At 69.6% G+C, this 43,561-nt stretch carries 53 protein-coding genes, 1 tRNA gene and 2 pseudogenes; 52 read left to right on the forward strand and 4 right to left on the reverse strand.

Features of this window, described 5'->3' with window-relative positions:
• Window positions 1–370: pseudogene (locus D8M29_RS00225) on the forward strand (histidine kinase); the annotation flags it as partial.
• On the forward strand, window positions 367–1,065 hold the full coding sequence (locus D8M29_RS00230; protein ID WP_095353621.1) for a response regulator transcription factor: 699 nt from the start codon (window positions 367–369) through the stop codon (window positions 1,063–1,065). The pseudogene D8M29_RS00225 and the gene D8M29_RS00230, both read left to right, overlap by 4 nt.
• 47 nt (window positions 1,066–1,112) lie before the next feature.
• Here the strand turns inward: D8M29_RS00230 and D8M29_RS00235 are convergent, their stop codons facing one another.
• Window positions 1,113–2,321, reverse strand: coding sequence for a pyridoxal phosphate-dependent aminotransferase (locus tag D8M29_RS00235; protein WP_078025933.1), 1,209 nt, complete (start codon window positions 2,319–2,321; stop codon window positions 1,113–1,115).
• Window positions 2,322–2,494: 173 nt separating this feature from the next.
• Between D8M29_RS00235 and D8M29_RS00240 the strand changes: the two genes are divergently transcribed.
• The 48 genes and pseudogenes from D8M29_RS00240 to D8M29_RS00470 all read left to right on the forward strand — a co-directional run.
• Window positions 2,495–2,567 (forward strand) — tRNA-Trp (locus D8M29_RS00240).
• An 80-nt stretch (window positions 2,568–2,647) separates the two neighbouring features.
• The gene (gene secE, locus D8M29_RS00245) at window positions 2,648–2,899 is read left to right on the forward strand and encodes a preprotein translocase subunit SecE (protein WP_002854774.1); all 252 of its coding nucleotides are present in this window, start codon (window positions 2,648–2,650) and stop codon (window positions 2,897–2,899) included.
• A 105-nt stretch (window positions 2,900–3,004) separates the two neighbouring features.
• Window positions 3,005–3,889, forward strand: coding sequence for a transcription termination/antitermination protein NusG (nusG, locus tag D8M29_RS00250; RefSeq protein WP_036337921.1), 885 nt, complete (start codon window positions 3,005–3,007; stop codon window positions 3,887–3,889).
• 132 nt (window positions 3,890–4,021) lie between these two features.
• Window positions 4,022–4,453 (forward strand): 50S ribosomal protein L11, encoded by a 432-nt coding sequence (gene rplK / locus D8M29_RS00255; RefSeq protein WP_010080374.1) that lies wholly within the window; start codon window positions 4,022–4,024, stop codon window positions 4,451–4,453.
• Between the two features lie 77 nt (window positions 4,454–4,530).
• Window positions 4,531–5,238: a 50S ribosomal protein L1 gene (rplA, locus tag D8M29_RS00260; protein WP_036337924.1), complete on the forward strand. Its 708-nt coding sequence runs from the start codon at window positions 4,531–4,533 to the stop codon at window positions 5,236–5,238.
• 344 nt (window positions 5,239–5,582) lie between these two features.
• Window positions 5,583–6,104 carry a 50S ribosomal protein L10 gene (gene rplJ, locus D8M29_RS00265; RefSeq protein WP_127434969.1) on the forward strand — a complete coding sequence of 174 codons (522 nt, stop codon included), beginning with the start codon at window positions 5,583–5,585 and terminating at the stop codon, window positions 6,102–6,104.
• A gap of 70 nt (window positions 6,105–6,174) precedes the next feature.
• Window positions 6,175–6,561 (forward strand): 50S ribosomal protein L7/L12, encoded by a 387-nt coding sequence (rplL, locus tag D8M29_RS00270; protein WP_002854784.1) that lies wholly within the window; start codon window positions 6,175–6,177, stop codon window positions 6,559–6,561.
• 285 nt (window positions 6,562–6,846) lie between these two features.
• On the forward strand, window positions 6,847–10,353 hold the full coding sequence (rpoB, locus tag D8M29_RS00275; protein WP_036337930.1) for a DNA-directed RNA polymerase subunit beta: 3,507 nt from the start codon (window positions 6,847–6,849) through the stop codon (window positions 10,351–10,353).
• An 83-nt stretch (window positions 10,354–10,436) separates the two neighbouring features.
• A complete protein-coding gene (locus D8M29_RS00280; protein WP_127434970.1) occupies window positions 10,437–14,333 on the forward strand; it encodes a DNA-directed RNA polymerase subunit beta' in 3,897 nt (1,298 codons plus the stop codon).
• A gap of 309 nt (window positions 14,334–14,642) precedes the next feature.
• Entirely contained in the window at window positions 14,643–15,017 is a 375-nt protein-coding gene (gene rpsL / locus D8M29_RS00285; protein ID WP_002854787.1) for a 30S ribosomal protein S12, read from the forward strand.
• On the forward strand, window positions 15,017–15,487 hold the full coding sequence (gene rpsG / locus D8M29_RS00290) for a 30S ribosomal protein S7 (protein WP_010080379.1): 471 nt from the start codon (window positions 15,017–15,019) through the stop codon (window positions 15,485–15,487). Before rpsL ends, rpsG begins: the two co-directional genes overlap by 1 nt.
• Window positions 15,488–15,604: 117 nt before the next feature.
• Complete coding sequence (gene fusA / locus D8M29_RS00295) at window positions 15,605–17,719, forward strand: elongation factor G (protein ID WP_127434968.1); 2,115 nt, start codon at window positions 15,605–15,607, stop codon at window positions 17,717–17,719.
• Between the two features lie 281 nt (window positions 17,720–18,000).
• Window positions 18,001–19,191 carry an elongation factor Tu gene (gene tuf, locus D8M29_RS00300; RefSeq protein ID WP_095346330.1) on the forward strand — a complete coding sequence of 397 codons (1,191 nt, stop codon included), beginning with the start codon at window positions 18,001–18,003 and terminating at the stop codon, window positions 19,189–19,191.
• Between the two features lie 127 nt (window positions 19,192–19,318).
• On the forward strand, window positions 19,319–19,459 hold the full coding sequence (locus tag D8M29_RS13745) for a hypothetical protein (RefSeq protein ID WP_162838057.1): 141 nt from the start codon (window positions 19,319–19,321) through the stop codon (window positions 19,457–19,459).
• Window positions 19,456–19,923: a DUF3817 domain-containing protein gene (locus D8M29_RS00305; protein ID WP_127434967.1), complete on the forward strand. Its 468-nt coding sequence runs from the start codon at window positions 19,456–19,458 to the stop codon at window positions 19,921–19,923. Before D8M29_RS13745 ends, D8M29_RS00305 begins: the two co-directional genes overlap by 4 nt.
• A 326-nt stretch (window positions 19,924–20,249) precedes the next feature.
• Window positions 20,250–20,558: a 30S ribosomal protein S10 gene (gene rpsJ / locus D8M29_RS00310; RefSeq protein WP_002857463.1), complete on the forward strand. Its 309-nt coding sequence runs from the start codon at window positions 20,250–20,252 to the stop codon at window positions 20,556–20,558.
• A 20-nt stretch (window positions 20,559–20,578) separates the two neighbouring features.
• Window positions 20,579–21,229, forward strand: coding sequence for a 50S ribosomal protein L3 (rplC, locus tag D8M29_RS00315; RefSeq protein ID WP_010080384.1), 651 nt, complete (start codon window positions 20,579–20,581; stop codon window positions 21,227–21,229).
• A 4-nt stretch (window positions 21,230–21,233) separates the two neighbouring features.
• Window positions 21,234–21,869: a 50S ribosomal protein L4 gene (gene rplD / locus D8M29_RS00320; protein ID WP_127434966.1), complete on the forward strand. Its 636-nt coding sequence runs from the start codon at window positions 21,234–21,236 to the stop codon at window positions 21,867–21,869.
• Window positions 21,866–22,171, forward strand: a complete 306-nt coding sequence (gene rplW / locus D8M29_RS00325) for a 50S ribosomal protein L23 (RefSeq protein WP_002857471.1) — start codon at window positions 21,866–21,868, stop codon at window positions 22,169–22,171. The genes rplD and rplW overlap by 4 nt, the downstream gene beginning before the upstream one ends.
• A 37-nt stretch (window positions 22,172–22,208) precedes the next feature.
• Complete coding sequence (gene rplB, locus D8M29_RS00330) at window positions 22,209–23,048, forward strand: 50S ribosomal protein L2 (RefSeq protein ID WP_010080386.1); 840 nt, start codon at window positions 22,209–22,211, stop codon at window positions 23,046–23,048.
• 15 nt (window positions 23,049–23,063) lie between these two features.
• Window positions 23,064–23,345 carry a 30S ribosomal protein S19 gene (gene rpsS / locus D8M29_RS00335; RefSeq protein WP_002857475.1) on the forward strand — a complete coding sequence of 94 codons (282 nt, stop codon included), beginning with the start codon at window positions 23,064–23,066 and terminating at the stop codon, window positions 23,343–23,345.
• 51 nt (window positions 23,346–23,396) lie between these two features.
• The gene (gene rplV, locus D8M29_RS00340) at window positions 23,397–23,762 is read left to right on the forward strand and encodes a 50S ribosomal protein L22 (protein WP_002857477.1); all 366 of its coding nucleotides are present in this window, start codon (window positions 23,397–23,399) and stop codon (window positions 23,760–23,762) included.
• A gap of 2 nt (window positions 23,763–23,764) precedes the next feature.
• On the forward strand, window positions 23,765–24,583 hold the full coding sequence (gene rpsC / locus D8M29_RS00345; RefSeq protein ID WP_002857479.1) for a 30S ribosomal protein S3: 819 nt from the start codon (window positions 23,765–23,767) through the stop codon (window positions 24,581–24,583).
• On the forward strand, window positions 24,583–24,999 hold the full coding sequence (gene rplP / locus D8M29_RS00350) for a 50S ribosomal protein L16 (RefSeq protein ID WP_002857481.1): 417 nt from the start codon (window positions 24,583–24,585) through the stop codon (window positions 24,997–24,999). Before rpsC ends, rplP begins: the two co-directional genes overlap by 1 nt.
• Before the next feature lie 4 nt (window positions 25,000–25,003).
• Complete coding sequence (gene rpmC, locus D8M29_RS00355; protein WP_036317766.1) at window positions 25,004–25,273, forward strand: 50S ribosomal protein L29; 270 nt, start codon at window positions 25,004–25,006, stop codon at window positions 25,271–25,273.
• Window positions 25,270–25,551 carry a 30S ribosomal protein S17 gene (gene rpsQ, locus D8M29_RS00360; RefSeq protein WP_036317768.1) on the forward strand — a complete coding sequence of 94 codons (282 nt, stop codon included), beginning with the start codon at window positions 25,270–25,272 and terminating at the stop codon, window positions 25,549–25,551. The genes rpmC and rpsQ overlap by 4 nt, the downstream gene beginning before the upstream one ends.
• A gap of 342 nt (window positions 25,552–25,893) precedes the next feature.
• The gene (gene rplN / locus D8M29_RS00365) at window positions 25,894–26,262 is read left to right on the forward strand and encodes a 50S ribosomal protein L14 (protein ID WP_002857487.1); all 369 of its coding nucleotides are present in this window, start codon (window positions 25,894–25,896) and stop codon (window positions 26,260–26,262) included.
• 4 nt (window positions 26,263–26,266) lie between these two features.
• Window positions 26,267–26,608, forward strand: a complete 342-nt coding sequence (rplX, locus tag D8M29_RS00370; RefSeq protein ID WP_036317770.1) for a 50S ribosomal protein L24 — start codon at window positions 26,267–26,269, stop codon at window positions 26,606–26,608.
• Window positions 26,608–27,183 (forward strand): 50S ribosomal protein L5, encoded by a 576-nt coding sequence (rplE, locus tag D8M29_RS00375; RefSeq protein WP_036317773.1) that lies wholly within the window; start codon window positions 26,608–26,610, stop codon window positions 27,181–27,183. The genes rplX and rplE overlap by 1 nt, the downstream gene beginning before the upstream one ends.
• Window positions 27,184–27,256: 73 nt before the next feature.
• Window positions 27,257–27,655, forward strand: coding sequence for a 30S ribosomal protein S8 (gene rpsH / locus D8M29_RS00380; RefSeq protein ID WP_002857494.1), 399 nt, complete (start codon window positions 27,257–27,259; stop codon window positions 27,653–27,655).
• Between the two features lie 30 nt (window positions 27,656–27,685).
• On the forward strand, window positions 27,686–28,219 hold the full coding sequence (gene rplF, locus D8M29_RS00385) for a 50S ribosomal protein L6 (protein WP_036317775.1): 534 nt from the start codon (window positions 27,686–27,688) through the stop codon (window positions 28,217–28,219).
• Window positions 28,219–28,593, forward strand: coding sequence for a 50S ribosomal protein L18 (gene rplR, locus D8M29_RS00390; RefSeq protein ID WP_002857498.1), 375 nt, complete (start codon window positions 28,219–28,221; stop codon window positions 28,591–28,593). The genes rplF and rplR overlap by 1 nt, the downstream gene beginning before the upstream one ends.
• Window positions 28,590–29,339: a 30S ribosomal protein S5 gene (gene rpsE / locus D8M29_RS00395; RefSeq protein ID WP_002857500.1), complete on the forward strand. Its 750-nt coding sequence runs from the start codon at window positions 28,590–28,592 to the stop codon at window positions 29,337–29,339. Before rplR ends, rpsE begins: the two co-directional genes overlap by 4 nt.
• A 3-nt stretch (window positions 29,340–29,342) precedes the next feature.
• Window positions 29,343–29,567, forward strand: a complete 225-nt coding sequence (gene rpmD, locus D8M29_RS00400) for a 50S ribosomal protein L30 (RefSeq protein WP_002857502.1) — start codon at window positions 29,343–29,345, stop codon at window positions 29,565–29,567.
• A complete protein-coding gene (gene rplO / locus D8M29_RS00405) occupies window positions 29,560–30,012 on the forward strand; it encodes a 50S ribosomal protein L15 (protein ID WP_002857504.1) in 453 nt (150 codons plus the stop codon). The genes rpmD and rplO overlap by 8 nt, the downstream gene beginning before the upstream one ends.
• Window positions 30,013–30,177: 165 nt before the next feature.
• A complete protein-coding gene (gene secY / locus D8M29_RS00410; protein ID WP_012751035.1) occupies window positions 30,178–31,485 on the forward strand; it encodes a preprotein translocase subunit SecY in 1,308 nt (435 codons plus the stop codon).
• 51 nt (window positions 31,486–31,536) lie between these two features.
• Window positions 31,537–32,154, forward strand: coding sequence for an adenylate kinase (locus D8M29_RS00415; protein ID WP_127434965.1), 618 nt, complete (start codon window positions 31,537–31,539; stop codon window positions 32,152–32,154).
• A gap of 4 nt (window positions 32,155–32,158) precedes the next feature.
• Entirely contained in the window at window positions 32,159–33,001 is an 843-nt protein-coding gene (map, locus tag D8M29_RS00420; RefSeq protein ID WP_127434964.1) for a type I methionyl aminopeptidase, read from the forward strand.
• Window positions 33,002–33,205: 204 nt separating this feature from the next.
• Window positions 33,206–33,427: a translation initiation factor IF-1 gene (infA, locus tag D8M29_RS00425; protein WP_010080397.1), complete on the forward strand. Its 222-nt coding sequence runs from the start codon at window positions 33,206–33,208 to the stop codon at window positions 33,425–33,427.
• Between the two features lie 35 nt (window positions 33,428–33,462).
• Complete coding sequence (gene rpmJ / locus D8M29_RS00430; RefSeq protein ID WP_002857509.1) at window positions 33,463–33,576, forward strand: 50S ribosomal protein L36; 114 nt, start codon at window positions 33,463–33,465, stop codon at window positions 33,574–33,576.
• A 274-nt stretch (window positions 33,577–33,850) separates the two neighbouring features.
• On the forward strand, window positions 33,851–34,219 hold the full coding sequence (rpsM, locus tag D8M29_RS00435) for a 30S ribosomal protein S13 (protein ID WP_073116801.1): 369 nt from the start codon (window positions 33,851–33,853) through the stop codon (window positions 34,217–34,219).
• Window positions 34,220–34,302: 83 nt separating this feature from the next.
• Window positions 34,303–34,707, forward strand: a complete 405-nt coding sequence (rpsK, locus tag D8M29_RS00440) for a 30S ribosomal protein S11 (protein WP_002857513.1) — start codon at window positions 34,303–34,305, stop codon at window positions 34,705–34,707.
• 132 nt (window positions 34,708–34,839) lie between these two features.
• The gene (locus D8M29_RS00445) at window positions 34,840–35,838 is read left to right on the forward strand and encodes a DNA-directed RNA polymerase subunit alpha (protein WP_063188724.1); all 999 of its coding nucleotides are present in this window, start codon (window positions 34,840–34,842) and stop codon (window positions 35,836–35,838) included.
• A 75-nt stretch (window positions 35,839–35,913) separates the two neighbouring features.
• Complete coding sequence (rplQ, locus tag D8M29_RS00450; RefSeq protein ID WP_041103274.1) at window positions 35,914–36,642, forward strand: 50S ribosomal protein L17; 729 nt, start codon at window positions 35,914–35,916, stop codon at window positions 36,640–36,642.
• Between the two features lie 117 nt (window positions 36,643–36,759).
• Complete coding sequence (locus D8M29_RS00455; RefSeq protein ID WP_063188719.1) at window positions 36,760–37,653, forward strand: tRNA pseudouridine(38-40) synthase TruA; 894 nt, start codon at window positions 36,760–36,762, stop codon at window positions 37,651–37,653.
• A 277-nt stretch (window positions 37,654–37,930) separates the two neighbouring features.
• A complete protein-coding gene (gene rplM / locus D8M29_RS00460) occupies window positions 37,931–38,374 on the forward strand; it encodes a 50S ribosomal protein L13 (RefSeq protein WP_036337972.1) in 444 nt (147 codons plus the stop codon).
• Between the two features lie 41 nt (window positions 38,375–38,415).
• Window positions 38,416–38,904: a 30S ribosomal protein S9 gene (gene rpsI, locus D8M29_RS00465; protein WP_002857521.1), complete on the forward strand. Its 489-nt coding sequence runs from the start codon at window positions 38,416–38,418 to the stop codon at window positions 38,902–38,904.
• Between the two features lie 279 nt (window positions 38,905–39,183).
• Window positions 39,184–39,992 (forward strand): annotated as a pseudogene (locus tag D8M29_RS00470) (polyphosphate kinase 2); the annotation flags it as partial.
• A 70-nt stretch (window positions 39,993–40,062) separates the two neighbouring features.
• Here D8M29_RS00470 and D8M29_RS00475 read toward each other — a convergent pair.
• On the reverse strand, window positions 40,063–40,863 hold the full coding sequence (locus D8M29_RS00475; RefSeq protein WP_063190069.1) for a peptidoglycan recognition family protein: 801 nt from the start codon (window positions 40,861–40,863) through the stop codon (window positions 40,063–40,065).
• 162 nt (window positions 40,864–41,025) lie between these two features.
• Between D8M29_RS00475 and glmM the strand changes: the two genes are divergently transcribed.
• Together glmM and D8M29_RS00485 are read left to right on the forward strand one after the other, a co-directional pair.
• Window positions 41,026–42,381 carry a phosphoglucosamine mutase gene (gene glmM / locus D8M29_RS00480; RefSeq protein ID WP_029248315.1) on the forward strand — a complete coding sequence of 452 codons (1,356 nt, stop codon included), beginning with the start codon at window positions 41,026–41,028 and terminating at the stop codon, window positions 42,379–42,381.
• A gap of 8 nt (window positions 42,382–42,389) precedes the next feature.
• The gene (locus tag D8M29_RS00485; RefSeq protein ID WP_010080407.1) at window positions 42,390–42,617 is read left to right on the forward strand and encodes a hypothetical protein; all 228 of its coding nucleotides are present in this window, start codon (window positions 42,390–42,392) and stop codon (window positions 42,615–42,617) included.
• Between the two features lie 94 nt (window positions 42,618–42,711).
• On the opposite strand, the gene mscL is transcribed toward D8M29_RS00485, so the two are convergent.
• Both mscL and D8M29_RS00495 read right to left on the reverse strand, forming a co-directional pair.
• On the reverse strand, window positions 42,712–43,134 hold the full coding sequence (gene mscL / locus D8M29_RS00490) for a large conductance mechanosensitive channel protein MscL (RefSeq protein WP_044659423.1): 423 nt from the start codon (window positions 43,132–43,134) through the stop codon (window positions 42,712–42,714).
• A gap of 59 nt (window positions 43,135–43,193) precedes the next feature.
• A partial coding sequence (locus D8M29_RS00495) for a D-alanyl-D-alanine carboxypeptidase family protein (protein WP_148111507.1) occupies window positions 43,194–43,561 on the reverse strand: 368 nt, incomplete at its 5' end.

Below are 43,561 nucleotides of genomic sequence, written 5' to 3' on the forward strand. Positions count from 1 at the left end.
CGGGTCCCGGGTGGAGGTCGTGGCCGTGGGCCGGGCCGCCGGGGCGTGGCTCGAGCCGCTCGCGGCCGCGGCACGCGAGGCCATGCAGAACGCGGCCCGGCACGCCGGCGACGCGCAGGTCTTCGCGGAGGCCGGTGAGGACGACCATGGCCGCACCGTCGCGGAGGTGTTCGTCCGGGACCGTGGCCCCGGCTTCGACCTGCACACGGTCCCGGCCGACCGGCTCGGCGTGCGGGAGTCGATCCTCGGCCGCATGGAGCGTGCCGGCGGGGCCGCCCGCATCCGGTCCGGCCCGGGCGGCACCGAGGTCCACCTGACGCTGACCGAGCCCGAGGGAGCGCGAGCGCGCGCCGGACAGGAGCACCCATGACCGACCCCGCCCCGCGCACGGCCGTCATCGTGGACGACCACGCGATCTTCCGCTCCGGCCTGCGCGCCGACCTGGACCCGGACCGACTGGCCATCGTCGGCGAGGCCGGGGACGTGGACGAGGCCGTCCGCACCGTGCTGGACCTGGTGCCGGATGTGGTGCTGCTGGACGTGCACCTGCCCGGCGGGGCCGGCGGCGGGGGAGCGGAGGTGGCCGAACGCGTCCTCGCGCGCCGACCCGCGCAGCGGTTCCTGGCACTGTCCGTCTCGGACGCGGCCGAGGACGTCGTCGCCGTGATCCGTGCGGGGGCCCGCGGCTACATCACCAAGACGGCCTCCGGCGTGGAGGTGGCGGACGCGGCGGTCCGCGTGGCCGACGGCGATGCCGTGTTCTCGCCCCGACTGGCCGGGTTCGTCCTCGACGCCTTCCGCGGCACGGCGCCCGCGTCCCCGCCCGTCCCCGCCGCGGCGACGAGCGGGGCTGCGGCCCCCGACGAGGACCTCGACCGGCTCTCGGCACGGGAGCGGGAGGTCATGCGGCTGATCGCCCGCGGCTACACCTACCGGGAGGCCGGGGCGGAGCTGTTCATCTCGGACCGCACGGTCGAGACCCATGTGTCCTCCGTGCTGCGCAAGCTCCAGCTCTCCAACCGCCACGAGCTGACCCGCTGGGCCGCGCGCCGCGGATACGCCTGAGCCCCGCGGCACGCGGCGTCGCGGGGCTCAGGGGTGGGGTGTGCGGCTCAGGCGCTGAGCAGGGCGCGGATGCGCTCGACGCCCTCGGCGAGGTCCGCATCGCCCAGCGCGTAGGACAGTCGCAGATAGCCGGACGGGCCGAACGCCTCGCCCGGGACCACGGCGACCTCCGCCTCGTCGAGGATGAAGGCGGCCAGCTCGGCCGACGTCGCGGGGGTGACGCCGCCGCGGTAGGTCTTCGCGAGCGCCTCCCGCACGTCCACGTACGCGTAGAACGCACCCTGCGGGGTGGGACAGTGGAAGCCCGGCACGGCGTCCATGGCTTCGACCATGGCCCGGCGCCGGCGGTCGAACGCCGTCTTCATCTCCGCCACGGCGTCCAACGGGCCGGCGATGGCGGCCAGCGCGGCCCGCTGCGACACGTTGGCCACGTTCGAGGTGGCGTGGGACTGCAGGTTCGTGGCGGCCTTGACCACGTCCAGCGGACCGGCCATCCAGCCGACGCGCCAGCCCGTCATCGCGTAGGTCTTGGCGACGCCGTTGAGGATCACGGACTGCTCCGCCAGCTCGGGCACGGCGCGGACGATCGAGGTGAACGGCATGCCGTCGTAGGTCAGGTGCTCGTAGATCTCGTCGGTGACCACCCACAGCCCCCGCTCCCGTGCCCACTGGCCGATCGCCGCCGTCTCCTCGGGGGAGTACACGGCGCCGGTGGGGTTGGAGGGGGAGACGAACAGGAGCACCTTGGTGCGGTCCGTGACGGACTCGTCGAGCTGGTCCACGGTGACCTTGTAGCCCTGCTCGGGGCCGGCGAACACCTCCACCGGCACGCCGCCGGCCAGGCGGATCGCCTCGGGGTAGGTGGTCCAGTAGGGGGCGGGGACGAGCACCTCGTCCTGCGGGTCCAGCAGCGCGGCGAAGGCGTTGTACACGGCCTGCTTCCCGCCGTTGGTCACCAGCACCTGGGCGGCCTCGAGGGATACGCCGGAGTCGCGCAGCGTCTTGTCCGCGATCGCCTCGCGCAGCTCGGGCAGGCCGGAGGCGGGGGAGTAGCGGTGGTTCTTCGGGTCCCGGGCCGCGGCGACGGCGGCCTCCACGATGTAGTCCGGGGTGGGGAAGTCGGGCTCGCCGGCGCCGAAGCCGATCACCGGGCGCCCGGCGGCCTTGAGCTCCTTGGCGCGGGCGTCGACGGCGAGGGTGGCGGAGGGCGCGATGGCGGACAGACGGGCGGAGACGCGGCGGGCGGGCGCGGCCATGGGGACCTTCTTCGAGCTCGACGGGGAGGGCGGGGCGGAGCGGGGCTCCGTCCTGCCAGGGTACTGACTGCCCGGGACCCGTTCGACTCCCGCCGCCCGATGGCGTATCCTGGGTCTCCGGTACCGCGTTCACGGTCGATCCCGCGAGGGTTCGGCCGGCTCCGTCGGTCCGAAGGGTAGTGGCGCAATTGGTAGCGCAGCGGTCTCCAAAACCGCAGGTTGCAGGTTCGAGTCCTGTCTGCCCTGCTCGATGCCGGGCCTCGTGCTCGGCATCGGACGTGTAGAAAGCGATTCGGCGATCCGACGAGTGAGGCCACGTGACTGAGATGGCGGCGAACGGCGGGGGACCCACCCCCACGCCGAGCAGGCAGCGTCGCGGGCTGTTCGCGCGGATCGCGCTGTTCCTGCGCCAGGTGGTGGACGAGCTCCGCAAGGTCGTCACCCCCACGAGCGAGGAGCTGCTGCGTACGACCGGAGTGGTGCTCGCCTTCGTGGCGTTCATGATCCTGCTGGTCATGGGGCTGGACTGGGTGTTCGGCACCGTGGCGGGTCTCCTGTTCGGCGCCGGCGGCCTCTGAGCCCGGCGCGGACGGTCCCGACATCGCAGGACGCGTCCCCCCGCACGCCCGTGAGGGCCCTCCCCGACGGCAGGGCCCGCCGTCCGTCAGCAGAAAGCAGGAACCGTGTCCGAGCAGGAACTGGATCGTCAGCCCGCCGAGGAGTCCGTCCCGATGTCGGAGGACGCCGTGGCCGAGGAGACCGCCGAGACCGCGCAGGACGCCGGGACGCCCGTCGAGGACGCCCTGGACGAGGCCGCCGGCAGCGGTGACGAGACCGCCGAGGCCACCGTGCAGGAGGCCGACCTGGCCGTCGCCGAGGGCGAGGACGCGCCGACCCCCGTCGAGGAGCAGGCCGACGACGAGCCCGCCGTGGACCCCGCCGAGGAGCTGCGCACCCGCCTGCGCCGCCAGCCCGGCGACTGGTACGTCGTCCACACCTACGCCGGCTACGAGAAGCGCGTGAAGACGAACCTCGAGGCCCGCATCCTGACCCAGGACATGGAGGACTCGATCTACGAGATCGAGGTCCCCATGGAGGAGGTCGTGGAGATCAAGAACACCACGCGCAAGATCGTCTCGCGCGTGCGCATCCCGGGCTACGTGCTCGTCCGCATGGACCTCGACGACGCCTCGTGGGGCGTCGTGCGGCACACCCCGGGCGTCACGGGCTTCGTGGGCAACGACGCCCACCACCCGCAGCCGCTCAGCCTGGACGAGGTGTACGACATGCTCGCCCCGTCCGTGATCCAGGAGGCCGCCCGCGCCGCCGAGAAGGCCGGCCTGGCCGTCCCCGCCTTGGTCGAGTCCGGTGCGCCCGCCGCCCCTGCGATCCACGTGGACTTCGAGGTCGGCGAGTCGGTCACCGTCAACGACGGCCCGTTCGAGACCCTCCCGGCCACGATCTCCGAGATCAAGCCGGAAGCCCAGCAGCTCGTGGTGCTCGTCTCGATCTTCGAGCGCGAGACCCCCGTGACGCTGTCCTTCAACCAGGTGACCAAGGCCATCTGAGGACACCCGACGCTTCCGCACCGGGCCGGCCGCCTGCCGGCCCGGACGCGGCACCGGCCGCCGCGCCACGGCGGCCACCGCCCCCGGTGCGCTCCTGCGCCGAGGGTCCCCCAGTGAGAGAAGGATCCACTCATGGCTCCCAAGAAGAAGGTCACCGGTCTGATCAAGCTTCAGATCCAGGCCGGCGCCGCCAACCCGGCCCCGCCCATTGGCCCCGCCCTGGGCCAGCACGGCGTGAACATCATGGAGTTCTGCAAGGCGTACAACGCCGCCACCGAGTCGCAGCGCGGCAACGTGGTCCCGGTCGAGATCACCGTGTACGAGGACCGCTCGTTCACCTTCGTGACCAAGACTCCGCCGGCCGCCGAGCTCATCAAGAAGGCCGCCGGCGTCGCCAAGGGCTCCGCCACCCCGCACACGGCCAAGGTCGGCACGCTGACCCAGGCCCAGTGCGAGGAGATCGCCCAGACCAAGATGGAGGACCTGAACGCCAACGACGTGCAGGCCGCCGCCAAGATCATCGCGGGCACCGCCCGCTCGATGGGCATCACCGTCGAGGGCTGACGCCCACCCCCACCCCCTTCCAGTGGCAGGGCCGAGCGCGGCCCGCAGACCACGACTGCACAAGGAGAAGAACGCAGATGGCACAGCGCAGCAAGGCATACAAGGCGGCCAAGGCCGCGATCGGCGAGGATCTGTACTCGCCGGTGGAGGCGATCCGCCTCGCCAAGGAGACCAACCCCTCCAAGATCGACGCCACCGTGGAGGTGGCCCTCCGCCTCTCGGTCGACCCCCGCAAGGCCGACCAGATGGTCCGCGGCTCCGTGAGCCTGCCCCACGGCACCGGCAAGACCGCCCGCGTCGTCGTGTTCGCCACCGGTGACCGCGCCGAGGCCGCCCGCGCCGCCGGCGCGGACGTCGTGGGTGACGACGACCTGATCGCCCGGATCTCCGAGGGCTGGGTGGACTTCGACGCCGCCGTGGCCTCCCCGGAGCTCATGGGCAAGGTCGGTCGTCTGGGCAAGGTGCTCGGCCCCCGCAACCTGATGCCGAACCCCAAGACCGGCACCGTGACCCCGGACGTGGCCAAGGCCGTGGCCGACATCAAGGGCGGCAAGATCGACTTCCGCGTCGACAAGCACTCCAACCTGCACTTCATCATCGGCAAGACCTCCTTCGAGGCCAAGGCCCTGGTGGAGAACTACGCCGCAGCCCTCGAGGAGGTCCTGCGTCTGAAGCCGTCTTCCTCCAAGGGCCGCTACATCTCCAAGGCCACCGTGGCCACCACCTTCGGCCCGGGCGTGCCCATGGACCCGAACGTGACCTCGGTGGACTCCTCGGAGCTCTGAGCCACGCGGCCCCGGCGACCGGGGCCCACGACGTCGGCCGGTCGTCCCCGCAGCGGGGACGACCGGCCGACGTCGTCCCGGGTCGATTTTGCGGGCCCGCCCCGGACGTGTACGCTGGTGCGTACCGAAGACCGCCGGTCGTGGTGCCCTGCCTCCGGGCAGACTCCACCGAAGGATCTCCCTGACGGAGACGGCCCGCGCAGGTGAACGTGAGCCACGCTCGCATCCGCTCGTCGACCCTTCGGGTCCGACCGCGTCGATGCTCCCGCCGCGCCCCGTGCATCTGCACGGGGCGTTTTCTCGTCTCGGGGTGGCGGTTCCCACGCATCATCGAGAGGAGTGCCATGGCGACGTCCGCGAAGGAGTCGGCGGTGGCTGAGCTCACGGACCTGTTCCGTGAGTCCAGCGCCGCTGTTCTGACGGAATACCGTGGCCTGACGGTGGCGGAGCTCAAGCAGCTGCGTGACTCCATCCGTCAGGACGCGACCTACGCCGTGGCGAAGAACACGCTGGCCGAGATCGCGGCCAAGGACGCCGGTCTGGAGGGCCTCGAGGCTCACCTGTCCGGTCCCACCGCGATCGCGTTCGTGACCGGGGACCCGGTCAACGTCGCGAAGGCCCTGCGTGACTTTGCCAAGGATCACGAGAAGCTCGTGCTCAAGGGCGGCTACATGGATGGCCAGCCCCTGGACGAGGCCGGCATCAAGCAGCTCGCGGACCTCGAGTCCCGCGAGGTGCTGCTGGCCAAGTTCGCCGGCGCGATGAAGGGCAGCATGTCCAAGGCTGCCGCCCTGTTCCAGGCGCCGCTGTCCAAGACCGTCCGCACGGTCGAGGCGCTGCGCGCCGCGCAGGGCGAGGCTGCCTGAGCAGCCCGCCCCGGGCTGCACGGCCCACCACTTCACAACGTAGTCAAGACGTACCCGTAAAGGAGCCATCATGGCCAAGCTGACCACCGAAGAGCTGCTCGCCGCGTTCGAGGAGCTGACCCTCATCGAGCTGTCCGAGTTCATCAAGGCGTTCGAGGAGAAGTTCGACGTCACCGCCGCCGCCCCCGTGGCCGTGGCCGCCGCCGGCGGTGCCGCCGGTGGTGCCGAGGCCGCCGCCGAGGAGAAGGACGAGTTCGACGTCATCCTCGAGGCCGCCGGCGACAAGAAGATCGGCGTCATCAAGGAGGTGCGCGCCCTCACCTCCCTCGGCCTGAAGGAGGCCAAGGACCTGGTGGACGGCGCCCCCAAGCCCGTCCTCGAGGGCGTCAACAAGGAGGCCGCCGAGAAGGCCAAGGAGCAGCTCGAGGGCGCCGGCGCCACCGTCACCCTCAAGTGATGATCGCGGCCTGAGCCGCATCACGCTTCCTCACGAGGCCCCCGGACCCGCACTGCGGACCGGGGGCCTCGTGGCGTTCCAGGTCACGCATCCGCGACTGGACAGGGGCGACGGGCGGGGATAGGATGGATCTTTGCATCTCCCCTGTTCCGTGCTGCCCACAGGACCCCGCGTCCCGCCGTGGCTCGCACGGTTCCGCACGGCCTTCATATAGCGGTGGGCCGGCGCCGCCGTCTCGCGGCAGGGGAGCGAACGGAACCCAGAAGGCCTGTGGAAGGATCCTACGTGGTCGCCTCGAGCACCTCCAACGAAACCGCTACCGTCTCCCCGCGATCCGGCGCCTCCGCCGGACGCGTCTCCTTCGCCAAGATCTCCGAGCCGCTGGACGTGCCGGACCTGCTGGCGCTGCAGACCGAGTCGTTCGACCGCCTGATCGGCAATGAGCGGTGGGCCACGCGCGTCGACGCCGCCCTGGCCGCCGACGACCACTCCGTGCCCGTCACCTCGGGACTGACGGACATCTTCGAGGAGATCTCCCCGATCGAGGACTTCCAGGGCACCATGTCCCTGTCCTTCGCCGAGCCGGAGTTCGCCGACGCGAAGATGACGGAGGAGGAGTGCAAGGATCGCGACGCGACCTTCTCCGCCCCGCTGTACGTCAAGGCCGAGTTCATGAACAACACGACCGGCGAGATCAAGCAGCAGACCGTCTTCATGGGCGACTTCCCGCTGATGACCCGCAACGGCACGTTCATCATCAACGGCACCGAGCGCGTCGTCGTCTCCCAGCTGGTCCGCTCCCCGGGCGCCTACTTCGAGCGCACTCCGGACAAGACCTCCGACAAGGAGATCTTCTCGGCGAAGATCATCCCCTCGCGCGGCGCCTGGTTCGAGCTCGAGGTGGACAAGCGCGACCAGGTCGGCGTCCGCCTCGACCGCAAGCGCAAGCAGCCCGTGACGGTGCTGCTCAAGGCCATGGGCTGGACCGAGTCCCGCATCCTGGAGGAGTTCGGGCACTACGACTCCATTCGCGCCACCCTCGAGAAGGACGGCACCGCGGACCAGGACGAGGCCCTGCTCGACATCTACCGCAAGCTGCGCCCGGGCGAGCCGGCCGCCGTCGACGCCGCGCAGGCGCTGCTGAACAACCTGTACTTCACCCCGAAGCGCTACGACCTCGCCAAGGTGGGCCGCTACAAGCTCAACCGCAAGCTCGGCGTGGACGTGCACCTCGGCGACCCCAACGCGTCCGTGCTCACCGAGGACGACATCGTCCAGATGGTGCACTTCATCGCCGCGCTGCACGCCGGCGAGACCGCCATCAAGGGCACGCGCGACGGCGAGCCGGTGGACGTGCGCGTGGAGATCGACGACATCGACCACTTCGGCAACCGTCGCATCCGCGCGGTGGGCGAGCTGATCGAGAACCAGATCCGCACCGGCCTGTCCCGCATGGAGCGCGTCGTGCGTGAGCGCATGACCACCCAGGACGTCGAGGCGATCACCCCGCAGACCCTGATCAACATCCGCCCCGTGGTGGCGGCGATCAAGGAGTTCTTCGGCACCTCGCAGCTGTCCCAGTTCATGGACCAGAACAACCCGCTGGCCGGCCTGACGCACAAGCGCCGCCTGTCCGCGCTCGGCCCGGGTGGACTGTCCCGCGACCGTGCCGGCATGGAGGTCCGTGACGTCCACCCGTCGCACTACGGCCGCATGTGCCCCATCGAGACCCCGGAAGGCCCGAACATCGGCCTCATCGGTTCGCTGGCGACCTTCGGCCGGATCAACTCCTTCGGCTTCATCGAGACCCCGTATCGCCGCGTGGTCGACGGCCGGGTCACGGACACCGTGGACTACCTGACCGCCGACGACGAGCTGGCCTTCCAGATCGCCCAGGCGAACGCCCCGGTGGACGAGGACGGCCGGTTCGAGGAGGAGCTCGTGCTCTGCCGCCAGCGCGGCGGCGACGGCGAGCCCGTGCTCTCGACCGTGGACGAGATCGACTACATGGACGTGTCCCCGCGCCAGATGGTGTCGGCGGCCACCGCCCTCATCCCGTTCCTCGAGCACGACGACGCCAACCGCGCGCTCATGGGCGCGAACATGCAGCGTCAGGCCGTGCCGCTGCTCCGCTCCGAGGCCCCCTACGTGGGCACCGGCATGGAGAAGTACGTGGCCGTGGACGCGGGCGACTCCGTGACGGCCACCCAGGGCGGCGTCGTGACCGAGGTGGCCGCGGACCTGGTGACCGTCATGAACGACGACGGCACCACCACGCACTACCCGATCATGAAGTTCGCCCGCTCGAACCAGGGCAACGCCTACAACCAGCGGGTGCGCGTGTCCGAGGGCGAGCGGGTGGAGCCGCTGAGCATCATCGCCGACGGTCCCGCCACGGACAACGGCGAGCTCGCGCTCGGCAAGAACCTCCTCGTCGCGTTCATGCCCTGGGAGGGCCTGAACTACGAGGACGCGATCATCCTGTCCCAGCGCATGGTCTCGGAGGACGTCCTCACCTCGATCCACATCGAGGAGCACGAGGTCGACGCCCGCGACACCAAGCTGGGCGCGGAGGAGATCACGCGCGACATCCCCAACGTGTCCGAGGAGGTGCTGTCGCAGCTCGACGAGCGCGGCATCATCCACATCGGCGCGGAGGTGGAGGCCGGCGACATCCTGGTCGGCCGCGTGACCCCGAAGGGCGAGACCGAGCTGACCCCGGAGGAGCGCCTGCTGCGCGCGATCTTCGGCGAGAAGTCCCGCGAGGTCCGCGACACGTCCCTGAAGGTGCCGCACGGCGAGTCCGGCACCGTCATCGGCGTGCGCATCTTCGACCGCGACGAGGACGACGACCTGCCCCCGGGCGTGAACCAGCTGGTGCGCGTCTACGTGGCGCAGAAGCGCAAGATCACCGACGGCGACAAGATGGCCGGCCGCCACGGCAACAAGGGCGTCATCTCGAAGATCCTGCCGCTCGAGGACATGCCGTTCCTGGCGGACGGCACCCCGGTGGACATCGTGCTGAACCCGCTCGGCGTCCCCGGCCGCATGAACCTCGGCCAGGTCATGGAGCTGCACCTGGGCTGGGCCGCCTCGCGAGGCTGGGACATCCAGGGCGAGCCGGAGTGGATCAAGGACCTGCCGAACTTCCCGCGGCAGTCCGGTCCGGTCAACGTGGCCACCCCGGTGTTCGACGGCGCCGAGGCGTACGAGATCACGGGCCTGCTCGGCCACGTGAACGTGACCCGTGACGGCGACCGTCTCATGAGCGACAGCGGCAAGGCGCAGCTGTTCGACGGCCGCACCGGCGAGCCGTTCCCGGACCCGGTGTCCGTGGGCTACATGTACATGCTCAAGCTGCACCACCTGGTGGACGACAAGATCCACGCCCGTTCCACGGGCCCGTACTCGATGATCACGCAGCAGCCGCTGGGCGGTAAGGCCCAGTTCGGCGGCCAGCGCTTCGGCGAGATGGAGGTGTGGGCGCTCGAGGCGTACGGCGCGGCGTTCACCCTCCAGGAGCTGCTGACCATCAAGTCGGACGACATCCACGGCCGCGTGAAGGTCTACGAGGCCATCGTCAAGGGCGAGAACATCCCGGAGCCGGGTGTTCCCGAGTCCTTCAAGGTGCTCATCAAGGAGATGCAGTCCCTCTGCCTGAACGTGGAGGTCCTCTCCGCCGACGGCCAGGCCATCGAGATGCGCGACGCGGAGGACGAGGTCTACCGCGCCGCCGAGGAGCTGGGCATCGACCTCTCCCACGCCGAGCCGAGCTCGGTGGAGGAAGTCTGAGCCGGGCCCGATCCCGCATCCACAAGACGTCACCTGAGAACCACTGAACCAAGGGAGTTCACCGGAGCATGAGCGTGAACAGCATGTCCACTGACAACTCTTTCGGCCTGATGCGCATCGGCCTGGCCACGGCGGAGGACATCCGCCGCTGGTCCTACGGCGAGGTCAAGAAGCCGGAGACCATCAACTACCGCACCCTGAAGCCGGAGAAGGACGGACTCTTCTGCGAGAAGATCTTCGGCCCCACCCGTGACTGGGAGTGCGCGTGCGGCAAGTACAAGCGCGTGCGCTTCAAGGGCATCATCTGTGAGCGCTGCGGCGTCGAGGTGACCCGCTCGAAGGTGCGCCGCGACCGCATGGGCCACATCGAGCTGGCCGCGCCGGTCACCCACATCTGGTACTTCAAGGGCGTGCCCTCGCGCCTGGGCTACCTGCTGGACCTGGCGCCGAAGGACCTCGAGAAGGTCATCTACTTCGCGGCCTACATGATCACCTCGGTGGACGAGGAGGCGCGGCACCGCGACCTGGCCAACCTCCAGGCCGAGTACGACCAGGAGACCCGTGTCCTGGCCGACCAGCGCGACTCCGACATCGCCGCGGTGGCCGCCGACCTCGAGAAGGACCTGGCCAAGCTGGAGTCCGAGGGCGCCAAGGCCGCCGAGAAGAAGAAGGCCCGCGACGCCGCGGACAAGACCATGGCGCAGATCCGCAAGCGCGCGGACGCGGAGCTGGACCGCAAGCAGCAGGTCTGGGACCGCTTCAAGAACCTCAAGGTCGCCGACCTCGAGGGCGACGAGGGCCTGTACCGCGCCATGCGGGACAAGTACGGCCAGTACTTCGAGGGCGCGATGGGCGCGGAGGCGATCCAGCGTCGCCTGCAGACCTTCGACCTCGAGGCCGAGTCCGAGATGCTGCGTGAGACCATCAAGACGGGCAAGGGCCAGCGCAAGACCCGCGCCCTGAAGCGTCTGAAGGTCGTCAACGCGTTCCTGACCACGGACAACTCGCCGGAGGGCATGGTCCTGGACGCCGTCCCGGTGATCCCGCCGGAGCTGCGTCCGATGGTGCAGCTGGACGGCGGCCGCTTCGCGACCTCCGACCTCAACGACCTGTACCGTCGCGTGATCAACCGCAACAACCGCCTGAAGCGGCTGCTCGACCTCGGCGCGCCCGAGATCATCGTCAACAACGAGAAGCGCATGCTGCAGGAGGCCGTGGACTCGCTGTTCGACAACGGCCGCCGCGGCCGGCCGGTGACCGGCCCGGGCAACCGCCCGCTCAAGTCGCTCTCCGACATGCTCAAGGGCAAGCAGGGCCGGTTCCGTCAGAACCTGCTCGGCAAGCGCGTGGACTACTCGGGCCGCTCGGTCATCGTGGTGGGTCCCCAGCTCAAGCTGCACCAGTGCGGCCTGCCCAAGCAGATGGCGCTGGAGCTGTTCAAGCCGTTCGTGATGAAGCGTCTCGTGGACCTGAACCACGCGCAGAACATCAAGTCCGCCAAGCGCATGGTGGAGCGCTTCCGTCCGCAGGTCTGGGACGTGCTCGAGGAGGTCATCACCGAGCACCCGGTCCTGTTGAACCGCGCCCCCACCCTGCACCGTCTGGGCATCCAGGCCTTCGAGCCGCAGCTCGTGGAGGGCAAGGCCCTGCAGCTGCACCCGCTGGTCTGCTCCGCGTTCAACGCGGACTTCGACGGCGACCAGATGGCGGTCCACCTGCCCCTGTCGCCGGAGGCCCAGGCCGAGGCGCGCCTGCTCATGCTCTCGAGCCACAACATCCTGAAGCCCTCGGACGGCCGCGCGGTCGCCGTGCCGGCCCAGGACATGATCATCGGCCTGAACCACCTCACCACGGTGCGTCCGGACGAGGTCGGCGCGGGCAACCTGTACGCGACCGTCGGCGAGGCCATCATGGCGTTCGACGGCGGCGACCTGCACCTGAACGCGCCCGCACGGATCGGCGTCGAGGGCTTCGTGCCCTCGGCGGCTGTGCCGGCCCCCGAGGGCTGGTCCGAGGGCGAGATCGCCCTCATCGAGACCACCCTGGGCAAGGTGCTGTTCAACGAGCTGCTGCCGGACGACTACCCGTGGCTGGACAAGCAGGCGACCAAGGGCACCCTCGGTCAGCTGGTCAACGACCTGGCCGAGCGCTACCCGATGGTCGTCACCGCGCAGACGCTGGACAACCTCAAGGACGCCGGCTTCCACTGGGGCACCTGGTCGGGTGTGACCGTGGCGATCTCGGACATCACCTCCGACTTCGACAAGGCCGCCATCATGGAGGGCTACGAGGAGCAGGCCCAGCGCGTGCAGCAGCAGTACGACAAGGGCCTGATCGCGGACGATGAGCGTCGCTCCGAGCTGATCGACATCTGGAACAAGGCCACCGACGAGGTCGCCGCGGCCATGAAGGACGGCCTGCCGGAGCTCAACACCATCAACCGCATGGTGTCCTCCGGTGCGCGAGGCAACTGGCTCCAGGTGCGCCAGATCGCGGGCATCCGCGGCCTGGTGGCCAACCCGAAGGGTGAGATCATCCCGCGTCCGATCAAGTCCTCGTACCGCGAGGGCCTGTCCGTGCTCGAGTACTTCTCCGCCACCCACGGCGCCCGCAAGGGCCTCGCGGACACCGCGCTGAAGACCGCGAACTCGGGCTACCTGACCCGTCGTCTCGTCGATGTGTCCCAGGACGTCATCGTCCGCGAGGACGACTGCGGCACCGAGCGCGGCCTGTCCGTGACGATCGCCGCGCCGAACGCCGACGGCGAGCTGGTGGCCCACGAGCAGGTCGAGAACTCGGCCTTCGCCCGCACGCTGGCCCAGGACGTCACGGGCGAGGACGGCACGGTGCTGGCCTCGGCCGGCGCCGACGTGGGCGACGTGCTGATCGGCGAGCTGGTGGCCGCAGGCGTCACGGAGATCAAGGTCCGTTCGGTCCTGACCTGCGAGTCCGCCGTGGGCACCTGCGCGAAGTGCTACGGCCGCTCCATGGCCACCGGCCAGCTGGTGGACATCGGCGAGGCCGTCGGCATCATCGCGGCCCAGTCGATCGGTGAGCCGGGCACCCAGCTCACCATGCGCACGTTCCACACCGGCGGTGTGGCCTCGGCCGACGACATCACGCAGGGTCTGCCCCGCATCCAGGAGCTCTTCGAGGCCCGCACCCCGAAGGGCGTGGCCCCGATCTCCGAGGTCGCCGGCCGCGTGACCATCGAGGACACCGAGACGTCCGTGCGCCTGCTGCTCACCCCGGACGACGGCTCCGAGGAGATCGCCTACCCGGTGCTGCGCCGTGCGCGCATCCTCGTGGCCGACGGCGAGCACGTGCCGGTGGGCACGCAGCTCGTGGCCGGCGCCGTGGACCCGAAGCAGGTCCTGCGCGTGCTCGGCCCGCGGGCCGCACAGCGGTTCCTCGTGGACGAGGTGCAGAACGTGTACCAGTCCCAGGGCGTGGGCATCCACGACAAGCACGTGGAGGTCATCGTCCGGCAGATGCTGCGTCGCATCACCGTCATCGAGTCCGGTGACACCGACCTGCTGCCGGGCGAGCTCACGGACCGGGCGCGCTTCGTGGCCGCCAACCGCGCCGCCGTCGCCGAGGGCCGCCAGCCGGCCTCCGGCCGCGACGAGCTGATGGGCATCACGAAGGCCTCGCTGGCCACGGACTCGTGGCTGTCGGCCGCGTCCTTCCAGGAGACGACCCGCGTCCTGACGCAGGCGGCCATGGAGGGCAAGTCCGACCCGCTGCTGGGCCTGAAGGAGAACGTGATCATCGGCAAGCTGATCCCGGCCGGCACGGGCCTGGACCGCTACACGAAGACCGTCGTGGAGCCGACGGAGGAGGCGAAGGCCAACCTGTTCGCCTCGCCGGCCGGCTTCGCGGACTTCGACTACCCGGGCCTGGACCAGTCGCTCGGCGAGAACGACTTCCACGCCGTCTCGCTCGACGACTACGGCCGCGGGGGCGACTTCCGCGCCTGATCCGTGTCCCCCAGGGGGCCCGCCGCTCCGCCGCTCACGCGGGGGAGGGGCGGGCCTCCTGGCCGTGCGGGGCCGGCTCGTCGATGGCGCCGGGGCGTGCTATGCTGTCAAGGATTGTTTTTCGTGTGGCAAATTGGACGCTGTCCGGGTCGCGGGGTCATTGCGCGGCAGATGCCACACTTTTGCACGCCTGCGGACGTCTGCTCGTTGCGAGCCCCCAGGGAGAGGCAGAGCAGAGGAACGAACAGCCGGCGCCCCGGGCGCTGGTCGATCACGTCAGCGATCACCGAAACACAGGAAGGCTGAAGAGTGCCTACGATTCAGCAGCTGGTCCGCAAGGGCCGCTCACCCAAGGTCGTCAATACGAAGGCCCCTGCGCTGCAGGGGAACCCCATGCGTCGTGGCGTGTGCACCCGTGTGTACACCACCACGCCCAAGAAGCCGAACTCGGCGCTGCGCAAGGTCGCCCGTGTGCGCCTGAACGGCGGCATCGAGGTCACCGCCTACATCCCCGGCGAGGGCCACAACCTGCAGGAGCACTCGATCGTGCTCGTCCGCGGCGGTCGTGTGAAGGACCTGCCCGGCGTGCGCTACAAGATCGTGCGCGGCGCCCTCGACACCCAGGGCGTGAAGAACCGCGGCCAGGCCCGCTCCCGCTACGGAGCCAAGAAGGAGAAGAAGTAATGCCTCGTAAGGGTCCTGCGCCGAAGCGCCCCCTCGTCGTCGATCCCGTCTACGGCTCCCCGCTGGTCACGCAGCTGATCAACAAGGTGCTCGTCGACGGCAAGAAGTCCACCGCCGAGCGCATCGTGTACGGCGCGCTCGAGGGCGCCCGTGCCAAGAACGGCGCCGATCCCGTGGCCACCCTCAAGAAGGCCATGGACAACATCAAGCCGGCCCTCGAGGTGCGCTCCCGCCGCGTCGGCGGCGCCACCTACCAGGTGCCCGTCGAGGTCAAGCCGGGCCGCTCCACGGCCCTGGCCCTGCGCTGGCTGGTCGGCTTCTCCAAGGCCCGCCGTGAGAAGACCATGACCGAGCGCCTGATGAACGAGATCCTGGACGCCTCGAACGGCCTGGGCGGTGCCGTGAAGCGTCGCGAGGACACCCACAAGATGGCCGAGGCCAACAAGGCCTTCGCCCACTACCGCTGGTGATCCGTGTGGCCCGGGGCGCGCGATCCGCGCCTCGGGCCGCCGGTGCGTCCTCTCGGACGGGCCACCCACCGCATCCACCTCACGAGCCCCCCATTCCACCCGACCAAGGGAGACACCGTGGCACAGGACGTGCTGACTGACCTGCACAAGGTCCGCAACATCGGCATCATGGCCCACATCGATGCCGGCAAGACCACCACCACCGAGCGCATCCTGTTCTACACGGGTGTCAACCACAAGCTGGGCGAGACCCACGACGGCGGCGCGACGACGGACTGGATGGAGCAGGAGAAGGAGCGCGGCATCACCATCACCTCCGCCGCGGTGACCTGCTTCTGGAACGACCACCAGATCAACATCATCGACACCCCCGGCCACGTGGACTTCACGGTCGAGGTGGAGCGCTCGCTGCGCGTGCTCGACGGCGCCGTCGCCGTGTTCGACGGCAAGGAGGGCGTGGAGCCCCAGTCGGAGACCGTGTGGCGTCAGGCGGACAAGTACGACGTCCCCCGCATCTGCTTCGTCAACAAGATGGACAAGCTGGGCGCGGACTTCTACTTCACCGTCGACACGATCGTGAAGCGCCTCGGCGCGCGTCCGCTCGTGATGCAGCTGCCGATCGGCGCCGAGAACGACTTCGTGGGCGTCGTCGACCTGATCTCCATGAAGGCCTTCGTGTGGCCGGGCGACGCCAAGGGCGACGTCACCATGGGCGCCTCCTACGAGACCCGCGAGATCCCCGCCGAGCTCCAGGAGAAGGCCGAGGAGTACCGCAACGAGCTCGTCGAGGCCGTCGCCGAGACCTCCGAGGAGCTCATGGAGAAGTACCTCGAGGGCGAGGAGCTCACCGTCGAGGAGATCCAGGCCGGCGCGCGTCAGCTGACCGTGAACGCCGAGGCCTACCCGGTGTTCTGCGGCTCCGCGTTCAAGAACCGTGGCGTGCAGCCGATGCTGGACGCCGTGGTCGCCTACCTGCCGAACCCGCTGGACGCCGGCCCCGTCAAGGGCCACGCCGTGAACGACGAGGAGGTGGTGCTGGAGCGCGAGCCGTCGAAGGATGCGCCGTTCTCGGCGCTCGCCTTCAAGATCGCCACGCACCCCTTCTTCGGCACGCTGACCTTCATCCGCGTGTACTCCGGCCGCCTGGAGTCCGGTGCGCAGGTCCTCAACGCCACCAAGGGCAAGAAGGAGCGCATCGGCAAGCTGTTCCAGATGCACGCCAACAAGGAGAACCCGGTGGACGAGGTGGTCGCCGGCCACATCTACGCCGTGATCGGCCTCAAGGACACCACCACGGGCGACACCCTGTGCGATCCCGCGAACCCGATCATCCTCGAGTCGATGACCTTCCCGGAGCCCGTGATCTCCGTGGCCATCGAGCCGAAGACCAAGGGTGACCAGGAGAAGCTCTCCACCGCCATCCAGAAGCTCGTCGCGGAGGACCCCACGTTCCGCGTGAACCTCAACGAGGAGACCGGTCAGACCGAGATCGGCGGCATGGGCGAGCTCCACCTGGACGTGTTCGTGGACCGCATGAAGCGCGAGTTCAAGGTCGAGGCCAACGTGGGCAAGCCCCAGGTCGCGTACCGCGAGACCATCAAGCGCAAGGTCGACAAGGTCGACTACACGCACAAGAAGCAGACCGGCGGCTCCGGCCAGTTCGCCAAGGTGCAGCTGTCCTTCGAGCCCCTGGACACCGCCGAGGGCGAGGTCTACGAGTTCGAGAACGCCGTCACCGGCGGTCGCGTGCCCCGCGAGTACATCCCCTCGGTGGACGCGGGCATCCAGGACGCCATGAAGTTCGGCGTGCTGGCCGGCTACCCGATGGTCGGCGTGAAGGCCACCCTGCTCGACGGTGCGTACCACGACGTCGACTCCTCGGAGATGGCGTTCAAGATCGCCGGCTCCCAGGCCTTCAAGGAGGGTGTCCGCAAGGCCACCCCGATCATCCTCGAGCCGCTGATGGCCGTGGAGGTCCGCACCCCCGAGGAGTTCATGGGCGACGTCATCGGCGACCTGAACTCCCGCCGCGGCCAGATCCAGTCCATGGAGGACGCCACCGGCGTGAAGGTGGTCAACGCCCTCGTGCCGCTGTCGGAGATGTTCGGCTACATCGGCGACCTGCGCTCCAAGACGCAGGGTCGCGCGGTGTACTCGATGACCTTCCACTCCTACGCCGAGGTCCCCAAGGCCGTGGCGGACGAGATCGTCCAGAAGTCCCAGGGCGAGTGACCGCAGGTCACCTGCTCTGAACGACCTGCCCCGGGTCGGCCGCCGCTGCGGCGGCCGACCCGGGGCGACCGGACCGCCCTCCCCGGCGCGGCGGTCCGCGATCAGGACGGGTCAGGTCCGGTCCGCTCTCGGCGGTCCCGACGGCCTGGAACCGGACTGGCCCTCGTGAGGCCGGGATTTCCCCAACCCCGTACCATCCGAGTAGACTCGGTCAAGTTGTCAGCACGTCCCAGGCGGCTGAGCAGTCTTCTTGACGATGAACCAGTTCTTAGGAGGAACTAGTGGCAAAGGCAAAGTTCGAGCGGACGAAGCCGCACGTCAACATCGGCACCATCGGCCACGTTGACCACGGCAAGACCACGCTGACCGCCGCCATCTCGAAGGTCCTGTACGACAAGTACCCGGACCTGAATGAGGCCCGTGACTTCGCGACGATCGACTCCGCCCCCGAGGAGCGTCAGCGCGGTATCACCATCAACATCTCCCACGTGGAGTACCAGACCGAGAAGCGTCACTACGCCCACGTGGACGCCCCCGGTCACGCCGACTACATCAAGAACATGATCACCGGCGCCGCTCAGATGGACGGTGCGATCCTCGTGGTCGCCGCCACCGACGGCCCGATGGCCCAGACCCGTGAGCACGTGCTCCTGGCCCGCCAGGTCGGCGTGCCGGCCCTGCTCGTGGCCCTGAACAAGTCGGACATGGTCGAGGACGAGGAGCTCCTCGAGCTCGTCGAGATGGAGGTCCGCGAGCTGCTGTCCTCCCAGGAGTTCGACGGCGACGAGGCCCCGGTCATCCGCACCTCCGGTCTGAAGGCCCTCGAGGGCGACCCCAAGTGGGTCAAGTCCGTCGAGGATCTCATGGATGCCGTGGACGAGTACATCCCGGACCCGGTGCGTGACAAGGACAAGCCGTTCCTGATGCCGATCGAGGACGTCTTCACCATCACCGGTCGTGGCACCGTGGTGACCGGTCGCGCCGAGCGCGGCACCCTGAAGATCAACTCCGAGGTCGAGATCGTCGGCATCCGCCCCGTGCAGAAGACCACCGTCACCGGCATCGAGATGTTCCACAAGCAGCTCGACGAGGCCTGGGCCGGCGAGAACTGCGGTCTGCTGCTGCGCGGTCTGAAGCGCGACGACGTCGAGCGCGGCCAGGTCGTGGTGGAGCCGGGCTCCATCACCCCGCACACCAACTTCGAGGCGAACGTCTACATCCTGTCCAAGGACGAGGGTGGGCGTCACAACCCGTTCTACTCGAACTACCGCCCGCAGTTCTACTTCCGCACCACCGACGTCACCGGCGTCATCACGCTGCCCGAGGGCACCGAGATGGTCATGCCCGGCGACACCACCGAGATGTCGGTCGAGCTCATCCAGCCGATCGCCATGGAGGAGGGCCTCGGCTTCGCCATCCGCGAGGGTGGCCGCACCGTGGGCTCCGGCCGCGTCACCAAGATCACCAAGTGATCTGACGCATCCCGTCTCGTGGCTCCGTTGAGCCGCTGACGCGCGACGCCCCCGTCTCCGGGTCTGCCGGAGGCGGGGGCGTCGCCGTGTCTGACGACGGCGCGGCGGCGGCCGCTAGGCTGAGGACATGCCTGAACTGCTCATCCTCATCGTGGTGCTCGCCGTGGCCGCCGTGGCCGTGCGCTGGGCGCTGCGGACCTTCCGTCCCGAGATCGACCGTGCCCGACGCATCCGGCGCGCGAACCGCGGCGGGGAGCTGGAGCGGTGATCCTGCCCAGCCCGCGCCGCCTGTTCGCCATCACGGCGATGGCCGAGATGTTCACCTGGGCCGGCCTGCTGATCGCCATGTGCCTCAAGTACGGCGGAGTCACGGAGCGGGTGGTGCCGGTCGCCGGCGGCGTCCACGGCTTCGTGTTCCTCTGCTACCTCGTGGTGACGGTCGCCGTGTGGATCGACGGGCGATGGCCGGTGACCCGCGGGCTCCTCGGCCTCGGCTCGACGATCGTCCCGTTCATGACGGTCCCGTTCGAGCGGGCCCAGCGGCGGCGCGGCGAGCCGGCCCCGCGGTGGCAGGTCCTGGACCGTGCGCCGGGGGAGCGGAGGCCCCTCGAACGGCTCCTCGTCGTGGTGCTGCGTCATCCAGTGGTCAGCGCGCTTGTGGCGGTCGCCGTGGTCGCCGTCGTCTTCACGCTGCTGCTCAACGCCGGCCCGCCCACCGAGTGGGGCCGCTGAGCCCCGGGGACTGCCGGGCCCGGCTCGCCGATTGGCGGACCGGGCCCGGTTCTGTCTATACTGATTCGGTTGCTCAAGCGCCATTGCGCTGTCGTCGTGTGTCTCGCGGCGGCAGCTCGGCCCAGATGTGACGTCACCACTCCGATCCGCCGCGGGCGTGTGTCTTCCCAGGAATGCGACACGCCCGACCGCGTGGACCGGAGTCCGACGGCGGCGAGGAACCCGGTCCGACCGGATTCGCCCCGCGCGGGTGGAGGACAAGAAGGCGGACCCGATCCGCCGCACAGGGACAGGAACAGCACACCCGACGAGAGAGGCGTGACGCCATGGCGGGACAGAAGATCCGCATCCGGCTGAAGTCGTACGACCACGAGGTCATCGACGTCTCGGCCCGCAAGATCGTTGACACGGTCACGCGCGCAGGCGCGACGGTGGTCGGCCCCGTGCCGCTGCCGACGGAGAAGAACGTGTACTGCGTTATCCGTTCTCCCCACAAGTACAAGGACAGCCGCGAGCATTTCGAGATGCGCACCCACAAGCGGCTCATCGACATCATCGACCCGACCCCGAAGGCCGTCGACTCGCTCATGCGACTGGACCTGCCCGCGGACGTCAACATCGAGATCAAGCTCTGAGAGGGAGGTGCTGAGAGACTATGACCAACACCCAGAACATCAAGGGCCTGCTGGGCACGAAGCTCGGCATGACCCAGGTCTGGGATGAGGACAACAAGCTCATCCCCGTGACCGTGGTCAAGGCAGACCCGAACGTCGTCACCCAGCTGCGCTCCGAGGAGACCGACGGCTACACCGCCGTGCAGATCGCCTACGGCCAGATCGATCCCCGCCGCGTGACCAAGCCCCTGGCCGGTCACTTCGAGAAGGCCGGCGTGACCCCGCGTCGCCACCTCGTCGAGCTGCGCACCGCCGACGCCGCCGAGTACTCGCTCGGCCAGGACGTGACCGTGGAGGTCTTCGAGGCCGGCCAGAAGGTCGACGTCGTGGGCACCACCAAGGGCAAGGGCTTCGCCGGCGCCATGAAGCGCCACGGCTTCGCCGGTGTGGGCGCCTCGCACGGTGCGCACAAGAACCACCGCAAGCCCGGCTCCGTGGGCGGCGCGTCCACCCCCGGCCGCGTGTTCAAGGGCCAGCGCATGCCCGGTCGCATGGGCGCCGTGCGCCAGACCACCATGAACCTGACGCTCCACGGCATCGACGTGGAGAACAACCTCCTGCTGATCAAGGGCGCGGTGCCCGGCTCCAAGGGCCAGGTCGTGCTCGTCCGCAGCGCCGTGAAGGGAGCCTGAGACCATGGCTGAGAACTCCGTGAAGACCATCCAGGTCGATCTGCCCGCCGAGCTCTTCGACGTGCAGTCCAACGTGCCGCTCATGCACCAGGTCGTCGTCGCCCAGCTCGCCGCCGCCCGCCAGGGCACGCACAAGACGAAGCGCCGCGGCGAGGTGTCCGGTGCCGGTCGCAAGCCGTTCAAGCAGAAGGGCACCGGCCGCGCCCGTCAGGGCTCCATCCGGGCCCCGCACATGACCGGCGGTGGCATCGTCCACGGCCCCACCCCGCGCGACTACTCGCAGCGGACCCCCAAGAAGATGAAGGCCGCCGCCCTGCGCGGTGCCCTGTCGGACCGCGCCCGCAACGGCCGCGTCCACGTCGTCGAGGCCCTCGTGTCCGGGACCACCCCGTCCACCAAGGCCGCCAAGGCGGGCCTCGCGTCCCTGAACACCGGCCGCAAGAACGTGCTGCTGGTGATCGACCGGGCCGACGACGTCGCCGCCCTGTCCGCCCGCAACCTGCCTGCGGTCCACACCCTGTACGCCGACCAGCTGAACACCTACGACGTGCTCGTCTCCGACGACGTCGTGTTCACCCAGGCGGCCTACGAGGCGTACGTGGCCCAGGCTTCCGGCGCCAAGAAGGAGGATGCCCAGTGAGCGGCTCCATCAACAAGGATCCCCGCGACGTGATCATCGCTCCCGTCGTGTCGGAGAAGAGCTACGGTCTGATCGACGAGGGCAAGTACACCTTCCTGGTCGACCCCCGCTCCAACAAGTCCGAGATCAAGCAGGCGGTGGAGCGCATCTTCAACGTCGACGTGGCCTCGGTCAACACCCTGAACCGTTCCGGCAAGCGCCGTCGCACCCGCTTCGGGTGGGGCCAGCGCAAGTCCACCAAGCGTGCCATCGTCACGCTCAAGGACGGGACCATCGACATCTTCGGAGGTCCGCTCGCCTGATCGGCGTGCGGAGACCACTTAATCGAGGAACTGACACATGGCTATCCGTAAGTACAAGCCGACCACCCCGGGCCTGCGCGGCTCGTCCGTGGCCGACTTCGCAGAGATCACCCGGTCCACGCCGGAGAAGTCCCTTCTCCGTCCGTTGCACAAGACCGGCGGCCGCAACAACACCGGCCGCATCACCACTCGTCACAAGGGCGGCGGCCACAAGCGCCAGTACCGCCTGGTCGACTTCCGTCGCCACGACAAGGACGGCGTGCCCGCCACCGTCGCGCACATCGAGTACGACCCGAACCGCACCGCCCGCATCGCGCTGCTGCACTACGCGGACGGCGCCAAGCGCTACATCCTGGCCCCGGCCAAGCTGAAGCAGGGCGACGTGGTCGAGGCCGGCCCGAACGCCGACATCAAGCCCGGCAACAACCTCCCGATGCGCAACATCCCCGTGGGCACCACCATCCACGCGGTGGAGCTGCGCCCCGGCGGCGGCGCCAAGATGGCCCGCTCCGCCGGCGCCTCCGTGCAGCTGGTCGCCCGCGAGGGCAAGTACGCCCAGCTGCGCCTGCCCTCCGGGGAGATCCGCAACGTCGACGTGCGCTGCCGCGCCACGATCGGCGAGGTCGGCAACGCCGAGCAGTCGAACATCAACTGGGGCAAGGCCGGCCGCATGCGCTGGAAGGGCGTCCGCCCGACCGTCCGCGGTGTCGTCATGAACCCGGTCGACCACCCGCACGGCGGTGGCGAGGGCAAGACCTCCGGCGGTCGTCACCCCGTCAACCGGAACGGCAAGCCCGAGGGCCGCACGCGTCGTCCGAACAAGGAAAGCGACAAGCTCATCGTGCGTCGCCGTCGTACCGGCAAGAACAAGCGATAAGGGAGCAGGGAAGACATGCCTCGCAGCCTGAAGAAGGGCCCCTTCGTCGATCAGCACCTCTACCTGAAGGTTCTGGCCGAGAACGAGAAGGGCAGCAAGAACGTCATCAAGACCTGGTCCCGCCGGTCGATGATCATCCCGGACATGCTGGGTCACACCATCGCGGTCCACGACGGACGCAAGCACGTCCCGGTGTTCGTCACCGAGTCCATGGTGGGTCACAAGCTGGGCGAGTTCGCCCCGACCCGGACCTACCGCGGCCACGTGAAGGACGACAAGAAGGGCAAGCGTCGCTGAGCCTGAGGGCACAGCATGCTTGACCTTCTCGAGAATCGAAAGAGAGAAGCAATGGAAGCCAAGGCAATTGCGCGCCACCTGCGCGTGACGCCGATGAAGGCCCGGCGCGTCGTCGACCTGGTCCGTGGCAAGCAGGCCACCGAAGCACTGGCCATCCTGAAGTTCGCCCAGCAGGGTGCTTCGGAGCCGGTGTACAAGCTGGTGACCTCCGCGGTGGCGAACGCCCGTGTCAAGGCGGACCGCGAGGGCCAGGCCTTCGACGAGGACGCCCTCTACATCACCGAGGCCTTCGTGGACGAGGGCCCGACCATGAAGCGGTTCCAGCCCCGTGCTCAGGGCCGCGCGTACCGCATCAACAAGCGCACGAGCCACGTGACCGTGGTCGTGGCGTCCAAGGACGAGAAGGGTGGGAACTGACAATGGGACAGAAGATCAACCCCAACGGGTTCCGCCTCGGCATCACCACCGACCACGTCTCGCACTGGTTCGCGGACTCCCACAAGGAGGGCCAGCGCTACGCTGACTTCCTCAAGGAGGACGTCAAGATCCGCGAGCTGATGACCACCGGCATGGAGCGCGCCGGCATCTCCAAGGTGGAGATCGAGCGCACCCGTGACCGCGTGCGCGTGGACATCCACACCGCGCGTCCGGGCATCGTGATCGGCCGCCGCGGCGCCGAGGCCGACCGCATCCGCGGTGAGCTCGAGAAGCTCACCGGCAAGCAGATCCAGCTGAACATCCTCGAGGTCAAGAACCCCGAGACCGATGCCCAGCTGGTGGCGCAGGGTGTGGCCGAGCAGCTCGCCTCCCGCGTGGCGTTCCGCCGTGCGATGAAGAAGGCGATCCAGTCCGCCATGCGCGCCGGCGCGCAGGGCATCCGCATCCAGTGCTCCGGCCGCCTCGGCGGCGCCGAGATGAGCCGCTCGGAGTTCTACCGCGAGGGTCGCGTGCCGCTGCACACCCTCCGCGCGAACATCGACTTCGGCAAGTTCGAGGCCAAGACCACCTTCGGCCGCATCGGCGTGAAGGTCTGGATCTACAAGGGCGACCTGACCGCCAAGGAGCTCGCGGCCAAGGAGGCCGCGCAGCCCTCCGGCCGTGGCCGTGGCGGCGAGCGCCGTGGCGGCGGCGAGCGTCGTCGTCGCAACGATCGCGCCGAGCGTGCTCCCCGCCAGGAGAACGCCGGCGCCGGCGCCGAGACCCCGGCCGCCGCTCCCGCTGAAGGAGGCAACGCCTGATGCTGATCCCCCGTCGCGTCAAGCACCGCAAGCAGCACCACCCCAAGCGTTCCGGCGCCGCCAAGGGCGGCACCACCGTGACGTTCGGCGAGTGGGGCATCCAGGCGCTCACGCCGGCCTATGTGACCAACCGTCAGATCGAGGCCGCCCGTATCGCCATGACCCGCTACATCAAGCGTGGCGGCAAGGTCTGGATCAACATCTACCCGGACCGTCCGATCACCAAGAAGCCCGCCGAGACCCGCATGGGCTCCGGCAAGGGCTCGCCGGAGTGGTGGGTCGCCAACGTCAAGCCCGGACGCGTGCTCTTCGAGCTGTCGGGTGTCACGGAGGACGTCGCCCGTGAGGCGCTCCGCCTGGCCATCCACAAGCTGCCGCTGAAGGCCCGTATCATCCGTCGAGAGGGTGGTGAGTGATCCCATGGCGATCGGCACCAAGGATCTGAACGTCGAGTCCCTGGACGGGATGGACAACGCCCGCCTGCTGGAGGCCCTGAAGTCCTCCAAGGAGGAGCTGTTCAACCTGCGCTTCCAGGCCGCCACCGGTCAGCTGGACAACGCCAGCCGGCTGAAGGCCGTCAAGCGTGACATCGCGCGCATCTACACGATCCTGCGCGAGCGCGAGCTGGGCATCCGCGGCGATGTCGCCGCCGAGGCGCAGGCCGAGAAGAACGAGGAGGCTGCCAAGTGACCGAGCAGACCCCGGCCGTCTCCGAGGAGCGCGGCTACCGCAAGGCCCTCCGTGGCATCGTCGTCTCCGACAAGATGGACAAGACCATCGTCGTCGAGGTCGAGGACCGCAAGAAGCACTCGCTCTACGGCAAGGTGCTGAAGACCTCGAAGCGCGTGAAGGCGCACGACGAGGACAACACCGCCGGCGTGGGCGACCGCGTCCGCCTCGCCGAGACCCGCCCGCTGTCCGCCTCCAAGCGGTGGCGCCTGGTGGAGATCGTCGAGCGCGCCAAGTGATCGACCCGGCCCCCTGAGGGCCGGCGACGCAGAGGGCCGCCCCGTGCACTGGCACGGGGCGGCCTTGTGCGTTAGACTCTGATATTCGTGCGCCCTCTCGTTGGCAGGACCATCCATCCTGTGTGCCGAGGGCCGCGCACGCCGATCCCGGATCCGCCTCGGCCCTGCCCTGCGCGCCCCTCCGCTCTCGACCTCCCCGACGCTGTCTGAACACGCGTCGCCGGGGGACGACGGCGGGCGGCCCGCCTCGGGGGAGGGGTAAGCGTCCCGGGATGCCCGTTCAACCGTTCCGCAAGGCTCGCCCATCGTGGGGGAGAACCGGCGCGACGCTAGGAGAGACAAGTGATCCAGCAGGAGTCGCGGCTCAAGGTCGCCGACAACACCGGTGCGAAGGAAATCCTGACCATCCGTGTTCTCGGCGGTTCCGGACGCCGCTACGCAGGCATTGGCGACACCATCGTCGCCACCGTGAAGGACGCCATCCCCGGCGGCAACGTCAAGAAGGGCGACGTCGTCAAGGCCGTGGTGGTCCGCACCCGCAAGCAGTCCCGCCGTCCCGACGGCTCGTACATCAAGTTCGACGAGAACGCGGCGGTCATCCTGAAGACCGACGGCGAGCCCCGTGGCACGCGCATCTTCGGCCCCGTGGGTCGCGAGCTGCGTGACAAGAAGTTCATGAAGATCGTGTCGCTCGCCCCGGAGGTGATCTGACCTCATGGCCAAGATCAAGAAGGACGACCTCGTCCAGGTCATCAGTGGCAAGGACAAGGGCAAGCAGGGCAAGGTCCTGCGCGTGTTCCCGGCGGATGAGCGCGTGCTCGTCGAGGGCGTGAACCGCGTGACCAAGCACCTGCGCGCCGGCCAGGACAACAACGGTTCCACCGAGGGCGGCCTGCAGGTCGTCGAGGCCCCGATCCACATCTCGAACGTGGCCGTGGTGGACCCGGAGACCAAGAAGCCGACCCGTGTGGGCTACCGCTTCGAGACCGTCGAGAAGGACGGCGTGAGCAAGACCGTGAAGGTCCGCTTCGCCAAGGCCTCGGGGAAGGAGCTGTGATGACCGAGGTGCAGCAGACCGAGAAGGTCACCCCGCGTCTGAAGACCAAGTACCGCGACGAGATCCGCGGCGCCCTGCAGGAGCAGTTCCAGTACGGGAACGTCATGCAGGTGCCGGGTCTCGTGAAGGTCGTCGTCAACATGGGCGTCGGCGAGGCCGCCAAGGACTCCAAGATCATCGACGGCGCGGTCGCCGACCTCACCGCCATCACCGGCCAGAAGCCGATGATCACCAAGGCCCGCAAGTCCATCGCGCAGTTCAAGCTGCGTGAGGGCATGCCCATCGGCACGCACGCCACGCTCCGTGGCGACCGCATGTGGGAGTTCCTGGACCGCCTGGTCACGCTCGCGCTGCCGCGCATCCGTGACTTCCGCGGCCTGTCCGACCGCCAGTTCGACGGCAACGGCAACTACACCTTCGGCCTGTCCGAGCAGACCGTGTTCCACGAGATCGATCAGGACAAGATCGACCGCGTGCGCGGCATGGACATCACCGTGGTGACGACCGCCAAGAACGACGACGAGGGCCGCGCGCTGCTCAAGGCGCTGGGCTTCCCGTTCAAGACCGACCAGTAAGACCTCCACGCCACAGGTCCTCCACCGGTGAACCGGTGGCGGAAACCACGGCGAGAAAGGGCGTGAAGCCCACATGACCATGACCGATCCCGTCGCAGACATGCTGACCCGTCTGCGCAACGCAAACTCGGCCTACCACGACACCGTGTCCATGCCGTCCTCGAAGCTGAAGACTCGCGTCGCCGAGATCCTCAAGGCCGAGGGCTACATCCAGGACTGGCGCGAGGAGGAGGCCGAGGTCGGCAAGAAGCTGACCATCGACCTGAAGTTCGGCCCGCAGCGTGAGCGTGCGATCGCCGGCCTGCGCCGCATCTCCAAGCCGGGCCTGCGCGTGTACGCGAAGTCCACGAACCTGCCCCACGTGCTGGGCGGCCTCGGCATCGCCATCCTGTCCACCTCCTCTGGTCTCCTCACGAACCAGCAGGCCGCCAAGAAGGGCGTGGGCGGAGAAGTCCTCGCCTACGTCTGGTGACGGGCAAGACGGAAGAAAGGCTGAACTGACATGTCTCGAATCGGACGTCTCCCGATCACCATCCCCGCCGGCGTCGATGTGACCATCGACGGCGACCGCGTCTCCGTGAAGGGCCCCAAGGGCCAGCTCGAGCACTCGCTGCCCACGCCCATCACGGTCACCCTCGAGGAGGGGCAGGTCACCGTGGCCCGCCCCGACGACGAGCGTGAGTCCCGTTCCCTGCACGGTCTGACCCGCACCCTCATCAGCAACATGGTCGAGGGCGTGACCAACGGCTTCTCCAAGCAGCTCGAGGTCGTCGGCACCGGCTACCGCGTGCAGGCCAAGGGCCAGGACCTCGAGTTCGCCCTGGGCTACTCCCACCCCGTCCCGGTGAAGGCGCCCCAGGGCATCACCTTCACGGTGGAGGGCAACAAGGTCACCGTCGCCGGTATCGACAAGCAGCAGGTCGGCGAGACCGCCGCCAACATCCGCAAGCTGCGCCGCCCCGACCCGTACAAGGGCAAGGGCGTGCGCTACGCGGGCGAGCAGATCCGCCGCAAGGCCGGAAAGGCAGGTAAGTGATGTCTACTCTGAAGGTGAAGGGCAAGGGCAAGTTCAACGCCCGCACCCGCCGCCACCTCCGGGTGCGCAAGCGGATCTCCGGCACCACCGTCCGTCCCCGCCTCGTCGTCAACCGCTCTGCACGGCACATGTTCGTGCAGGTCGTGGACGACACGCAGAGCCGCACGCTCGCGTACGCCTCCACCATGGAGGCCGACGTGCGTGCGCTCGAGGGCGACAAGACGGCCAAGGCCAAGCGCGTGGGCGAGCTCGTCGCCGAGCGTGCCAAGGCGGCCGGCATCGAGGCCGTGGTCTTCGACCGCGGCGGCAACAAGTACCACGGGCGCGTCGCGGCCGTGGCCGACGGTGCGCGAGAGGGTGGGCTGCAGCTGTGACCGAGAACATCAACCAGAAGGACACTCAGGTGACCGAGAGCACCGAGACCACCGTCTCCGAGACCGGGTCGGGCTCGGCGAGCCAGACCACCGAGCGCGCCACCGGTGGCCGCGGCGGTCGCGACGGCGGCCGCGGTGGCCGTGACGGCGATCGTCGTGGCGGCCGTCGCGACGACCGCAACCGTCGTGGCGCCCAGGACGACGAGAAGGACCAGTTCCTCGAGCGCGTCGTGGGCATCAACCGCGTCTCCAAGGTCGTCAAGGGCGGCCGCCGCTTCTCCTTCACCGCCCTCGTGGTGGTGGGTGACGGCGACGGCACCGTCGGCGTCGGCTACGGCAAGGCGAAGGAGGTCCCCGCCGCGATCCAGAAGGCCGTGGAGGAGGCCAAGAAGTCCTTCTTCCGCGTCCCCCGCGTCGGCTCCACCATCCCGCACCTGGTGCAGGGTGAGGACGCCGCCGGCGTCGTGCTGCTCCGCCCGGCCTCCCCGGGTACCGGCGTGATCGCCGGCGGTCCGGTGCGCGCCGTGCTCGAGTGCGCCGGCATCCACGACGTGCTGTCCAAGTCCATGGGCTCCGTGAACGCGATCAACATCGTGCGCGGCACCGTGGACGCACTCAAGAAGCTGGAAGAGCCCCAGGCCGTCGCCGCCCGCCGCGGCAAGGCCCTGGACGAGATCGCCCCCCATGCGATGCTGCGCACCATGGAGAACGATCGCGCCCAGAAGAGCGCGAAGGCAGGTGCGTGAGCCGTGTTTGAGCCCACCCGCAAGAACATCCAGCCCTCGGACGCCACCCTGGTCATCACCCAGACCCGCGGCGTCACGGGCTCCAAGCAGAACCATCGGGACACCCTGCGCTCGCTGGGCCTGAAGCGGATCGGCCACCAGGTCACCCGCAAGGCCGATGCGGTGACGGTCGGCATGGTCAACACCGTGCCGCACCTGGTGTCCGTGGAGGAGGTCAACAATGGCTGACAACGACGCCATCAAGGTCCACGACCTGCGTCCGGCCCCCGGTGCCAAGACCGCCAAGACCCGCGTGGGTCGCGGTGAGGCGTCGAAGGGCAAGACCGCCGGTCGCGGCACCAAGGGCACCAAGGCCCGTTACCAGGTCCGTGCGGGCTTCGAGGGCGGCCAGCTGCCCCTGCAGATGCGTCTGCCGAAGCTCCGCGGCTTCAAGAACCCGTTCCGCACGGAGTACCAGGTCGTGAACCTGGACAAGCTCTCCGCGCACTTCCCCGAGGGCGGTGAGGTCACCGTGGACGCGCTCGTGTCCAAGGGCCTCGTCCGTCGCGGTCAGCCCGTGAAGGTGCTGGGCACGGGGGAGATCACCGCGGCCGTGCAGGTGAAGGCGAACGCCTTCTCCTCGTCCGCCGTGGAGAAGATCCAGGCCGCCGGCGGGTCCACCGAGACCCTCTGACACGCCGACCCATCGACCGAGGGCCCTGGCCCGGAGCAGGAGCTCCGGACCAGGGCCCTCGGTCCGTCCGTGTAGACTCGCACAGCGGCCGCCCCGGTGTGGCCGCCGTCTCGTGCCCCGCCCCGCGGCCGGCGCGCGCCCCACAGGACCACCGCAGGAGGACTCGTGCTCAAGGCCATCGCCCGGATCGTCCGGACGCCTGACCTGTTGCGGAAGATCGCCTTCACGCTCGGGCTCATCGCCGTCTACCGGATGGGCGCCTTCGTGCCGGCCCCCGGGGTGGACTACCCGGCGGTGCAGCAGTGTCTGGCAGCGGGCAACGCCCAGGGCGGCCTGTACTCCTTCGTGAACATGTTCTCGGGCGGGGCGCTCCTGCAGGTGTCCGTCTTCGCGCTCGGCATCATGCCCTACATCACGGCGTCGATCATCGTGCAGCTGCTGCGGGTGGTGATCCCGCGCTTCGAGCAGCTCCACCAGGAGGGCCCGCAGGGCCAGGCGACGCTGACGCAGTACACCCGCTACCTGACCCTCGCCCTCGCCCTGCTGCAGGCGACCACGATGGCCTCGCTGGCCCGCACCGGGGCCCTGCTCGGATGCAGCCTGCCGCTGCTGCGCGACGGCTCCATCCTCACGGTGCTGCTCGTGGTCATCGCCCTGACCACCGGATGTCTCATCGTCATGTGGTTCGGCGAGCGGATCACCGAGAACGGCGTGGGCAACGGCATGTCCCTGCTGATCTTCACCTCCATCGCGGCGGGCTTCCCGGCCGGCCTCGGCCAGGTGGTCCAGACGCAGGGCTGGCGCGTTTTCGCGATCGTCATGGGGATCGGCCTGCTCACCATGCTGGCCATCGTCTTCGTGGAGGAGTCGCAGCGCCGGATCCCGGTCCAGTACGCCAAGCGGCAGATCGGCTCGCGGACCGTGGGCGGGTCGAGCACCTACATCCCGGTCAAGGTGAACATGGCCAACGTCATCCCGGTCATCTTCGCCTCCTCCGTGTTGATGCTCCCGGGCATCCTCATCCAGTTCAACACGCCGCAGGACGGCAGTGCGCCGGCCCCGTGGATCACGTGGCTGAGCCGGTACTTCGGCTCCGGCGACCACCCGGTGTACATGGCACTGTACTTCCTGCTCATCATCGGCTTCACGTACTTCTACGTGTCCATCACGTTCAACCCGGTGGAGATCTCGGACAACATGAAGCGCTATGGCGGCTTCATCCCCGGCGTCCGCGCCGGACGGCCCACCGAGCGTTACCTGCAGTACGTCATCAGCCGCATCACGTTCGTGGGCGCCCTCTACCTCGGTATCGTGGCCATGATCCCGCTGATCGCCTTCGCGGTGATCGGCACCAGCCAGAACTTCCCGCTCGGCGGCACGTCCATCCTCATCATGGTGGGCGTCGGCCTCCAGACCGTGAAGCAGGTCAGCGCACAGATGGAGCAGCGCCACTACGAGGGCCTGCTGCGCTGAGCCCCGACCCGATCCCGCAACGCCGTCCGTATCGACAGTGAGGAACACACGATGACCCGCATGCTGCTCATGGGCCCTCCCGGTTCCGGCAAGGGCACCCAGGCCACTCGGATCGCCGACAAGCTGGGGATCGTCCCGATCTCCACCGGTGACATCTTCCGCCACAACGTGAAGTCGATGACGCCGCTCGGCGTCGAGGCCAAGAAGTACATCGACAACGGCGACTTCGTCCCCGATGAGGTCACGAACCGCATGGTCGCGGACCGCATCGCCCAGGCCGATGCGGAGCACGGTTTCCTGTTGGACGGCTACCCGCGCACGAAGGGCCAGGTCGAGGCGCTGGACGCCATGCTCGCCGAGTCCGGCCTGTCGCTGTCCGCCGTCGTCGAGCTGGAGGTGCCCGACGAGGAGCTCGTGGAGCGTCTGCTCAAGCGTGCCGAGATCGAGGGCCGCGCGGACGACACCCAGGAGGTCATCGAGCACCGCCTGGACCTGTACCACCGCGAGACCGAGTCCGTCATCCAGGAGTACGTGGAGCGCGGCATCGTCGCCCGCGTGGACGGCACCGGGCAGATCGACGACGTCACCGAGCGCCTGCTGCAGGCCGTGTACTCCGTGCGCGCCGCCACGGGCTCCCTGCCCGTGATCCAGCCGGGCGCGGAGTCCTGACCCCGTGATCGGCCGCCGCTCGCTCGAGCTCAAGACCGCCCCCCAGCTGCAGGCCATGCAGCGCGCGGGGGTGGTCCTGTCCGAGGCCCTGGACGCCACGTTGGCTGCGGCCGCGCCGGGCGTCACCACCGCGGAGCTGGACGCCGTGTTCGCGGGCGTGCTGGCCGAACGCGGTGCGACCTCCAACTTCTTGGGCTACTACGACTTCCCGGCCTCGATCTGCACCTCGGTCAACGACGAGGTCGTGCACGGCATCCCCGGGGACCGGGTCCTGCAGACCGGCGACGTGCTCAAGGTCGACGGGGGCGCGATCGTGGATGGCTGGCACGCCGACTCGGCCCGCACGGTGATCCTGGGCTCCTCCGAGGCCGGCACCGCAGACCCGGCCGACGAGCGCCTCTCGGCGATCACGCGGGAGGCACTCTGGGTCGGCATCGCGGCCTTCGCCTCCGCCACCCACGTCGGGGACATCGGGGACGCCATCGACGACTTCGTCTCCGCGCAGCCGGGTGAGGAGCTCGGCATCCTCGAGGAGTACGTGGGGCACGGCATCGGCTCGGCCATGCACCTGCCGCCGGACGTGTTCAACTACCGCACCGGCCACCAGGGGCCCAAGATCCGCCCCGGTCTGGCGCTCGCCATCGAGCCGATGCTGGTGCGCGGCTCCATCGACACCAAGGTGCTCGAGGACGACTGGACCGTGGTGACCCTCGACGGCGCCCGCGCGAGCCAGTGGGAGCACTCGGTCTGTCGGCATGACGGCGGCCTGTGGGTGCTCACCGCGCCCGACGGCGGCGCCTCCGAGCTCGCCCGGTTCGGCGTGGTCCCGGTTCCGCCGGGGGAGTGAGGGGGCCTGATCTGCCGGCCGTCCGTCCCGCCCGTCCGGCGGGCCGGGCGGCCGTCGTCGTCCGTGCTGGTTCTCAGACCGAGAATGCGGTATCATCGAACGTTGTTCGTGTGCGCGCACTCGTGTGCGCCCGCGAGCAGACCCGTTCCCGCCCCCTGACCGGCCCTCCGTGGCCGTGACCGGGGCATGACGATTGTGGAGGACATGGCTAAGAAGGAAGGTGTCATCGAGGTCGAGGGCACGGTGTCGGAGGCATTGCCGAACGCGATGTTCCGGGTCCGTCTGCAGAACGAGCACGTCGTGCTCGCCACGATCTCCGGAAAGATGCGTCAGCACTACATCCGCATCCTCCCCGAGGATCGCGTCGTGGTGGAGCTTAGCCCGTACGACCTCAACCGGGGTCGGATCGTGTACCGATACAAGTAAGAACCCCCGTCCAAGCGAGCGCAGGAGGAAGAGCCGTGAAGGTTCAGCCGAGCGTGAAGCGGATTTGTGACAAGTGCCAGGTCGTGCGCCGTAAGGGCCGCGTGCTGGTGATCTGCTCGAACCCGCGCCACAAGCAGCGCCAGGGCTGATCGCCTCCCCGGGAGCCCGGGGAGCGACGCCGTCGCGTTGACCACACCACCCACCGGCCATCAGGCCGAACAGCAGGGACAGCGGTCCACCCCGTGAGGGGAGGGCCCCCACCTCCGGCCGCAGGGGCCGGAGACCGACGACGGCGGACGCCCGCCGCGGAGCACGCCGGATCTTCCCCGGCGCCGCGACGACGGGTCCGCGTGGCCGAGTGCCGCGTCGTACGGGACGTCCCTGGTGCAGACCCCTGCTGCAGAAGAACAGGAGGACGGCCACATGGCTCGTCTTGCAGGCGTTGACATTCCGCGCGAGAAGCGCGTGATCATCGCACTCACGTACATCTACGGTGTGGGCAAGACCCGCGCTGAGGAGACCCTCGCCGCCACGGGCATCGACCCGAACGTCCGCGTGAAGGACCTCTCCGACGAGCAGCTGGTGCAGCTGCGCGACCACATCGAGGGCAACTACAAGGTGGAGGGCGACCTCCGCCGCGAGGTGGCCGCCGACATCCGTCGCAAGGTGGAGATCGGCTCCTACGAGGGCCTGCGCCATCGCCGCGGTCTGCCGGTGCGCGGCCAGCGCACGAAGACCAACGCCCGTACCCGCAAGGGCCCCAAGAAGACGGTCGCCGGCAAGAAGAAGTGATCCTGCACCGGCGGTGACCGCGTCCACGTCCGGACGCCCCGCCTGCAGCATCAGCACCAGCAGCTTTCCCGGAGGAGAATCACATGCCCCCCAAGACTCGCGCATCGGCTGCCCGCAAGCCGCGTCGCAAGGCCAACAAGAACATCACCGTGGGCCAGGCCCACATCAAGAGCACGTTCAACAACACCATCGTGTCCATCACGGACACCACGGGTGCCGTCATCTCCTGGGCCTCGTCCGGCGAGGTCGGCTTCAAGGGATCGCGCAAGTCGACCCCGTACGCCGCGCAGATGGCCGCCGAGCAGGCCGCCAAGCGTGCGCAGGAGCACGGCATGAAGAAGGTGGACGTCTTCGTGAAGGGTCCGGGCTCGGGCCGCGAGACCGCCATCCGCTCCCTGCAGGCCGCCGGCCTCGAGGTGGGGTCCATCCAGGACGTCACCCCCATGGCCCACAACGGCGCTCGCCCGGCGAAGCGCCGCCGCGTCTGACCTGAGCGCTGTGTCCGCGTCCGTCCCCGCCCGGGGCGGGCGCGGACAGGTCTGCGGACCTGCCCCCACCCCGTCCTCGTTTCCACCCACCGCGTGCGTCATATGGCGGACGCTCGCCGAAAGGAAATGTCCGTGCTCATTGCACAGCGCCCCACGCTGACCGAAGAGGTCGTCTCCGACCGTCGTTCCCGGTTCGTCATCGAGCCCCTGGAGCCCGGCTTCGGCTACACCCTCGGCAACTCCCTGCGCCGCACTCTGCTCTCGTCGATCCCCGGTGCTGCCGTGACCAGCATCCGCGTGGACGGCGTGCTGCACGAGTTCAGCTCCGTCAACGGAGTCAAGGAGGATGTCACCGAGATCATCCTCAACATCAAGAAGCTCTCCGTCTCCTCGGAGAACGACGAGCCCGTGGTGGCCTACCTGCGCAAGCAGGGGGCCGGCGTCGTCACCGCCGCGGACATCACCGCGCCGGCCGGCGTCGAGATCCACAACCCGGACCTGCACATCGCGACCCTGAACGCGAAGGGCAAGTTCGACATGGAGCTGACCATCGAGCGCGGTCGCGGCTACGTGACCGCCGCCCAGAACAAGTCCGCGGACGCGGAGATCGGCCGTATCCCGGTCGACTCCATCTACTCGCCGGTCCTCAAGGTGACCTTCAAGGTCGAGGCCACCCGTGTGGAGCAGCGCACCGACTTCGACCGTCTGATCCTGGACGTGGAGACCAAGGAGAACATGCTGCCGCGTGACGCGGTGGCCTCTGCCGGCTCCACCCTGGTCGAGCTGTTCGGCCTGGCCCGCTCGCTCAACGTCGAGGCCGAGGGCATCGACCTGGGTGACGAGCCCGAGGTCGTCGAGGGCTCCGCCGACCTGGCCCAGCCGATCGAGGAGCTCGAGCTCACCGTGCGCTCGTACAACTGCCTCAAGCGCGAGGGCATCCACACCGTGGGCGAGCTCGTGGGCCGTTCCGAGGCCGACCTGATGGACATCCGCAACTTCGGCGCGAAGTCCATCGACGAGGTCAAGGAGAAGCTCCAGGAGCTGGGCCTGTCCCTCAAGGACTCGCCGGCCGGCTACGACCCGCAGGCGCACGCGCGCCAGATGGACGACGACCCGTTCTCGGACTTCTGAGCCGATTCCGCACCACCTGACATCTTCGACCCGACGCCGCAGCCGGCTGAAGGGTCCCACCCGAGGAGAAACACCATGCCTACCCCCACCAAGGGTCCGCGTCTGGGCGGCAGCCCGGCCCACGAGCGCATCATGCTGGCGAACATGTCCGCCCAGCTGTTCGAGCACAAGTCGATCACCACGACGCTCACCCGCGCCAAGCGCCTGCGCCCGTACGCCGAGCGCCTGATCACCTTCGCCAAGAAGGGCGATCTGCCGGCCCGCCGCAAGGTGCAGGGTCTCATCGCCGCCAAGAACCGCACTAACAAGGCGGTCGTGCACGAGCTGTTCACCGTGATCGGCCCGGCGATGGCCGAGCGCAACGGCGGCTACACCCGCATCACCAAGATCGGCAACCGCCAGGGCGACAACGCGCCCATGGCCGTGATCGAGCTGATCATGGACCCGATCTCCGGCAAGCAGGCCGTGGTGCGTGAGGCCGAGCAGGCCGCCGCGTCCGCGCCGGCCGCGCCGGCCGAGTCCACCCCGGTGGAGGCCGTCGACCCGGCCGCCACCGAGGAGGTCACCGTGGCCGAGTCGCAGGAGGCCGCCGCCGAGATCGACGGCGCCGTGCCCACCAACGAGGACGGCTCGGCTCCGGCCGAGGCCACCATCAAGGGCAACGCCAGCTCGAAGAAGTACCACGTCCCCGGCTCGCGCTGGTACGACCAGACCACCGCCGAGGTCTGGTTCTCCACCGTCGAGGAGGCCAAGGCCGCGGGCTTCGAGCCCGCCGGTGGCGAGGCCGCCCAGAAGATGGCCTGACGCCATCGCGTGAGTCCGCGTCCGTCCCCGTGACGACGCCCCGGCGAGGGCCGTCCACCACCCGGTGGGCGGCCCTTCGCCGTCCCCGGCCCCGCCCCGACCCGCTTGAGGAGCAGCATGAGCGAGCAGCACCGCCCGGACGTCCCGCCGGCACCCGGGGATCCCGCATCCGTGCGAGTCCGCCTGGACCTGGCCTACGACGGCGGCGCCTTCCACGGCTGGGCTCGCCAGCCCGGTCTCGACTCGGTCCAGGGTGCGCTGGAGGACGGGCTCGAGCGGATCCTGCGCCGGCCCGTGCGCACGGTGGTCGCCGGCCGCACCGACGCGGGGGTGCACGCGCGCGGCCAGGTCGTCCACCTCGACCTGACCGAGACGGAGTGGGCGGGCCTGACCCGCGGCCGGCCCGGCCTGGAGCCGGCCACCTCCCTCACCCGCCGCCTCGGCGGGGTGCTCTCCGGGTGGGGCGGGGCCGTCGTCGTGCACGGGGCGCGGCGGGCTCCCGCGGGCTTCGACGCGCGGTTCAGCGCGCTGTGGCGCGAGTACGAGTATCGGATCGACGACGCTCCCACCGCGCGTGATCCGCGCACGCGGGGCTTCACCCACTGGCACGGCGCCGCCCTGGACGATCGCCTCATGGCCCTGGAGGCCGACGCCGTCCTCGGACTGCACGACTTCCTGTCCTTCTGCCGGCCCCGCGAGGGCGCCACGACCATCCGCGAGGTCCAGCACCTGGAGGTGCGACGCGATGAGGACGGCGTCGTGGGCATCCGGATCCGGGCCGACGCGTTCTGCCACAACATGGTCCGGGCGATCGTCGGGGCGCTGCTGCAGGTGGGGGAGGGGGCCCGCGAGCCCGGCTGGCTCGCGCACCGGGTGGCGAGGCCGGCCCGCGACTCCGAGGTGCGCCTCGCCCCGCCCGGGGGGCTGACGCTGCTCGCCGTCGGCTATCCCGACGAGGCGGAGGAGCTGCGCCGGCGCGCCGAGGGCACCCGGGCGAAGCGGACCCTGTGAGCCGGGGTCGCCCGCGGCGGCGGCTTTTGGCTCCGGGGCCCGCGTTCGGTAGGATGGGTGGACGTTGCGCATGCCCGCACCCGGATGCGTCGTGCCGCGAGTGGCTCAGTTGCATGGCCTTCAGCTCGCGCCGCACCCCCGGGGCATCGGGCCCGGACGCCTTCCAGCCCTCACCTGGGGGACCGGCGCGCACGGAGAACTGACAGCGCGAGCGCGCCGGAATCACGACCCGGCGGGCAGGTGCTGTGGACCACCACCGACCCTGAAGGCAGACAACGTGCGTACGTACTCTCCCAAGCCTGGTGACGCCGACCGTCAGTGGCACATCATCGATGCCACCGACGTCGTCCTCGGCCGCCTGGCCTCCCACACCGCCGCCCTCCTGCGCGGCAAGCACAAGCCGACGTTCGCCCCCCACATGGACATGGGCGACTACGTCATCATCGTGAACGCCGAGAAGGTCGCCCTCACCGGCGCCAAGCTCGAGAAGAAGCGCGCCTACCGCCACTCGGGCTACCCGGGCGGCCTGAAGTCGCAGTCCTACGCCGAGCTGCTCGAGACCAACCCGGTCCGCGCCGTGGAGAAGGCCGTCAAGGGCATGCTCCCGAAGAACTCGCTGGCCGCCCAGCAGCTCTCCAAGCTGAAGGTGTACAAGGGCGCCGAGCACCCGCACACCGCCCAGCAGCCCCAGACCTTCGAGATCGGCCAGGTCGCCCAGTGACCCCGGCGGGCCACTGACGCAGACCTTCCCTGAGGAGAACCATGAGCATCAACGAGAACGACGACGTGGAGCTGACGAGCTACACCTCTGAGTCCACCGCCACCGCCGAGGCCCCCGTCGCCTCCGAGCGCCCGGCCCTGACCGTGCCCGGCTCCGCCGTCGGCCGCCGCAAGGAGGCCGTGGCCCGCGTGCGCCTCGTCCCCGGCTCCGGCCAGTGGACCATCAACGGTCGCGCCCTGGAGAACTACTTCCCGAACAAGCTGCACCAGCAGGAGGTCTCCGACCCCTTCACGCTGCTGGAGCTGACCGGCGCCTACGACGTGATCGCCCGCATCCACGGCGGCGGTCCCTCCGGCCAGGCCGGTGCGCTGCGCCTGGGCATCTCCCGCGCCCTCAACGAGATCGACCGCGAGCACAACCGCCCGGCGCTCAAGAAGGCCGGCTTCCTGACCCGTGACGCCCGCGTCATCGAGCGCAAGAAGGCCGGCCTCAAGAAGGCCCGCAAGGCCTCGCAGTTCTCGAAGCGCTGATCCTGCGCCGCACGGTGTCCCCACCGTGCCCCCGCCGACGCCCCGTCCCGCTCCTCACGAGCGGGGCGGGGCGTTCGCCGTCTCCGTGGGCCGGCGGCACCTGACCCAGAGGCAAAACGATGACGCATGGCGACGACGCCTGACGGGCCGCTCGCCCGTCCGGTGCGCGGTCCGGTCGAAGACACCCTCAGGAGCCGCCGTGGCCGAGAACATGAGTCCTACGCCTGACCCCGCACCCGTGGCGAGCACGGCGTGGAGCACGCCGCGCAGGACCCCTTCGCCGTGACCCGTGACGACGCCGCCGAGGTGGACGAGATCCGGGAGCTCGGCCGCACGCTCGGCGGGGAGAAGAAGACCCCACCCCGGACCCGCAGGCCTGGCGTGAGGGCTACCCGTACAAGCCCAAGCTCAGCCTCAAGAGCGACGAGCGACGCAAGCGTGAGCTGCAGATCGAGCTGCTGAAGATGCAGCTCTGGGTCAAGCAGACCGGCCAGAAGGTCCTGATCATCGTCGAGGGCCGCGACGCCGCCGGCAAGGGCGGCGCCATCAAGCGCTTCAACGAGCACCTCAACCCCCGCGGCGCCCGGACCGTGACCCTGGAGAAGCCCACGGAGGAGGCCCCGCAGTGGTACTTCCAGCGCTACATCCAGCACCTCGAGTTCATGCGCGAGACCCCTGAGCTGGAGCGCATGCTCGTCAACTCCGGCGTGCACATCATCAAGTTCTGGTTCTCCGTGTCCCAGCGTGAGCAGCTCAATCGCTTCGCCGCGCGGGAGACCGACCCCGTGCGTCGCTGGAAGCTCTCGCCCACCGACCTGGCCTCCCTGGACAAGTGGGACGACTCCACGAACGCGAAGGAGGCCATGTTCTTCTACACGCACACGGCCGACGCCCCGTGGACCGTCGTGAAGTCGAACGACGAGAAGCGCGCCCGCCTCGAGGCCATCCGCCATGTGCGGCACACGCTGCCCTACCCGGACAAGGACGAGCGCATCGTCCACCGCCCCGCCCCGCAGGTCTGCGGCCCGGCCAACGAGCTGGCCGAGTACGGGGAGGTCTTCGGCGGATCGTTCCCGCGCGTGCGCTGACCGGGCCGCACACGACGGCGCCCCTCATCTTCCGGTGAGGGGCGCCGTCGTGTGCGGGGCGGGTGCGGGTTCAGCCGCGCTCCTCCTCCAGGTACTCCGGGGTGACGTGTGCGTCGTCGAAGAGGTTGTCCGCCCCGAAGTCCTCCGAGACGTGGTACTCGCCCGAGGCCAGGGAGAGGCGGACGTCCTCGCGCAGGATCGGCAGCTTGGCGTAGAACGCGTCGCCGCAGCAGCTGGTGGCGGTGACGTCGCGGTGGCCGATGATGCGGGACGGCGGCAGCTCGTACTGCTGGCAGATGTAGGCGGCGAGCGGCACCAGGCCGGCGTAGAGGCTCTGCGGCGGCGGGTTGAGCATGTACAGCCCCTCGCACTCGATGCCGAGCGCATACGCGTTGAAACCGAGCGCGTGGACGCCGAGCATGAACGTCTGTCCGCCCTCGAGCGCGTGCCGGGAGCCGTGGCGGCCCTCCATCGCGAAGCCGCCGCGGGAGACGGTGAAGTGCTGCCCGGTGTCGCCCCAGTCGTTCGCGGAGCCCATGTGCGCGTTCTGGATCACCTGCGCGATGCTCTCCGCCGCCTCCCGGGAGCCGTCCGTGACGTTCGGAGTGGTGGTGTGGTGGATCACCAGGTAGGAGGGGCGCTCGTTCAGGGTCTGCAGGTAGTAGTTGGGCTGCATGGCGCCCCACTGCGCGGTGGTGATGATGTCCGGGGCGGGCAGGCGGGTGGCCTGCTCGTCGCCCTCCGAGCTCTGCTCGGCCTGCTCATCACGCCCGCAGCCGGCCACGCCGGCGGCGATCGCCAGGCCCGTGCCGCCCAGCACGCTGCGGCGCGTCCAGGAACGGGAGGGCGGGGGCGGGGTCACGTCGGGCATGGATCGAGGTCCTTCGGGTTCGGGGCGGGGCCTCCCGGGCGGGTGTGAGCGGACGGGCGCGCGGCCGCGGGGGCTCGACCGGTTCGATGCTACCGCCCCCCGGCCCGTTTCGTGACCCTCCCGTGATGCAGGCCGCAGGGGTGGCCCCTACACTGACTGATCATGTCGAGATTGTTCGGAACCGATGGCGTCCGTGGCCTGGCCAACGAGACCCTCACCGTGGAGTTGTCCGTCCAGCTGGCCCAGGCCGCCTCGCCCGTCCTCGGCGCGGAGGCCTTCGACGCCGGCCGACGCCCGGTCGCCGTCGTGGCCCGGGACCCGCGCATCAGCGGTGAGTTCATCGCGGCCGCCGTGCAGGCGGGCCTGGCGTCCTCCGGCGTGGACGTGTGGGATGCGGGTGTGCTGCCGACCCCCGCCGCCGCCTATCTCGTGGGGGACCTGGACGCCGACTTCGGTGTGATGATCTCCGCCTCCCACAACCCGGCCCCGGACAACGGCATCAAGTTCCTCGCGCGCGGCGGCGAGAAGCTGACCGACGCGCAGGAGGACGAGATCATCCGTCACCTCGAGGGCGTGACGCCGCGGCGGCCCCAGGGCGCGGACGTGGGCCGCGTGCGCGTCTTCGCGGATGCCGAGGACCGCTACGTCCTCCACCTCCTGCAGACCCTCCCGCACCGGCTGGACGGGCTCAAGGTCGTCCTGGACTGCGCACACGGCGCGGCCGCCGGCTGCTCGCCCGAGGCGTTCCGCGCCGCCGGCGCGGAGGTCGTGGTGATCGGCGCGTCCCCGGACGGGCTCAACATCAACGACGGCTACGGCTCCACCCACCTCGAGAAGCTCCAGGCGGCCGTGCGCGAGCACGGCGCGGACCTGGGCATCGCGCACGACGGCGACGCCGACCGGTGCCTCGCCGTGGACGAGCGCGGCGAGGTCGTCGACGGCGACCAGATCATGGGCGTCATGGCCGTGGCCCTCAAGGACCGCGGCGTCCTGCGGGATGACACCCTGGTCGTGACCGTCATGTCCAACCTGGGCCTGAAGCTGGCCATGGGCCGGGAGGGCGTCCAGCTCGTCGAGACCCAGGTGGGCGACCGCTACGTCCTGGCCGGCATGAAGCTCGGCGACTACTCGCTCGGCGGCGAGCAGTCCGGCCACGTGATCTTCTCGGACCACGCCACCACCGGTGACGGTGTCCTCACCGGCCTGCAGCTCGCCTCGCGCGTCGCCGAGACCGGCACCCCGCTCTCCGAGCTGGCCGCGGTGATGGACCGGCTGCCCCAGGTCCTCGTGAACGTGCGCGGCGTGGACAAGTCCCGCGCCGCCGAGGACGAGGCCGTCCAGGCGGCGGTGGCCGAGGCGGAGGCCCGCCTCGGCGAGACCGGCCGCGTGCTGCTGCGCCCGTCGGGCACGGAGCCGGTCGTGCGCGTCATGGTCGAGGCCCCGGACGAGGAGACCGCCGGCCGGGAGGCCCAGGTGCTGGCCGACGTCGTGCAGCGCGAGCTGCGCCTGCACGACTGACCGGACCGATGACGTCGGACGCGGCCCCCCGGCCCCGCCGCTGGACCCTGTTCGCGGGGCTGCTCGCGGGGCTGGCGGTCCTGTGGTCGGCCGCGTTCCTCGCCGTGGACGCGCCCGTGTGCGCGCGGCAGAGCGCCCCCGTGGAGTGGTTGCCGTGCCTGGATCCGGACCGGCAGGACTCGGAGGTCGCCCCGGACGCCGGGTCCAGCGCGGACCGGACGACGTCGCGGCCCTGAGGGCACGGCCCCCGCGCTGCCGAGGGCATGAAGGAAGGGCCCGGGGCGACTCGTGTGAGTCGTCCCGGGCCCTTCGGCGTCGGACAGGGGGAGATCAGAGGGTGGTGGTCCCGGAGGTGGGGCCGCCGCGGCGCTCGGCGAGCAGGTCGCGGATCTCGGTGAGCACGGCGACGTCGGCGGCCACCTCCTCCTCGGCGGGGTCGATGCCGAGGCGGCGGTTGCGGGCCTCGATCATCTTGTTCATCGGCATCACGATGGCGAAGTACACGGCCGCGGCGATGAGCAGGAAGTTGACGATCGCGGTGAGCAGCACGCCGAACTTCACGTCGTTGCCGTTGACCGTCAGCACGGCGAACGAGTCGAAGTTCGGCGAGCCCACGGCGGCGGCGATGAGCGGCATGAGGACCGCCTCGACGAGCGCGTTCACGATCTTGCCGAAGGCGGCGCCGATGATGACGGCGACGGCAAGGTCGAGGACGTTGCCCTTCATGATGAAGTCTTTGAATCCCTGGAGCATGGGGAGAATCCCACGTGTCACGAAGGCGGCGCGGTACACCGTCGAGCGAGTCGTGCGTCTCAGTCCGCGTAGTCCGGCGCCGGCGGCAGACCCCGCGCGGTCTCGAGGACGCCGCCGGCCGCCTCGACCCGGGCCGCCTCCGCGGACCCGACGTAGCGCAGATGCCAGGGCTCGTGGGCGAAGCCCGTCACGTCCTCGGCTCCGGCGGGATAGCGGATGACGAACCCGTACTCGGCGGCGTGCGCGGCCACCCAACGGCCCGCGGCGGTGTCGCCGAAGCACGCTTCCAGGTCACACGCGGGGGTCGCGGCGTCGCCCACGTCCCAGGCCAGGCCGGTCTGGTGCTCGGAGTACCCCGGACGAGCGGAGACGCGGTCGGCCTCGGCGTGGCCCAGCTCGTCGACCCAGTGGCCGTACGTCCGGACCT

This window comes from Micrococcus sp. HSID17227, assembly GCF_003989405.1.
Lineage (GTDB): Bacteria > Actinomycetota > Actinomycetes > Actinomycetales > Micrococcaceae > Micrococcus > Micrococcus luteus.

Excerpts from the sequence above, each read along its gene's own strand:
- rplL (WP_002854784.1), top strand. The coding sequence starts at position 6,175 with ATGGCCAAGCTGACCACCGAAGAGCTGCTCGCCGCGTTCGAGGAGCTG.
- rplO (WP_002857504.1), top strand. The coding sequence starts at position 29,560 with ATGGCTGACAACGACGCCATCAAGGTCCACGACCTGCGTCCGGCCCCC.
- rpsM (WP_073116801.1), top strand. The coding sequence starts at position 33,851 with ATGGCTCGTCTTGCAGGCGTTGACATTCCGCGCGAGAAGCGCGTGATC.
- rplX (WP_036317770.1), top strand. The coding sequence starts at position 26,267 with ATGGCCAAGATCAAGAAGGACGACCTCGTCCAGGTCATCAGTGGCAAG.
- rplE (WP_036317773.1), top strand. The coding sequence starts at position 26,608 with ATGACCGAGGTGCAGCAGACCGAGAAGGTCACCCCGCGTCTGAAGACC.
- rplV (WP_002857477.1), top strand. The coding sequence starts at position 23,397 with ATGGAAGCCAAGGCAATTGCGCGCCACCTGCGCGTGACGCCGATGAAG.
- rpsC (WP_002857479.1), top strand. The coding sequence starts at position 23,765 with ATGGGACAGAAGATCAACCCCAACGGGTTCCGCCTCGGCATCACCACC.
- D8M29_RS00455 (WP_063188719.1), top strand. The coding sequence starts at position 36,760 with ATGAGCGAGCAGCACCGCCCGGACGTCCCGCCGGCACCCGGGGATCCC.
- D8M29_RS00280 (WP_127434970.1), top strand. The coding sequence starts at position 10,437 with ATGTCCACTGACAACTCTTTCGGCCTGATGCGCATCGGCCTGGCCACG.
- rplJ (WP_127434969.1), top strand. The coding sequence starts at position 5,583 with ATGGCGACGTCCGCGAAGGAGTCGGCGGTGGCTGAGCTCACGGACCTG.
- rplQ (WP_041103274.1), top strand. The coding sequence starts at position 35,914 with ATGCCTACCCCCACCAAGGGTCCGCGTCTGGGCGGCAGCCCGGCCCAC.
- D8M29_RS00230 (WP_095353621.1), top strand. The coding sequence starts at position 367 with ATGACCGACCCCGCCCCGCGCACGGCCGTCATCGTGGACGACCACGCG.
- rpsH (WP_002857494.1), top strand. The coding sequence starts at position 27,257 with ATGACCATGACCGATCCCGTCGCAGACATGCTGACCCGTCTGCGCAAC.
- rplC (WP_010080384.1), top strand. The coding sequence starts at position 20,579 with ATGACCAACACCCAGAACATCAAGGGCCTGCTGGGCACGAAGCTCGGC.
- rplA (WP_036337924.1), top strand. The coding sequence starts at position 4,531 with ATGGCACAGCGCAGCAAGGCATACAAGGCGGCCAAGGCCGCGATCGGC.
- rplK (WP_010080374.1), top strand. The coding sequence starts at position 4,022 with ATGGCTCCCAAGAAGAAGGTCACCGGTCTGATCAAGCTTCAGATCCAG.
- infA (WP_010080397.1), top strand. The coding sequence starts at position 33,206 with ATGGCTAAGAAGGAAGGTGTCATCGAGGTCGAGGGCACGGTGTCGGAG.
- rpsS (WP_002857475.1), top strand. The coding sequence starts at position 23,064 with ATGCCTCGCAGCCTGAAGAAGGGCCCCTTCGTCGATCAGCACCTCTAC.
- D8M29_RS13745 (WP_162838057.1), top strand. The coding sequence starts at position 19,319 with ATGCCTGAACTGCTCATCCTCATCGTGGTGCTCGCCGTGGCCGCCGTG.
- mscL (WP_044659423.1), bottom strand. The coding sequence starts at position 43,134 with ATGCTCCAGGGATTCAAAGACTTCATCATGAAGGGCAACGTCCTCGAC.
- rpsG (WP_010080379.1), top strand. The coding sequence starts at position 15,017 with ATGCCTCGTAAGGGTCCTGCGCCGAAGCGCCCCCTCGTCGTCGATCCC.
- secE (WP_002854774.1), top strand. The coding sequence starts at position 2,648 with ATGGCGGCGAACGGCGGGGGACCCACCCCCACGCCGAGCAGGCAGCGT.
- rpsK (WP_002857513.1), top strand. The coding sequence starts at position 34,303 with ATGCCCCCCAAGACTCGCGCATCGGCTGCCCGCAAGCCGCGTCGCAAG.
- glmM (WP_029248315.1), top strand. The coding sequence starts at position 41,026 with ATGTCGAGATTGTTCGGAACCGATGGCGTCCGTGGCCTGGCCAACGAG.
- rplR (WP_002857498.1), top strand. The coding sequence starts at position 28,219 with ATGTCTACTCTGAAGGTGAAGGGCAAGGGCAAGTTCAACGCCCGCACC.
- rplB (WP_010080386.1), top strand. The coding sequence starts at position 22,209 with ATGGCTATCCGTAAGTACAAGCCGACCACCCCGGGCCTGCGCGGCTCG.
- rplF (WP_036317775.1), top strand. The coding sequence starts at position 27,686 with ATGTCTCGAATCGGACGTCTCCCGATCACCATCCCCGCCGGCGTCGAT.
- rplD (WP_127434966.1), top strand. The coding sequence starts at position 21,234 with ATGGCTGAGAACTCCGTGAAGACCATCCAGGTCGATCTGCCCGCCGAG.
- rpmC (WP_036317766.1), top strand. The coding sequence starts at position 25,004 with ATGGCGATCGGCACCAAGGATCTGAACGTCGAGTCCCTGGACGGGATG.
- D8M29_RS00485 (WP_010080407.1), top strand. The coding sequence starts at position 42,390 with ATGACGTCGGACGCGGCCCCCCGGCCCCGCCGCTGGACCCTGTTCGCG.
- D8M29_RS00235 (WP_078025933.1), bottom strand. The coding sequence starts at position 2,321 with ATGGCCGCGCCCGCCCGCCGCGTCTCCGCCCGTCTGTCCGCCATCGCG.
- D8M29_RS00415 (WP_127434965.1), top strand. The coding sequence starts at position 31,537 with ATGACCCGCATGCTGCTCATGGGCCCTCCCGGTTCCGGCAAGGGCACC.
- rpsJ (WP_002857463.1), top strand. The coding sequence starts at position 20,250 with ATGGCGGGACAGAAGATCCGCATCCGGCTGAAGTCGTACGACCACGAG.
- D8M29_RS00475 (WP_063190069.1), bottom strand. The coding sequence starts at position 40,863 with ATGCCCGACGTGACCCCGCCCCCGCCCTCCCGTTCCTGGACGCGCCGC.
- rplP (WP_002857481.1), top strand. The coding sequence starts at position 24,583 with ATGCTGATCCCCCGTCGCGTCAAGCACCGCAAGCAGCACCACCCCAAG.
- rpsI (WP_002857521.1), top strand. The coding sequence starts at position 38,416 with ATGAGCATCAACGAGAACGACGACGTGGAGCTGACGAGCTACACCTCT.